At 49.1% G+C, this 51,759-nt stretch carries 51 protein-coding genes, 1 tRNA gene and 2 pseudogenes; 9 read left to right on the forward strand and 45 right to left on the reverse strand.

Going from position 1 to position 51,759, the window contains the following annotated elements; translation table 11 throughout:
* Positions 1–9 precede the first annotated feature (9 nt).
* Positions 10–240: a YneF family protein gene (locus Q0E49_RS01735; RefSeq protein WP_295746171.1), complete on the reverse strand. Its 231-nt coding sequence runs from the start codon at positions 238–240 to the stop codon at positions 10–12.
* Positions 241–317: 77 nt separating this feature from the next.
* A complete protein-coding gene (locus Q0E49_RS01740; protein WP_295746039.1) occupies positions 318–569 on the reverse strand; it encodes a DUF896 domain-containing protein in 252 nt (83 codons plus the stop codon).
* A 153-nt stretch (positions 570–722) separates the two neighbouring features.
* On the opposite strand from Q0E49_RS01740, the gene lexA reads away from it, so the two are divergent.
* Entirely contained in the window at positions 723–1,349 is a 627-nt protein-coding gene (lexA, locus tag Q0E49_RS01745) for a transcriptional repressor LexA (RefSeq protein WP_295746041.1), read from the forward strand.
* 179 nt (positions 1,350–1,528) lie between these two features.
* Here lexA and Q0E49_RS01750 read toward each other — a convergent pair whose 3' ends face one another.
* From Q0E49_RS01750 to Q0E49_RS01760, 3 genes are all read right to left on the reverse strand, one after another.
* Positions 1,529–2,689 carry a hydroxymethylglutaryl-CoA synthase gene (locus tag Q0E49_RS01750; RefSeq protein ID WP_295746044.1) on the reverse strand — a complete coding sequence of 387 codons (1,161 nt, stop codon included), beginning with the start codon at positions 2,687–2,689 and terminating at the stop codon, positions 1,529–1,531.
* 91 nt (positions 2,690–2,780) lie between these two features.
* Positions 2,781–2,868, reverse strand: a tRNA-Ser gene (locus Q0E49_RS01755).
* A 101-nt stretch (positions 2,869–2,969) separates the two neighbouring features.
* Positions 2,970–3,593: a DUF308 domain-containing protein gene (locus Q0E49_RS01760; protein ID WP_295746046.1), complete on the reverse strand. Its 624-nt coding sequence runs from the start codon at positions 3,591–3,593 to the stop codon at positions 2,970–2,972.
* A 111-nt stretch (positions 3,594–3,704) separates the two neighbouring features.
* Between Q0E49_RS01760 and Q0E49_RS01765 the strand changes: the two genes are divergently transcribed.
* Positions 3,705–4,904, forward strand: a complete 1,200-nt coding sequence (locus Q0E49_RS01765) for an acetyl-CoA C-acetyltransferase (protein WP_295746049.1) — start codon at positions 3,705–3,707, stop codon at positions 4,902–4,904.
* 74 nt (positions 4,905–4,978) lie between these two features.
* Complete coding sequence (locus tag Q0E49_RS01770) at positions 4,979–5,425, forward strand: nucleoside 2-deoxyribosyltransferase (protein WP_295746052.1); 447 nt, start codon at positions 4,979–4,981, stop codon at positions 5,423–5,425.
* A 67-nt stretch (positions 5,426–5,492) separates the two neighbouring features.
* On the opposite strand, the gene Q0E49_RS01775 is transcribed toward Q0E49_RS01770, so the two are convergent.
* The 7 genes from Q0E49_RS01775 to Q0E49_RS01805 form a co-directional block, all read right to left on the reverse strand.
* Positions 5,493–6,011: an adenine phosphoribosyltransferase gene (locus tag Q0E49_RS01775; RefSeq protein WP_295746056.1), complete on the reverse strand. Its 519-nt coding sequence runs from the start codon at positions 6,009–6,011 to the stop codon at positions 5,493–5,495.
* A gap of 5 nt (positions 6,012–6,016) precedes the next feature.
* Positions 6,017–8,353 carry a single-stranded-DNA-specific exonuclease RecJ gene (recJ, locus tag Q0E49_RS01780; RefSeq protein ID WP_295746060.1) on the reverse strand — a complete coding sequence of 779 codons (2,337 nt, stop codon included), beginning with the start codon at positions 8,351–8,353 and terminating at the stop codon, positions 6,017–6,019.
* 80 nt (positions 8,354–8,433) lie between these two features.
* On the reverse strand, positions 8,434–9,267 hold the full coding sequence (locus Q0E49_RS01785) for an SDR family oxidoreductase (protein WP_295746063.1): 834 nt from the start codon (positions 9,265–9,267) through the stop codon (positions 8,434–8,436).
* Complete coding sequence (rnz, locus tag Q0E49_RS01790; protein ID WP_295746066.1) at positions 9,264–10,208, reverse strand: ribonuclease Z; 945 nt, start codon at positions 10,206–10,208, stop codon at positions 9,264–9,266. Before rnz ends, Q0E49_RS01785 begins: the two co-directional genes overlap by 4 nt.
* Before the next feature lie 28 nt (positions 10,209–10,236).
* Positions 10,237–11,550, reverse strand: coding sequence for a GTPase ObgE (gene obgE, locus Q0E49_RS01795; protein WP_295746068.1), 1,314 nt, complete (start codon positions 11,548–11,550; stop codon positions 10,237–10,239).
* A gap of 60 nt (positions 11,551–11,610) precedes the next feature.
* Positions 11,611–13,422, reverse strand: coding sequence for an excinuclease ABC subunit UvrC (gene uvrC / locus Q0E49_RS01800; protein ID WP_295746070.1), 1,812 nt, complete (start codon positions 13,420–13,422; stop codon positions 11,611–11,613).
* A gap of 128 nt (positions 13,423–13,550) precedes the next feature.
* Positions 13,551–14,297, reverse strand: a complete 747-nt coding sequence (locus Q0E49_RS01805; RefSeq protein WP_295746072.1) for an amino acid ABC transporter ATP-binding protein — start codon at positions 14,295–14,297, stop codon at positions 13,551–13,553.
* Between the two features lie 157 nt (positions 14,298–14,454).
* On the opposite strand from Q0E49_RS01805, the gene Q0E49_RS01810 reads away from it, so the two are divergent.
* Entirely contained in the window at positions 14,455–14,583 is a 129-nt protein-coding gene (locus Q0E49_RS01810) for a hypothetical protein (protein ID WP_295746074.1), read from the forward strand.
* Between the two features lie 61 nt (positions 14,584–14,644).
* Here the strand turns inward: Q0E49_RS01810 and yihA are convergent, their stop codons facing one another.
* The 8 genes from yihA to rpsO all read right to left on the reverse strand — a co-directional run bounded on the left by yihA (position 14,645) and on the right by rpsO (position 25,199).
* A complete protein-coding gene (gene yihA / locus Q0E49_RS01815) occupies positions 14,645–15,235 on the reverse strand; it encodes a ribosome biogenesis GTP-binding protein YihA/YsxC (RefSeq protein ID WP_295746076.1) in 591 nt (196 codons plus the stop codon).
* Between the two features lie 51 nt (positions 15,236–15,286).
* On the reverse strand, positions 15,287–16,522 hold the full coding sequence (gene clpX / locus Q0E49_RS01820) for an ATP-dependent Clp protease ATP-binding subunit ClpX (protein ID WP_295746173.1): 1,236 nt from the start codon (positions 16,520–16,522) through the stop codon (positions 15,287–15,289).
* Positions 16,523–16,681: 159 nt separating this feature from the next.
* Positions 16,682–18,022, reverse strand: coding sequence for a trigger factor (gene tig, locus Q0E49_RS01825; RefSeq protein WP_295746078.1), 1,341 nt, complete (start codon positions 18,020–18,022; stop codon positions 16,682–16,684).
* A 161-nt stretch (positions 18,023–18,183) separates the two neighbouring features.
* Positions 18,184–20,448 (reverse strand): HAD-IC family P-type ATPase, encoded by a 2,265-nt coding sequence (locus Q0E49_RS01830; RefSeq protein ID WP_295746080.1) that lies wholly within the window; start codon positions 20,446–20,448, stop codon positions 18,184–18,186.
* Between the two features lie 120 nt (positions 20,449–20,568).
* A complete protein-coding gene (tuf, locus tag Q0E49_RS01835) occupies positions 20,569–21,759 on the reverse strand; it encodes an elongation factor Tu (RefSeq protein WP_295746083.1) in 1,191 nt (396 codons plus the stop codon).
* A gap of 212 nt (positions 21,760–21,971) precedes the next feature.
* Positions 21,972–22,871, reverse strand: coding sequence for a hypothetical protein (locus Q0E49_RS01840; RefSeq protein WP_295746086.1), 900 nt, complete (start codon positions 22,869–22,871; stop codon positions 21,972–21,974).
* 65 nt (positions 22,872–22,936) lie between these two features.
* Entirely contained in the window at positions 22,937–24,748 is a 1,812-nt protein-coding gene (locus tag Q0E49_RS01845) for a ribonuclease J (RefSeq protein WP_295746089.1), read from the reverse strand.
* Between the two features lie 181 nt (positions 24,749–24,929).
* Complete coding sequence (gene rpsO / locus Q0E49_RS01850) at positions 24,930–25,199, reverse strand: 30S ribosomal protein S15 (RefSeq protein ID WP_102281305.1); 270 nt, start codon at positions 25,197–25,199, stop codon at positions 24,930–24,932.
* A gap of 235 nt (positions 25,200–25,434) precedes the next feature.
* On the opposite strand from rpsO, the gene rpsT reads away from it, so the two are divergent.
* Positions 25,435–25,689 carry a 30S ribosomal protein S20 gene (gene rpsT, locus Q0E49_RS01855; RefSeq protein WP_102281303.1) on the forward strand — a complete coding sequence of 85 codons (255 nt, stop codon included), beginning with the start codon at positions 25,435–25,437 and terminating at the stop codon, positions 25,687–25,689.
* Between the two features lie 48 nt (positions 25,690–25,737).
* Here the strand turns inward: rpsT and holA are convergent, their stop codons facing one another.
* The 12 genes from holA to Q0E49_RS01915 form a co-directional block, all read right to left on the reverse strand.
* Positions 25,738–26,754 (reverse strand): DNA polymerase III subunit delta, encoded by a 1,017-nt coding sequence (gene holA / locus Q0E49_RS01860; RefSeq protein ID WP_295746097.1) that lies wholly within the window; start codon positions 26,752–26,754, stop codon positions 25,738–25,740.
* Complete coding sequence (locus Q0E49_RS01865; protein WP_295746100.1) at positions 26,724–28,967, reverse strand: DNA internalization-related competence protein ComEC/Rec2; 2,244 nt, start codon at positions 28,965–28,967, stop codon at positions 26,724–26,726. The genes holA and Q0E49_RS01865 overlap by 31 nt, the downstream gene beginning before the upstream one ends.
* A 13-nt stretch (positions 28,968–28,980) precedes the next feature.
* Positions 28,981–29,472 (reverse strand): ComE operon protein 2, encoded by a 492-nt coding sequence (locus Q0E49_RS01870; RefSeq protein ID WP_295746101.1) that lies wholly within the window; start codon positions 29,470–29,472, stop codon positions 28,981–28,983.
* 45 nt (positions 29,473–29,517) lie between these two features.
* Entirely contained in the window at positions 29,518–30,135 is a 618-nt protein-coding gene (locus Q0E49_RS01875) for a helix-hairpin-helix domain-containing protein (RefSeq protein WP_295746103.1), read from the reverse strand.
* Positions 30,136–30,181: 46 nt separating this feature from the next.
* Positions 30,182–31,261 carry a SepM family pheromone-processing serine protease gene (locus tag Q0E49_RS01880; RefSeq protein WP_295746106.1) on the reverse strand — a complete coding sequence of 360 codons (1,080 nt, stop codon included), beginning with the start codon at positions 31,259–31,261 and terminating at the stop codon, positions 30,182–30,184.
* 1 nt (position 31,262) lies between these two features.
* Positions 31,263–31,769 carry a pantetheine-phosphate adenylyltransferase gene (gene coaD, locus Q0E49_RS01885; RefSeq protein WP_295746109.1) on the reverse strand — a complete coding sequence of 169 codons (507 nt, stop codon included), beginning with the start codon at positions 31,767–31,769 and terminating at the stop codon, positions 31,263–31,265.
* Between the two features lie 5 nt (positions 31,770–31,774).
* A complete protein-coding gene (gene rsmD / locus Q0E49_RS01890; RefSeq protein ID WP_295746112.1) occupies positions 31,775–32,335 on the reverse strand; it encodes a 16S rRNA (guanine(966)-N(2))-methyltransferase RsmD in 561 nt (186 codons plus the stop codon).
* Positions 32,332–32,613 carry a YlbG family protein gene (locus Q0E49_RS01895; RefSeq protein ID WP_295746115.1) on the reverse strand — a complete coding sequence of 94 codons (282 nt, stop codon included), beginning with the start codon at positions 32,611–32,613 and terminating at the stop codon, positions 32,332–32,334. The genes rsmD and Q0E49_RS01895 overlap by 4 nt, the downstream gene beginning before the upstream one ends.
* A gap of 2 nt (positions 32,614–32,615) precedes the next feature.
* Positions 32,616–33,788, reverse strand: a complete 1,173-nt coding sequence (locus tag Q0E49_RS01900; RefSeq protein ID WP_295746118.1) for an FtsW/RodA/SpoVE family cell cycle protein — start codon at positions 33,786–33,788, stop codon at positions 32,616–32,618.
* 114 nt (positions 33,789–33,902) lie between these two features.
* Entirely contained in the window at positions 33,903–35,747 is a 1,845-nt protein-coding gene (gene typA / locus Q0E49_RS01905; RefSeq protein WP_295746121.1) for a translational GTPase TypA, read from the reverse strand.
* Between the two features lie 114 nt (positions 35,748–35,861).
* A complete protein-coding gene (locus Q0E49_RS01910) occupies positions 35,862–36,644 on the reverse strand; it encodes an inositol monophosphatase family protein (RefSeq protein ID WP_295746123.1) in 783 nt (260 codons plus the stop codon).
* A complete protein-coding gene (locus Q0E49_RS01915; protein WP_295746124.1) occupies positions 36,641–36,928 on the reverse strand; it encodes a UPF0223 family protein in 288 nt (95 codons plus the stop codon). The genes Q0E49_RS01910 and Q0E49_RS01915 overlap by 4 nt, the downstream gene beginning before the upstream one ends.
* A 131-nt stretch (positions 36,929–37,059) precedes the next feature.
* On the opposite strand from Q0E49_RS01915, the gene def reads away from it, so the two are divergent.
* Complete coding sequence (def, locus tag Q0E49_RS01920; RefSeq protein ID WP_295746127.1) at positions 37,060–37,629, forward strand: peptide deformylase; 570 nt, start codon at positions 37,060–37,062, stop codon at positions 37,627–37,629.
* 86 nt (positions 37,630–37,715) lie between these two features.
* Here the strand turns inward: def and Q0E49_RS01925 are convergent, their stop codons facing one another.
* Positions 37,716–38,204, reverse strand: a complete 489-nt coding sequence (locus Q0E49_RS01925) for a hypothetical protein (protein WP_295746130.1) — start codon at positions 38,202–38,204, stop codon at positions 37,716–37,718.
* Positions 38,205–38,328: 124 nt separating this feature from the next.
* On the opposite strand from Q0E49_RS01925, the gene Q0E49_RS01930 reads away from it, so the two are divergent.
* Both Q0E49_RS01930 and Q0E49_RS01935 read left to right on the forward strand, forming a co-directional pair.
* The gene (locus Q0E49_RS01930; protein ID WP_295746133.1) at positions 38,329–38,541 is read left to right on the forward strand and encodes a DNA-directed RNA polymerase subunit epsilon; all 213 of its coding nucleotides are present in this window, start codon (positions 38,329–38,331) and stop codon (positions 38,539–38,541) included.
* 73 nt (positions 38,542–38,614) lie between these two features.
* Entirely contained in the window at positions 38,615–39,568 is a 954-nt protein-coding gene (locus Q0E49_RS01935) for a diacylglycerol kinase family protein (RefSeq protein ID WP_295746136.1), read from the forward strand.
* A gap of 72 nt (positions 39,569–39,640) precedes the next feature.
* On the opposite strand, the gene Q0E49_RS07975 is transcribed toward Q0E49_RS01935, so the two are convergent.
* The 3 genes and pseudogenes from Q0E49_RS07975 to Q0E49_RS07985 all read right to left on the reverse strand — a co-directional run.
* A complete protein-coding gene (locus Q0E49_RS07975; protein WP_366509531.1) occupies positions 39,641–40,219 on the reverse strand; it encodes an NlpC/P60 family protein in 579 nt (192 codons plus the stop codon).
* A gap of 244 nt (positions 40,220–40,463) precedes the next feature.
* Positions 40,464–40,517: pseudogene (locus tag Q0E49_RS07980) on the reverse strand (hypothetical protein); the annotation flags it as partial.
* Positions 40,518–40,612: 95 nt separating this feature from the next.
* Positions 40,613–41,014: pseudogene (locus tag Q0E49_RS07985) on the reverse strand (LysM peptidoglycan-binding domain-containing protein); the annotation flags it as partial.
* A gap of 318 nt (positions 41,015–41,332) precedes the next feature.
* Between Q0E49_RS07985 and Q0E49_RS01945 the strand changes: the two are divergent.
* The gene (locus tag Q0E49_RS01945; protein WP_295746142.1) at positions 41,333–41,758 is read left to right on the forward strand and encodes an ArsC/Spx/MgsR family protein; all 426 of its coding nucleotides are present in this window, start codon (positions 41,333–41,335) and stop codon (positions 41,756–41,758) included.
* Positions 41,759–41,826: 68 nt separating this feature from the next.
* Here the strand turns inward: Q0E49_RS01945 and Q0E49_RS01950 are convergent, their stop codons facing one another.
* The 9 genes from Q0E49_RS01950 to Q0E49_RS01990 all read right to left on the reverse strand — a co-directional run.
* A complete protein-coding gene (locus tag Q0E49_RS01950; protein ID WP_295746146.1) occupies positions 41,827–43,179 on the reverse strand; it encodes an APC family permease in 1,353 nt (450 codons plus the stop codon).
* 219 nt (positions 43,180–43,398) lie between these two features.
* Complete coding sequence (locus tag Q0E49_RS01955) at positions 43,399–44,388, reverse strand: ribose-phosphate pyrophosphokinase (protein ID WP_295746149.1); 990 nt, start codon at positions 44,386–44,388, stop codon at positions 43,399–43,401.
* An 86-nt stretch (positions 44,389–44,474) separates the two neighbouring features.
* Entirely contained in the window at positions 44,475–46,877 is a 2,403-nt protein-coding gene (locus Q0E49_RS01960; RefSeq protein WP_295746152.1) for an ATP-dependent RecD-like DNA helicase, read from the reverse strand.
* Positions 46,870–47,556 (reverse strand): tetratricopeptide repeat protein, encoded by a 687-nt coding sequence (locus Q0E49_RS01965; protein WP_295746155.1) that lies wholly within the window; start codon positions 47,554–47,556, stop codon positions 46,870–46,872. Before Q0E49_RS01965 ends, Q0E49_RS01960 begins: the two co-directional genes overlap by 8 nt.
* Before the next feature lie 15 nt (positions 47,557–47,571).
* Complete coding sequence (locus Q0E49_RS01970; RefSeq protein ID WP_295746158.1) at positions 47,572–48,231, reverse strand: histidine phosphatase family protein; 660 nt, start codon at positions 48,229–48,231, stop codon at positions 47,572–47,574.
* Positions 48,232–48,340: 109 nt separating this feature from the next.
* Positions 48,341–49,477 carry a tRNA 2-thiouridine(34) synthase MnmA gene (gene mnmA / locus Q0E49_RS01975; protein ID WP_295746160.1) on the reverse strand — a complete coding sequence of 379 codons (1,137 nt, stop codon included), beginning with the start codon at positions 49,475–49,477 and terminating at the stop codon, positions 48,341–48,343.
* A 106-nt stretch (positions 49,478–49,583) separates the two neighbouring features.
* Positions 49,584–49,925, reverse strand: a complete 342-nt coding sequence (locus Q0E49_RS01980) for a cysteine desulfurase (RefSeq protein WP_295746163.1) — start codon at positions 49,923–49,925, stop codon at positions 49,584–49,586.
* Between the two features lie 2 nt (positions 49,926–49,927).
* Entirely contained in the window at positions 49,928–51,079 is a 1,152-nt protein-coding gene (locus Q0E49_RS01985; RefSeq protein WP_295746166.1) for a cysteine desulfurase family protein, read from the reverse strand.
* A gap of 2 nt (positions 51,080–51,081) precedes the next feature.
* A partial coding sequence (locus Q0E49_RS01990; protein WP_295746169.1) for a 5'-methylthioadenosine/adenosylhomocysteine nucleosidase occupies positions 51,082–51,759 on the reverse strand: 678 nt, incomplete at its 5' end.

The raw sequence follows: 51,759 nt of genomic DNA on the forward strand, positions 1-51,759 counted from the left end.
CCTTATTTTTTACTTATTAGCCTTTTTTGCTTGAACCTTCATTGTCTGCATCATCTGGTGCAGCTTACGGTTCGATGGCTTCTGGCCCATCTGCATCATCATTGAACGTAGCATGTCTTCAGTGATCGGTGGGTTGTTGCGCAGATAATTTTCCATGTAACGGCGTGCGCCGAAAAAGCCAATAACTACCCCGAAGATTAGGGCAATAATGATGAAAAGAATTGTTAAACCGGACACTATCTTTTTCCTCCTTGAAATTACGATTCACTCAACTATCTTACACAATCTCAGCGCCGTTGAAAAGGCTAATTATCAACTTAGTCCTTTCTTAAACCGCTTTTCCGCTGTGCCTGCCGTAATTTTTCGGGAGTAACCTCTTTCCCTTCTCGGTTGTAAAACTTCGTATGTTCGAGGTTACTACGGAAAGCTGCGCGAAAGTTAGCCAGGTACTGCTGGCGAAGCCGTTCACGTTCCTTCTTTTCAGCGGTTGTGAGTCCCTCGGCCTTATTTTTCTTTGCCAACTCATTAATCCGTTTCAGCAGTTGATCCTGTTCATTTTCCTTTGCCATAAGAGCACCTCGTTCATTTTCTAATATCTTAAGTGTACAAAAGCAACTACCTTTTATCAAGAAAACGGGCCCAATTCACGAACATATGTTTGAAGATTACTCTTTTTATGATAAACTAAGACTATCAACAAACGAACAACTACGGGGGATATTATGGCAAAGTCAGGACAAAATAAACAAATGGCAGTACTGAGCTTCATCTACCAGCAAGTGGAAAACCAGGGCTATCCGCCAACAGTCCGGGAAATTTGTGCCGCCGTTGGCCTGTCGTCAACTTCGACCGTCCACGGCCACATTAACCGCCTCATTACTAAAGGTTTTCTCCACCGCGACCCAGCCAAGCCGCGGGCGCTCGAAATTACAGCAGCCGGCCGGGAAGTGCTGGGAGTCAAAACCCACCCGGATAAAATACCTCTACTAGGGACGGTTGCCGCGGGGCAGCCAATCCTTGCTGACCAAAACATTACTGACTACTACCCTGTCCCACCAACAATGAATGACCATGACGACCTCTTCATGCTGGAAATCCACGGTAACAGTATGATCAACATGGGGATTCTGAATGGTGACAAAGTCATCGTCAGACGGCAAGAAACTGCGGAAAACGGTGAAGTCGTCATCGCCATGACTGAAGACAACGAAGCCACCTGCAAACGATTCTTTAAGGAAGATGGTCATTACCGGCTGCAACCAGAAAACGATGATATGGCACCGATCATGTTAAATCACGTAAGCATCCTCGGTAAGGTAGTTGGCCTCATGCGGGACACGATTGACTAGTTTGCTGATCGGCACGCTTGTAAAAACTAAATGAAAAATCAATTGCTAGTTTTCACTCACGATGAAAACTAGCAATTTTTATTTTGGACACCCGACAAATATGAAGATTGGTCGGGTCGCCAAAAAGAAAAAGGAGCGAAGCGATGCCAATTAGTCAACATCACCTCGCTCCTTTAGTTTTACTGATTAACTTGATATTGACGCTGGTGTCCTCCTTGGCCAGTCAGCCAGAATGGCGAGGGGTCTTTGCTGGTATCAAAGCTGACATCTGTGTCTGCCAGTCCCAACTGACCGTTAAAGGATTTTTCATATTCCGCAACGCTCAACTGCTGACGAGTTGCCAGATCGGCAGCAACGTCGTTGAGCTGGTTTTCAAAGTTCGGTTGCAGCACTCCACTGTAAAACTCACCCTCGGCACCAGAACCATAGCTGAATAGGCCAAGTCGTTGTCCGGGACGAGCTTGACCATTTTGCAAGTAAGACAAAAGGCTCAGATAGAGCGACCCAGTATAAAGGTTGCCAACTTGCCGGCAATACTGCTGGCTGGCGGTCAAGGCCGCCCGCAAACGCTGACTATCGGGATCATCATGGTCACCCAGCAATGCTTCAAGCGCCTTCTTCCCCATCTTGGTAAAAGGCAGGTGAAAGAGCAAGGCATCAAAGTCCGCCCACTGCCGCCCGGTCATTTCTTGGTAACGTTCAAAGGTCTGCAAGAAAAAGTCGATGTAGACCTGGGTTGAATACTTGCCGTCAACCATCGCGTCCTCGGAATATAGCGGACGCCAGAAGTCCATGAGATCATCACTAGCCGTCACACTAACCTGGTCTAATGATAGCAAGCGGGGATTAGCAGTAATAGTCATCGCTACTGCCCCAGCGCCCTGGGTAACTTCACCCGGTGTATTAAGCCCGTAGCGAGCAATATCTGTGCCAATCACTAGCACCACGGACTGTGGGTCAGTGGCCACTAGTCCCTTGGCCATCATCACGCCAGCAGTTGCTGCGTAACAGGCTTCCTTGAGCTCAACAACCCGGGTAAACCGCGAAAGCCCTAACAGCCGTTTGATGTAAACCGCCGTCGCCTTCGAGTTATCAACCCCCGACTCAGTCGCTACCAAGACGGTGCTGATCCGTTCTTTTAATGCCGGTGTCATAAGCTTTAAAGCCGCTGCGGCCCCCAGCGTTACTGCGTCCTGCGTTGGCGGAACCACTGCCTGCTTTTCCTGGCCAATGCCGATTAAGTACTTATTTGGGTCAACGTCGCGTGCCCGGGCCAGTTCAACCAGGTCCAAATAAAACGGCGTTGTTGCGAAACTCAACTTGTCAATCCCAATCTGCATTCTTCATTGCCCCTCTGATAAAAGATGTGAAAACCCCGTCGAAGCGATGCTTGACGGGGTTCTCTGAGCTGTTATTCATCAACAGCAAGCAAGGAGAGTACAGGAATCGAACCTGCGCGCCGGTTTTACCCGGTTCGTCGGATTTCGAGTCCGATGCATTACCGCTCTGCCAACTCTCCAAAATTGAACAATCATTATTATACCAACATCTCAACTGAAGGTAAAGTTAATTCTCCCAAATGATTGTCACAAATTGCCTGGCTGCTGAAGCACTACTTGTCTACTGGTTAGCAATATCAAAGGTGGTCTTACCGTCCTTCGCGGTATAAAGAGCCTTTGAATCGTCACTCGGGTTAAGCAGGGAAATTGAGTACCCATTTCCCAAGACGTTATCCAGCTGCGAGGACGTTTCCCGAATGGACTTGGTAAATTTGGGCCACCCCATCTGGTCAGCCTGGTCCGGTCTTTGTGACAGCTGGCTGAGTGCTTGTTTCATCTCGTCATTGGTTGGCGTCACCTTAAAGGTCTTGTCAGCTGAATCAAAGGAAACCGTCCCCAGCTTGCTGTAAGCCTTTTGCAACTGCCGCAAAACTGCCGATTCCTTTTGTTCCTGGCTGGCAGTATTACCGCCCGCGATCGACATCTGGTTGGCAAACTGCTGGAGGCTTCCAGAGTTAGCCGCAGCCCGTTGCTTCGGCGAAGTTGGCTGGCTACTAGAACTAGCGGCATTATTGCTGGAATGGTGCCAGTATGGCAACTTCACTACCCCAATGACCGTCATTGCCAAACTAGCAATCACCAGCAGGGTCGCCCACTTCCATTCGTGATACTCCATCCACGAATTTGCTAGGTAAAACCCGCTTAAAATCAGCATTAGGCCGCCAAATAGTGCAAGAAAAATCATAACGTTCCCTTCTCTTTCCTGTGTAAAATACTTTATTTATTGTGCTTCATTTCCCGCTTAGATACAATAGGCGTAGTCATTTTTTAATAAATCAGCGAAAGGAAATGAATTATGAGCACATCATCGTCTTCCGTCTACATTATTGGTGCCGCACGAACGCCCATTGGCAAAATGAACGGCACCCTCGCTGGTCTCTCAGCAGTCCAACTCGGTACTATCGCCGCCAAAGCTGCTATCGACCGCTCGCACATCAAACCAGAATTAATAGACCAGGTCTTCTTTGGTAACGCACTCCAGGCTGGCAACGGTCAAAACCCCGCACGGCAAGTCGCCATCAATGCTGGACTAAGTCAGACCGTTCCGGCAACGACCGTTAACGACGTCTGTGCTTCCGGCCTTCACAGTATTAACCTGGCAGCCCAGCTAATCCGCGCGGGTGAAATGTCCGCCGTGCTCGCTGGCGGAATGGAGAGCATGAGTAACGCTCCTTACCTCTTAAGAAATGCGCGCCGTGGCTACCGGTTAGGTGATGGTCAGCTCGTTGATGCGCTGCAAAATGATGGCCTCATCGACGCTTTCCACCACTATTCGATGGGGCAGACTGCTGAAAATGTCGCTGAGCAATACCAACTGACCAGACAAAAACTAGACCAGTTTGCCCAGGATAGCCAGCAAAAAGCAATTGCCGCCCAACAAGCCGGTCGCTTTGCTGACGAAATTGTTCCGGTAACGGTTCCCCTCAAACACGGGCAAAGCAAAACAATCACGTTAGATGAAGGCCCCCGCCCTAATTCATCGCTGGCTAAACTCTCACAGCTCAAACCAGCCTTTTCGCCCCACGGGGTCGTCACCGCGGGAAATTCTTCCGGGATAAATGATGGGGCAGCAGCTGTTATTTTAGCCAGTGGTGAGCTAGTCAACCAACTGGGGCTCACTCCGCTGGCCCGCTGGGACGAAGGATCATTGGTGGGGCTCGACCCGGCCGTAATGGGCTTAGGCCCTATTCCTGCCATCCGTCAGCTAATGGCCAAAAGCCAGCTAAGTCTCGACCAAGTCGATTTGTTTGAAATTAACGAGGCTTTTGCCGCCCAGTCACTGGCGGTCATCCGTGAGCTACAGTTACCAGCTTCGCGGGTGAACCCGAACGGTGGTGCCATTGCCCTTGGTCATCCCCTGGCTGCATCTGGTGCACGAATCGTTGTCACCCTCGCCTATGAAATGAGCCGTCGTCATAGTCAATACGGAATTGCCGCCCTTTGTGTCGGTGGCGGGATGGGCGCGGCTGCCCTATTTCACGGCAGCAATGATTAAAACGAATTTTATTTAATCCTATTGCGATAATGTTCGTGATCATGTAAGATAATGACATCAAGGAGGAATCAACCATGGCACGTATTTATCTTGCTGGCCCCTTCTTTAGCGACCAGCAAATCGACCGTATTCACCGCGTTGAAAGAGCATTAAAGGCTAACCCATCCGTCGATAGTTTCTTCTCGCCAATGGCCACCAATACTACCGATGACAATGGCCAACAATTTACTCCACAGTGGGCACACCGCGTCTTCCAGCTAGACACTGAAGAGATCGACAAGGCCGATGTCGTTTGCGCTGTTACCGACTTTGTTCACCAAAATATGGACTCTGGCACCGCCTTTGAAGTTGGCTATGCCTTTGCGTCCCAAACCCCGGTTGTTTGTCTGCAGGAACTTGACGAACCGCTGAACCTAATGATTGGTCAGGCGTTGCGGTTCTACACCAAGGACGTTGAAGAGCTGGCAAAATATGACTTCAACCAGCTTCCGCACCGGGCATATACTGGCAAGACTTTTTAATTGCTAATCACCACTAAAAAAGTAATCCCCATCACTTGGTAAGCCAAGACTGATGGGGATTTTCGTTTTAGTATTGCATCAAAGTTTTAACGTCATAGCCGGTCAGCTTATCGCGACCATGCAGGTCTTTTAATTCGATGATGAAGGCACAACCCACAACTTCGCCGCCTAACTGGTGAACGAGGTCAATCGTCGCCCCAATCGTCCCGCCGGTGGCAAGCAAGTCGTCAACTACCAGGACCCGCTGCCCCGGTTTGATGGCGTCCTTTTCCATCTGCAGGGTTGCCGTCCCGTACTCAAGGTTATACGAGGCACTTACCGCTTCCCGCGGTAGCTTCCCCTTTTTACGAGCGGCAGCAAACCCAGCACCCAACTCATAGGCAATTGGGCAGCCAACGATGAATCCGCGAGCTTCAGGACCAACAACCATGTCAACTTGCTTATCTTTTGCGTAGCTAACAATCTCGCCAATTGCCTGGTGAAAAGCCTCGCCATTAGCCATCAGTGGCATAATGTCGCGGTAAACAATTCCTTTCTCCGGAAAGTCCGGAATACTATCGACAATTTTGTAATAATCAACGGTCATTCGTTCTAAACTCCTTTAATCCATGTGTTTTTCAGCTGTTCATAAACCCAGGCGGTCAACCGCCGCTGGTCGCTGTCCAAAAGCAGTTTTTCAGCCTGGAGACGAGCAAGGCGCCGCCGGTAAGTCGGCAACGAACTAAGGGCCACCTTGTCAGGTGACGGGTTCAAGCTCAGCAAACCATCTTTTATTGTAACAAATCCCCCATCATAAAACACCTGAATCATAAATTTTACAGTTGGGGGAGCAATTGTTAACTCGGCGGCTAGCTGTTTCATGCCAGCAGGCCAGGTGATTTGCCGGTGGTTCTTCAGCAAGCGATAGAGCGCAGCAAAATGATGACGGTCCGGAACCGCTTCGCCTTGTTGTCCTGACTGTGACCACAATAATAAACGCAGCTTTGCTGGCTGCTGCGAGCTCATCATATCAGCCGCCAGTTCACCAATACTGGGTGGGCAGTCAACGATTGTGACATTTTGCCCCGCAAAGTCGACTTGCCGGGCTTCTTCGGGGCTCAGCACTTTCCCGTTCGCGTGTCCCACCACGTTTTTCCGCAGGCGTTCACCATAAATGACGTAATTGCTTTTTTCCCTAAACATCGCCGGTGTCAACTGTCGAGTGCGGGAATCAACAACCTCTGCGGCCGTTAACTGGAGGTCCTTGAGCATTAGTTGAACACTTTGTTTACCCTTCCACTGGTTAATGTTCAGGGTAACGGCAAAGTTCACGCTCCCGGCGGGCGCAGCCGTTAATGCCGGAGCAAGTTTCCCCTGGTTAAAGGCCACGATGGTCTGCCGCCCGCGCTGTCCAGCAATGTTCACCCGCAGGTGGTTGTTGTCCTTGCCCATGGTTGACACACTGGTGATTTGCGGCTGCTTGATTTCAAAGACAGGCGTTTCGTTGTCGGGACCAAAGGGGTCCAGCCGGCGAACCTGCTTAGCCAGGAGGAGGTTAATCTCTTCCGGTAATAGCTGACCGCTAATCATCAATTGTGCCGGTCCCTTGTCCGCCAGGTGCTGGTCAGCAGCCGCCGCCTCGAAGGCCGCCCGAAGCTTGTCCAACACTGGCTGTTTGAAGGACAGCCCACAAGCCTGGCTGTGGCCACCAAAGGCTGTCATCAGGTCACGGTGCCCATCCAGTGCCTCAAAGAGGTTGAAGCCCGCAGAACTACGGCCAGATCCTTTATAGAGCTGCCCGTCGTCCGTGCTGGCAACAATTGTCGGTTTGCCCGTCGCTTCGACAAGCCGGGAAGCAACAATTCCTAATACACCCTGGTGCCAGCCGCGTCCGCAGATAAGCAGGGTTTGTCGCTGCTGGTTAGCAGCTGACAAGGCCTGCTGTGTCGCCTGCGTGGTAATTTGGTCGACTAACTGGCGACGTTGCTGGTTATCATGATCAACCTTGTCGGCTAGCGATTTGGCTTCTGCCGGGTTCAGAGTCGTCAGCAGCCGAACTCCGTCATTGGCATTTGCCACCCGGCCAAGTGCGTTCAGCCGTGGCGCGATTTGAAAGCCGATGTCTTCAGTCGTGACGTTGTCCTCATCAACTCCGGCCAACTGGGCCAGCGCATGAAGCCCCAAACGCTGCTTTTGCCGCATCCGTTGCAACCCCAGACTAATCAGCGTCCGGTTTTCACCAGCAACAGAAACCACGTCGGCAATCTCGCCAATCGCAACCAAGTCTAACAATTCCTCAGGAAATTCCTCCAACAGTGCCCAGGCCACTTTAAAGGCAACTCCCACTCCAGATAAGTCGCCACCAGGATAGTCTGCTCCCGGGTACCGTGGGTGAACGATCGCTACCGCCGGTGGTATGTGGTCAGCAAACTGGTGGTGGTCGGTCACCACCACGTCCACTCCCCGTTCATGGGCCAGTGTTAACGCTTTCCAACCAGCCACTCCGTTGTCAACGGTCACGATTAACTTCGTCCCGTCATCAATTAAGCGCTGATAGACCGCCGGATTAGGTCCGTACCCATCCTGAAAACGGTCTGGAATGTAGTAGTTAACGTTTGCGCCCAGCGTCAACAACGTTTCATACATCAACGAAGTACTCGTGATGCCGTCAGCATCGTAGTCACCGTAAACCGTAATTTTGTCACCAGCTTCGACGGCCTGCTCAATCCGTGCTACTGCCTTGTCCATGTCATGGAGGGCCGCCGGTTCCACAATTGTTGACGGGTCGTTCGGGTGAAGGAAGGCCTCCGCTTCTTCTACCGAATGGCACCCGCGTTGGACCAAAATGGCCGCAACCGCTGCCGGTAGTTCATCAGCCTGCTGGATCTGCTTGACCAGGGCAGCATCCACCTCTGCCGGATACTGCCACTGGTAATGTGACTTGGCCATTAACTTTCACACTCTTTCTCAAAATAATTGCGGCTGCACCAGCTAACCTGTTGCAGCCACTTTGCTTTTACCACTACCAATTACAGTAGTTCTTTATGCTGCTGGAAATTGAAAAACCGTTTGATTGCCCAGTCACCAAGCCCCGGGATAATTTGGTAAATCCAACTCAGTGTCCCCGTATAGCCAGGAACATTAATTTCCCGCGTCTTATAGCCGACATTATCCCAAACAGTTGACGCCAGCTTATCCGTTGAAATCATCATATTGTCCGGCAAGTGTGAGAGGTAATCACCACTCGGGTCTGCCCGGTCAAAGAAAGCTGTATCCACCGGTCCCGGGTTGACCGTTAAGACCTGAACACCATAGTCAGCCACTTCCATCCGCAGGACATTGCTGAACTGGATGACCCCGGCCTTAGTTGCTGAATAGGCTGCTGCATGTGGCGTCGGAATTTTACCAGCGAGAGAACCAATATTGATGATTGCCCCGTAACCCTGATCCATCATCTGCTTGGCCACACAACGGCTCAAATACATGGTAGCCAGGAGGTTAACGTTGACCATCCGGTTCATCATTGACAGTGATTCTTTGACAGCCGCAGTCATGTCGCCCAAGCCGGCAGCATTAATCAGCACGTCAATGTCGCCCACCTCGTGCCGAATCTTTGTTAAGACGCGGTCGGTTTGATCGGGGTCAGTGACATCTAGCTGGTAGGCAAACGACGGCCGTCCAGACAGCACCAAACAGCGCCGTGACACCTGCTGCAGGAGGTCCAAACTACGGGCACACACGACTACGATTGCGCCACGGCGGGCGGCCTCCAGTGCTAACGCCTTACCAATTCCCTGGGAACCACCGGTAATCAAGACCACTTTGTTTTTCAGCTTTCGTAGTGATTTCATCCGACTCATCATTTTGATTGCTCCTCCCCCACAAACGGGATCTTAACCACTTCAAAGTCATTCACAACCCAGGTTTGCGGGAAAACGTCCCGCACCTGGTAAGCCAACTGATAGGCCGCCTTGCCAACATAACGTGCTGAGATATGCGTCAGCAATAGCTTACCCACGCCCGCCTTTTGGGCAATTTTGGCAGCCTGTTCTGACGTTGAATGATAATACTTTTTGGCCATGCGCGACTCACTCTTATCGAAGGTCGCTTCGTGAACCAGCACGTCTGCGTTATGTGCCAACTTGACCGTATTGTCTGTTGGCCGCGTATCACCCATAATGGCAACAATCCGGCCGGGTTGCGCCGGACCAATGTACTGGCGGCCATCCACTGTTCGGCCATCCGCTAAGATCACCGTTTTGCCGGCCTTCAGTTGACCATAGATTGGACCCGAAGGGATATTATCGGCTCGCAGCTTATCTACCAGTAGCTCTCCCGGGTGATCAGCTTCAACGATTCTGTAACCAAAACAGGCAATGTTGTGGTCCAACTTAGCGGCAGTGACCGTAAAGGTCTTATCCTGAAAAATAATGCCGCCACGAGTCAGCTCAACAAAGTGCAGGGGGTAAGCAAGCCGCGTCCCACTCACCCGCAGGGAAGTCAAAACAAAATCCTTGATCCCTGCCGGCCCATAAATAGTCAGCGGACCACTTCCGCCCTGAAAAGAACGGGAAGATAAGAGTCCCGGCAGGCCATAAATGTGGTCCCCGTGAAGGTGGGTAATAAAGATCTTCTCAATCTTGCGCGGACGGATTGTTGTTTTCAAGATCTGGTGCTGAGTCGCCTCGCCAACATCAAACAGCCAAACCGCATTTCGTTCATCCAGTAGTTTCAGGGCAGTGCTGCTAACGTTACGCAGTTTGCTGGGTGAGCCCGCACCCGTTCCCAAAAATTCAAGTTCCATCTAATCGTCAGCCTTTCTGCTTCTTTTCCTATTGGACAAATTCAAAGGCAAAGTCACCAATCTGAACCGTTTCTCCGTCCTTAATGCCCCGCTTGCGCAGTGCAGCATCAACGCCCATCCGCCGTAGCTGACGGGCAAACCGCAACTGGCTGTCCTGGTGAGTTAAGTCGGTCATTGCTAGCAGGCGTTCCAGTTTCTTGCCGCTGACCAGCCACGTTCCCGCACTATCACGAGTAATCTCAAAGTCAGCCTCGCTCTTTTGCCGTGGCCGGTACTCAACTGTGCTTTCCTCCTGCTCGTCATGACTATTGGCATCAAATGACGGCGTTTGGTCAAGTAAGTCTGCCGTTGCCAGCATTAATTCACGCGTCCCCTGGTGAGTTAGTGCCGAAATGGCCATTAATTGAGGTGATTCAGGTAAGGTGTCATCAGCCGCCAATTGTGCCTTGAAGTGTGCATAGTTCTCAGCACTGTTAGGCATATCCATCTTCGTGGCCACGACAATCTGCGGTCGTTTCAACAATTCTGGATCATACGCGGCCAGCTCGTGATTAATAACGTGAAAGCGGTCCAACGCCTGTTCCGGGTCCTCACTACTCATGTCCACCAAGTGCAGGAGAACACGGGTCCGTTCAATGTGCCGGAGAAACTTCAAGCCGAGACCGACGCCCTTGGCTGCTCCGCTGATCAAACCAGGCATGTCAGCCATAGCAAAGTCACGACCGTCATCGAGCATGACCATCCCTAAATTAGGCACCAGGGTGGTAAACTCGTAAGCTGCTACTTTGGGCCGGGCACCGGTAACCACCGACAGCAGAGTAGACTTCCCAACGGACGGGAATCCCACGAGACCGACATCAGCCAACATCTTCAACTCTAACTCCAGGTAGGAGTCTTCGCCCGGCTCGCCGTTTTCGGCAATTTCAGGTGCCGGATTCTTCGGTGTTGCAAAGTGGATGTTTCCACGGCCGCCACGACCACCATGGGCAATGACTAATTCCTGGCCGTCTTTAACCAGGTCCCCGATGACCTGACCACTATCCAGGTCCTTCACGGTGGTACCGGCTGGGACAGCAACGACCGTATCCTGTGCCGAAGCACCGGTCTTTTGCTTACTCCCACCGGCCATCCCGTTTGCCGCCTTAAAAATGCGGTGATAACGGAAATCCATCAGGGTCCGCAAACCCGGGTCGACTTTTAAAATAATACTGCCGCCACGGCCACCATCACCACCAGCGGGGCCACCATTCGGGACGTATTTTTCTCGGCGGAAAGCAACCATGCCGTTGCCACCCCGACCGGCGTGGGCCTCAATCTTAATTTGATCCACAAAAGTATTCATCTATCTCGTTCCTTTTCCTTGATATTGCTAGTATATTCGATTGTTCAGCAACCGTCAAAATCAGTCGTGGCTACTCCCGCGGTTGACGTCAGCGTGTTTCTGCAAGGACAATTTGATCAGCTGGGCGGTTTTATTGGGAATCCCCAGCTCATGAATTTGCGCTACCGGGGCATCAGCAATCGCGTTAATCGACCCAAAATTCTTGAGCAGCTTAGTCCGCGTCCGCGGACCAACCCCTTGAATCTGGTCTAAGCGCGAGCTTAATGAGTGCTTGGTATGTGTTTTCCGGTGAAAGGTAATGGCAAAGCGGTGCACCTCATCTTGGATCCGCTGAACCAGGTAAAACCCCTGACTACGCGGATTCAAGTGAACATGCTGATCGCCACTGCCATACAGCAAGTCTGCAGTCTTGTGCTTGTCATTTTTAACCATCCCCACTACCGGGATAGCTAAGTCTAATTCGTTAACCAAGACGTCCTTGACCGCATCCATTTGAATTTGACCACCGTCCATAAAAATCATGTCCGGCATTGGCTGTCCTTCCTTGAGCAACCGCGAGTAACGCCGGCGAATGACTTCCCTGGTGCTGGCAGCCTCATCAGCGTGATTAATCACCGTTTTCAGTTTGTACTTCCGGTAAAGCTTTTTTGCTGGCTTGCCGTCCACAAACACTACCATCGCGCTTACCGGGTCGGCTCCCTGGATATGCGAATGGTCAAAGGCCTCAATCTTATGACCAGCTGGTAACCCAAGCGCATCAGTAATTTCTTTCATGGCACCAGTTGTCTTCTCGGTATCCATCGCCATCAAGCGGAACTTATCGTTTAACGCCAATTCCGCATTTTCGGCCGCCAGTTTCATTAACCGACGCTTTTCCCCTCGTTGCGGCGTCCGAACTGGGACGCCCAAAATGTCACTGATTTCGTGGTTGGGCAGTCCCGCTGGTAAGAGAATTTCTTTTGGCAGGAGGTTATTTTTCCGCTGGTAGAACTGCAAGATAAAGCTGGTCATTTCCTCTTCAGCGGTGTCCACTACCGGGAAGAGCCGTTTTTCCCGCTTCATTAACCGGGCTTGACGAATAAAGAACACTTGGATAGACAACCAACCCTTGTCCAGGTAAAAGTTAATAATATCCCGTGGCGTTTTATCGTTACTAATGATTTTTTGCTTTTCAACCGTCACATCAATATAGTGCAGCTGGTCGCGAATTTCGGCAGCCCGTTCGTACTCCATTTGGGCAGAAGCTGCCTTCATCTTTGCGACCAAGTGTTTTTTGACTTCACCCGTATTACCATTTAAAAATGACTTAATTCGTTCAATCTGCCGGTCATAAGTTTCTTTGGGCACCTCTTGAAAACAAGCTCCCAGGCACTGGTCAAGGTGGTAGTAAAGACACGGTCGCCCCTGATAACCATTACAACGACGGAGAGGATAAACCTTTTGAATAAAGTTGACCGTTCCTTCAGCAGCAGTAACGTTCGGGTACGGACCAAAGTAGTAGGCCCCGTCGTGTTCAACCTGACCAGTGATTTTAATCTGCGGGTCCCGTTCGTTAGTAATTTTAATATACGGGTATCCCGTGGTGTGCAGCAGTTTGATGTTGTAATACGGTTGGTGTTCCTGAATCAGCGTAATTTCCAGCAGGAATGATTCCTTATTCGAGTCGGTAACGATGATGTCAAAGTCGTGGACCTGCGAGACCATCGCCGCCACCTTACCAGTATGACTACTCTTAAAGTAGGAACGTACCCGATTTTTTAAATTTTTTGCCTTACCGACGTAGATAATCTTCCCGTTAATATCTTTCATCATATAACAACCCGGCCGATCAGGTAGTAAGGCTAACTTTCGTTCAAGGTGTTCACTGGCCATCAATGCTCCTCCTTCCCGTAAATATCAATATAATATTTTATCTCATTTGCCGTAACCAAGGCAAAGAAAAAGAAACACTAGTCCTGCCGCCAAGACTAGTGTTCCTTATTAAATGACAAACCGTTCTGTTAAGCTTCCAAGATCTTTTGCATAAACTCCTGCGCCCGCTTAGTTTGCTGGTGGGCAAAGAATTCCTCAGGCGTCCCCGTCTCCTGAATATAACCATCGGCCATGAACCAAATCTGATCGGCAACGCTCTTGGCAAAGCCCATTTCGTGCGTGACCACAACCATCGTCATACCATTATTGGCCAGCTGCTGCATAACTTTTAACACTTCCCCCACCATCTCGGGATCAAGCGCACTAGTTGGTTCGTCAAACAACATTACTTCTGGCTTCATCGCCAAGCTCCGGGCAATCGCCACCCGCTGCTGCTGACCACCCGAAAGGCTCATCGGGTAAGCATTGGCCTTGTCACCCATTCCGACCTGCTCCAGCAGTTTCTTAGCTTCTGCTTCTGCTTCTTTCTCTGGCATATTTTTAACCTTCATCGGCGCCAGTTTGACGTTGTCCAGGACCGTCATGTTGGGAAAGAGGTTAAAGCTTTGGAAAACCATTCCCATCTTGGCCCGCATCTTTTGAACGTCCGCGGCCCCCAGCTGTGTTAGGTCGGTTCCCTCAAAGAGAATCTTCCCACTCGTCGGCTTTTCCAAAAGGTTCAGGCAACGCAAAAACGTTGACTTGCCAGCGCCAGACGGACCGATGACGCAAATTACCTGCCCCTTGTTGACCTTTTCGCTGATGTTTTCCAGAATAACGTTGTCACCAAAGGCTTTCTTTAACTGTTGGATTTCAATCATCGTCTGTGCTGCCATGGATATTCCTCCCGCAATCTTTAATTAATAGCACTATTATACCCTACATGGTTTATTATGCAATGGTTTAGTTTAATTTTGTTTAATTATTCATCAATTTGAATAATTGCCTGTGTTTGTAATTCATGGTAGCATTAAGCAAACGGAGGTGGCAACGATGGGATTAGTAACCCGCCAGTCAAAAAAGCTCGATGACTTATTTGCCAAACTGGCTAAAGAACCAGCAACCAAGCCGAAGAAACCCGCCCATGACGACAAGAATGGGCAGGACAAGAAAATGAAATAAGTTAAGGATGAAAATAGCCGGTAGCGTTTCTGATGAGAAATGCTGCCGGCTCTTCTTTGGATTACTGAATTCCAGTGTGCTTGCTGATCCACTGCCAAACTTGCTCACTGCCCTGCTGCTTCACAGCAGAAAAGGTTAGCAGGCTATCACCATCTTGCAATTGCAGCTTGTTGATAATCGCCCTTTTCACCTTGGCACGTTGACTAGCCTTCACTTTATCAATCTTGGTAGCGACCACCAGGGTTGGTAGCTGATAGTAGTGCAGGTACTGGTACATCATCACGTCATCTTCAGTTGGCTGGTGGCGGGCATCAACCAACATGATCACGCCCCGCAACTGCTTCCGACTAGTGAGGTATTCTTCAATCATCTGACCAAAGCGTTCCCGTTCCTGCTTCGAGACCTTAGCAAAACCATAACCAGGAACGTCGACGAAAAATAACCGGTCGTTGACGTGATAAAAGTTCAGCGTCTGCGTTTTTCCCGGTTGGCTGGACGTATGGGCAAAGTTGCGACGGTTAATCAAAACATTAGTCAGTGAGGACTTGCCAACGTTAGAGCGTCCTACCAAGGCGATTTCCGGGTCACTGCCCTGAGGGTACTGGGCGGCCGCCACTGCACTGATTGTTAATTCAACATCGTTTACTTGCATCTACTTTCCTCCAAAAAAAGGGGCAGTTTTTCTTCGCTGCCCCGTCAATTATTATGAAACTTGTTCGTTCTTCAGGATGTAGCGCGGCTCAGTGTGGTTAGTAACACACCGCTTATCAATTTCCACCTTCGCTACGTCTTGCCGGCTTGGTAAGTCAAACATCACGTCACGCATAACGTCTTCAATGATGGAACGTAAGCCCCGGGCGCCGGTATTCCGCGCGATCGCCTGCTGGGCCATTGCCCGAAGTGCACCCGTGGTAAAGTGAAGCTCACTACCATCCAGCTTAATCAACTGCTGGTATTGTTTGACCAACGCGTTCTTCGGCTCAGTCAAGATCCGGATAAGATCATTCTCGTCCAGTTTTTGTAGAGCGGTCAGCACTGGGAGCCGGCCAATAAACTCTGGAATGAGGCCAAACTTCAGCAAGTCTTCCGGGATAACGTGCTGCAAGATATTCTTATCAGTGACCTTGACGGCATCCTTGGAGTCCGTGCCAAAACCGATCGTCTTGTCACCCAGGCGCTCCTTCACAATGCTCTCGATCCCGTCAAAGGCACCACCAACGATGAACAGAATGTTAGTGGTGTCAACCTGAATAAATTGCTGTTGTGGGTGCTTCCGTCCACCCTGTGGTGGAACATTAGCAACCGTCCCTTCCAGAATCTTCAGTAAGGCCTGCTGAACCCCTTCACCAGAAACGTCCCGCGTAATGGAGACGTTTTCGCTCTTCTTCGCAATCTTGTCGATTTCATCGATGTAAATAATCCCGTGTTCTGCCCGGTTAACATCAAAGTCAGCCACCTGCAGGAGCTTAAGGATAATATTTTCAACGTCTTCACCAACATAACCGGCTTCCGTCAGCGTCGTTGCGTCAGCAATAGCAAACGGCACGTCTAGAATGTGCGCGAGTGATTGCGCCAAGTAAGTTTTCCCGGAACCAGTTGGACCAATAATCGCAATGTTGCTCTTCTGAAGCTCAGTATCGTTATTCTCCTTTTTGGCCATGGCTGTTACACGCTTGTAGTGGTTATAAACCGCCACCGCGAGGGTCTTTTTGGCGTCTTCTTGACCAATGACGTAATCATCGAGCTGGTCGACAATTTCCTGTGGGGTCGGTACCTTCATGTCAGCAACGGCTGGTGACTCTTGTTCCATTTCCGTGTCAATAATCCGTTTACAGAGGTCGACACACTCGTTACAAATGTATACACCCGGGCCAGCGACAATCTTTTCGACTTCGTCTTCTGACTTGCCGCAGAAAGAACAGCGGATGACGCCATTCATCCCGTTTCCATTGTCATTATCCAATCTGAATCGTCCTCCTGTAATTAATTGTGTCCATATTTTAGCAGAAAGCCGCTTATTTTTAAATTAATTGCTTTTCACCATAAAAAAAGCGGGCCTCCCGAAAGAGAGCCCAGCTTTGCGAAATCCAGCCAACAATTACTTGTCGCTGTCTTCCTTCTTGTCATCATCGTTGTCAGCAGCCTGCTTGGGGTCCAAAACCTGCTTTGCAGAATCAGCAACCAAGTCAACGGCCTTCTTGATTTCGATGTCGTGAGTCAGCATGTCGCGGCTCAGAACCTTCTTCACTTCATCAGCCTTCATCTGATATTGTTCAGCCAGGTCCTTGATTTCATTTTCGATGTCTTCGTCAGAAGCAGCCAGCTTAGCATCCTTAACGATGGCTTCCAGCACTAAGTTAGTCTTAACCCGGTGTTCAGCTTCGTCAGCAAACTGCTTACGCAGGTCGTCTTCGGTGCTGCCAGTAATCTGGAAGTACATCTTCGGGCTGATTCCCTGTTGCTGCATACCAGCAAGGTATTGCTGTACTTGACGGTTGGTGTCATCATCCATCATTGACTGTGGGATGTCACCAATTTCGGCGTTAGCAACTGCCTTGTCGATTGCTTCTTGTTCCACTTGTGAACGAACGGAGTCTTCACGTTGCTTTTGGAGTTGCTTCTTCGTCTTTTCCTTCAGTTCAGCAAGCGTGTCGACGTCTTCGTCAACATCCTTCGCAAAGTCGTCGTCCAGCTCCGGTAACTGCTTTTCCTTGATTTCGTGAATGGTAACAGCGAAGTTAGCATCCTTACCAGCCAATTCCTTAGCGTGGTAGTCTTCAGGGAAGGTAACCTTAACGTCAACCTTATCGTCAGCATTGTGGCCAACCAACTGGTCTTCAAAGCCAGGAATAAATGAGTTAGAACCTAGTTCCAGTGAGTAGTTGTCGGCTGAACCACCATCAAACTTCTTGCCATCAACGGTTCCCACGTAGTCAATCACAACAGTGTCGCCCTTGGCTGCTGGCTTGTCTTCCTTCAGAACCAGTTCAGCTTGTTGTTGACGCTTATCTTCCAGTTCACTGTCAACTTCCGCGTCGGAAATTTCAGTGTTGTGCTTAGTAACTTCGAGACCCTTGTAGTCACCTAGTTTGACATCAGGTTCGATGTTAACAGTAGCCGAAAGTTTCCACGGCTTGCCCTTTTCGAGGCTTTCAATGTTCAACTGTGGTTGGTCAACTGGCTTGATGCCGGCTTCCTTAACGGCAGCTTGGTAAGCTTCCGGAAGAACTTCATTCAAAGCATCCTGGTACAGTGATTCTTCACCATACATTTGGTTGAAGATCTGGCGCGGTACATGACCCTTGCGGAATCCAGGTACCGTAATCTTCTTCTTCGTTTCCTCAAAGGCCTTGTCAATGCCCTTTTGAGCAGTTTCAACGTCAATTTCAAACGTTAATTTACCGCGGCTCTTGTCGCCTTCGCGTTCCCATTTTGCCATGTTGTTTCCTCCAATATGAGTCATTTTAACGGTCGCCTGCAAAGGGATTTACAGACTTCCACATACTTTAATAGTCTACCTTACTGACAGCCTGATTTCAACCATTTGGGTGAAAACAAACAACCGGGGTGGTCTATCCCACCCCGGCTAAAAAGTCAGTATTACTTATTTTTCATTACTGGTTGGTAAACCAGATCAATGATTACCGCCACAATCAGCGCCACCGCAATCGTTAACCCCAGGTTTGCAAAGTTGATTTGTGTCATTGCCAAACCGAGCAGTGCCAGCACAAAGGTTAAAACAACGTCAATGACCTGCACCAGCCCAACCAGCTGCGACGGCATTGACTGCCAAAAGTACTTCTTGGTCCGGGTAATGAGGACAATCAGCATGGCACTAAGCACCAGGTAAACGTAGACCATTGTCGATACCGTTCCCTGACTCCAACCGTGGAGTGTCAGGTAGGAAACAAAGGCAAAGCCAGCGACCGTCCACCCGAGGGCCAGTGAAAAAGCAATTTTCGCCAGCTTTTTCATGTCCCAACTCTCTGGCTTGTAAGTAATATGGGTATTATCCGTTCCAATCATCATCGTTACCATGTTGTTCATAATGGTGTAGATGACCATCGCGTTGAGCGCCATTGGCAAATAGTGGAAGCAAAGATAGCCCGCCGTTAGCAGCATCGTCAATTCCGCCGTTCGCGACAGTTTAGTCAGGGACCAGGTGGTCATCCGCTGGTAAACCCGGTGCCCAGCATCAAGAATATGAACAATTGGCGTCAGCCCATCATCCAATAGGACCATCTTGCCGCTTCGCTTGGCAACGTCGGCCGCATTGGACATGGCAATCCCCACTTCCGCCTGCTTGAGCGCCGGGGCATCGTTGACCCCGTCACCAGTCATGCCGACGATGTAGCCCTTCTCCTGGAAAATTTTGACCATTCGTAACTTGTCTTCGGGTAAAACATCCGCAATGCCCGCCAGTGAGTCAACGGGCGTTTGATCATTAAAGGCAGAATAAGAGATCACTTGGCCCACCAAGCCAACCTGCTTGGCCACGGCCGCGGCAGTTCGCTGGTTATCACCCGTCAGCATAACCGGGCGAACGCCCCGCCGCTTCAACTCGGCCAACGCCGCTGGGGAATCCTCACGCACCATATCCTGAAGGATAAAAATACCCGCCAATTGGTCATCAACCAGCACTGCTACCGAACGACCCGCAGTAAAGTCAACCTGCTGGGTTGCCGAATTGGCCTGTTGATCGATTCGTGATAGCTGTTTGAAGGACCCCAGCTTAACGTTATGGGCACCACTGGTAGCCATTGAATAGCCAGTGTCCGAAGTAAAGGGAACAAATTGGTCAACCGCTGCCGGTTTAACCTGTCGATCCTTCAGATAATGGTCAATCGCCCGGTCAATGATGCCCGAATTGCGACGGTCCAGGGCCGCACCGACGAGCGACAAGATATCCTGCTCAGGTAACTTGCCAAAGGCGTTCCACGACGCAACCGCCGTTTCGTTCTTGGTGATCGTGCCCGTCTTGTCTAGCAATAACAAGTTCAGGTTGGCGGCATCCTGAATACCAGTGAGGTCGGCCGTCAAAATTCCCTGTTTGCTAAGCCGGGTAGCCTCAAAGGAATTCGACAGTGCAAAAGTGGACGGCATTGCTACCGGAATGGAAGCGATAAACATCATTGCCAGAAATGGTAACATCTCAATTACGTTATCATGATAAATGAAGGCCGCAATGACGACGATCAGCGTTAATACCGCGTCTAATAGGCATAAGTAATAAATAATTTTAGTCAATAACTGTTGCAAGTGCCCCGGCGCCGCTGACTTGTTAATTAAGTTAATCGTTTTGCCGGAACGTGAATTACGGCCAACGGCACTAACTTCCGCCAATGCGTGGCCCTGTTCGACAGTTGTGCCAGAATAAGCAGTTGCACCTTCTTGCTTGGCAATTGCCTTAGATTCACCAGTAATCGAGCTTTCATCAAGAGTCAGCCGACCGCTAATCAATTTCACATCGGCAGCCAGTACGTCCCCGCGTTTTAAACTAACAACGTCACCCACGACGATGTACTTGGAGTTAACTGTCTGCCACTTACCATCACGTTTCACGGAGACGTTGGGTGTTAATTCATGCGAAATATTATTCAGCACCCGCCGCGACTTCTTCTTTTGTAGGGCCCCGTTGAAAGCTGCAAATAACAGCATCAGCAAAACAAAGAGTGACTGGATCCACTTGCCCAGGATGCACTCCAGTAATAAAGCTCCTTCCAGAATCCATGCTGATAAGTTCCACAGCTTCCCTAAAAATTCCTTCCCAAAGTTAAACGGGGGTTCAGGAACCTCATTCGGTCCATCCGCCTTTAGCCGGGCGGCGGCTTGCTGACTAGTGAGTCCCCTAACTTGCTCGTCCATTCCTCACACCTCTTCAATCATAATAAAATTAGTGTACCGCAAAAAACGGATAAAAAAAAGAAGTTCGGGAAAACCCGAACTTCTGTACTTACCCGAAAGTAAGCTAGTGAGGTGACGCTATTAGTCCAGCACGTCAGAAACGACACCGGCACCAACAGTGTGACCACCTTCACGGATAGTGAACTTCAGACCCTTTTCAAGGGCAACTGGCTTTTGCAGTTCAACAGTGAAGGTAACGTTGTCACCAGGCATAACCATTTCTACACCATCTGGCAGTTCAATCGTACCAGTAACGTCAGTAGTGTGGAAGTAGAATTGTGGACGGTAGTTGGAGAAGAATGGCGTGTGACGGCCCCCTTCTTCCTTCGTCATAACATAAACTTCACCCTTGAACTTCTTGTGAGTCTTGATTGAACCTGGTTCAGCCAAAACTTGACCACGTTCAACTTGGTCGTGGTTAATACCACGAAGCAGAACACCAACGTTGTCCCCTGCTTCACCAAGGTCAAGAGTCTTGTGGAACATTTCCAGACCAGTTACAGTTGACTTCAGAACATCTTCAGTCAAACCAACGATTTCAACTTCGTCACCGATCTTAACAGTACCACGGTCGATACGACCAGAAGCAACCGTACCACGACCAGTGATAGTGAAGACGTCTTCAACAGGCATCATGAATGGCTTGTCAGTAGGACGCTTTGGAGTTGGGATGTAGTCGTCAACAACGTCCATCAGGTGCAGAACAACCTTCTCTTGTTCTGGGTCACCCTGCAGAGCCTTCAGAGCTGAACCGCGGATAACTGGAACATCGTCACCAGGGAACCCGTATTCGGACAGCAGGTCACGAACTTCCATTTCAACCAGGTCGATCAGTTCATCATCGTCAACCAGGTCGCACTTGTTCAGGAATACAACGATGTATTCAACACCAACCTGACGTGCAAGCAGGATGTGTTCACGAGTTTGTGGCATAGGACCGTCGTCAGCGGCAACAACCAGGATGGCACCATCCATTTGAGCGGCACCAGTGATCATGTTCTTAACGTAGTCGGCGTGGCCAGGAGCGTCCATGTGTGCGTAGTGACGCTTCTCAGTTTCGTATTCAACGTGAGCAGTGTTGATAGTGATACCACGTTCCTTTTCTTCTGGAGCAGCATCGATATCTTCAAACTTTTCCTGCTTAGCCAGACCCTTGTCAGCCAGCACCTTAGTGATAGCTGCGGTCAGAGTAGTCTTACCGTGGTCAACGTGACCAATAGTCCCAATGTTTACATGGGGCTTAGTACGTTCATAATGTTCTTTTTCTGCCATTAATGAAACCCTCCTGAAAAATTACAAGTACATGCCAGATAACGCAAGACGCCAGCTGACACACCTTTAAAGAAATTGTACTACTTCGTTAGCGCAAAGAAAAGTAAAACTTTCCGCCAACAAAGAATTCTTAATCATGGTATCAGATGGACCGTTTTTTGTAAATATTTTTGTGCTAACTTTATTGTTTCATTTCCGTTAAAACAACATTACTAGCGCATTTGATCCACCAGCCGTTGAATTTTTTGCTGCCATTTCTGTGCCCTTTCAACCGACTCAGTAGGAGTAACCAGGGTCCCAAAACTAGTTAACGCCGTCACCCAATCTCGTTGTGAAGTAACCGCCTTGCTGATAAACGGGTAAAGGAATATCATCTGCAACTGCAATTCATCAGTCAATGCCGCTAATGTCGACGGGTCTGATTGACCGTACTGATCGTCTAACATTTTCTGCATCGTCGCTACTTCTGGCACCTTTGTCAGTGGCTGCAGACGACATAAGTTTAACTGGTACTCGTGATCATCGATCCATAACACCGTCGCTTCCTGGTCGATTTTCAGCGGCTGAAGGGTTTCTAAAATACTCGATTTAATTAGTGGTTTGGCAAACGGATCCCTCAGTAAAAATAGTGCACCAGTGAGGTACATTTTCAGTGGCAATTGCTCGGCCTCGATCAGGCGCTGTCGTTGCTCTCTAAAGGACCCATCCCCCAAGTGATAAAAACTCTTCAACCGGGCTTTCAGGGTGGTGGCGGTCGCCACTTCTGCCTGTTTTTCGGCCTGACTAATCTCCCCCGTTAGTTTCTGACTCCACTGGGGCACAAAGGCCGCTTGGCGGCGAGCAGTAATGAACTGCTGACCAGCCGTTTCTAGTAAAATCAGCTGGCGTGCTCCTTCCCTGCTTTGCAGGTAATCATCGACGTGGTCTTCGGCAATTTTAATTGCTAATTGGACTTGACCATCACGCTGAAGTGCCAGTGATAACAGCCGGTTTACCTCAAAATCACCAGTTTCTTCGTTCAATGGCGTCAACTGGCGCACCGCTTGGTGGTATTTACCCTGTTGAACCAATAACCGCCCCGCATCCAGTTCCTTCATTTGCTTTTCGTTCAACTTGCCGCCTCCTAAGGTCAGAAAACGGTGTGCCGCCATGCGACCCACCGTTTTGTCATTATCTGTTATTGCTCGCTATTCTTGTTTGCCTGATGCTTGCGTCCTCGACCACGACCGCGATGTTGGTGCTTGCGGTGTTGGTGTTTGTTATCATTTTCAGGCTGTTGACTGTTGTTAGCACCTTTATTGGACTTTTTCCGTCCCTTGTGCTTAGCATGCTGATTGATTTCCATAATCACCGGCAAAATAACTGGGTGACGTTTAGTATGGTCAAACAGGAAACGGTTCAGTTTTTCCCGCACATCCTGCTTCAGGTGTGACCAGTCGAATTCCTTTTCATCGAGGTTATTTTGAACCACGCGTTCAACTAGTTCTGCACTCTGCTCCATCAGTTTGTGGTTAGTTTTCACAAACACAAAGCCCCGCGACGTAATTTGTGGCTTAGCAACAATCTTCTTTTTCTTCCGGTCGATCGTTGCCACCACTACGAAAATCCCATCTTCCGACAGGACACGCCGGTCTCTGAGGACGATATTGCCAATATCGCCAACACCAATCCCATCAATCATGGTGTTAGATACGTCAAGGTGTTCTCCCAGGTGGAACTTCCCATGTTCATAGCTTAAGACATCACCCTTAGCCGGGATGAAGATGTGATCAGCTGGGATGCCCACTTCTTCCGCCAGTTCAGCGTGCTTAGCCAGCAAGCGGTATTCGCCTTGTACCGGAATAAAGTACTGCGGCTTCATAAAGTTAAGCATCAATTGCTCATCGTTTTGGTTGGCGTGGCCCGATGGGTTTAAGTCATCTGAGATGAACTTCACATCAGCACCCGTCCGGAAGAGCATGTCCTTGGTCTTTTGAACTTCCGTTTCCATCGCATAGGAAGGAGTAGTAGTAACAAAGACCAGGTCATTATCAGTAAATTTCAGGTGTTTTTCGTCACCGTTGGCAATCTGCTGCAAGGTCTTGATTGGCTCGCCCATCCGCCCAGTTACCAAAATGACTACTTGACTCGGGTCGAGCTGGTTGGCTTCCTTGAGGCTGATTCGCAGTCCCTTTGGCACCTGCAGCTGGTGCTGCTTAACAGCAGTTTCAATAATCTGCTCCAGGTCTTTACCAAAGACAACGACCTTACGCTCAGTTAACTCCGCCGCGTGCAGGATTTGTTGAATCCGCATAATATTCGAAGCCACGCTCGCCACAACAATCCGCCCACTAGTGTAGAGGAAAGTTTGGCTAATGTAGGCCCCGATATCCTTTTCGCGGGTGCTGACACCGGTAATAGCTGAACCAGCAGAATCACTGAGCAATGCTAAGACTCCCTGCTGACCAATCGCTGCCAACCGGGCCAGGTCTGTCCGGTAACCAGCAACCGCTGTTTGGTCAAATTTGAAATCACCAGTGTAGACAATGTTACCCTCGTCAGTTTCAAGGACAATCCCTAAGGTATCAGGAACCGTATGGGTGGTTGGGAAGAAGGAGACCGTCACATCGTCAAAGTCAATTTCCGTATTGGCATCAACCACGTGATAGTCGTTAAACTTCTTCACCTGCTTATTATTCTTCACTGCCAACTCGGCCAGTGCAATCGTCATTTTACTCCCGAAAACTGGAACACGGAAGTCCATCAAAAAGTACGGCAGTGCACCAATCGCATCGGCATGACCATGGGTCAGAAAAACACCGGCGATTTTATCGGCGTTCTTTTTCAGGTATTCCCAGTCTGGGATGACCACGTCAATTCCCATTAACTCGTTTTCTGGGTACTTCAGCCCGCAATCAAGGATGAAAATCTGATCATTGACTTCAACCGCATACATATTTTTGGCATTCTCCCGAACACCACCAAATGGAATAATTTTAATTTTACTCATAATACTCCCTTGCTTGATATTTAAATTTTGACTCTCCGGCAACGGCGTTACCGGGTAATTTGATTACGCTCTTTGTCAATTAGCAATATCTTACCACATTCTGCAATTAGAATGCCATCTTCAGGGGAATAAGAAAAAGCCCTCCCAAAAATGGAAGGGCTTTGTGTAGACGCTAAACAGACTAACGACGAAGGTTCAGCCGTTGAATCAGTTCACGGTATGCAGGAAGGTCAGTCCGCCGCAGGTAAGCCAACAGGTTCCGACGGTGACCAATCTTCTTCATCAGACCACGCTGTGAGTGGTAGTCGTGCTTGTGAGTACGAAGGTGCTTGTTCAGTTCGTTGATGTCAGCAGTTAAGACAGCAACTTGAACCTGGGTTGAACCAGTGTCGCCTTCGTGAGTAGCGAATTCTTTGATGATTTCGTTCTTGCGTTCTTTAGAGATAGCCATGCTATTTCCCACCTTTCATAATTAATTGAACCTAGTTCTAGGTAAAGCGTTGGTGAGGATCGCTAAACCGAGAAGAGGCAGTGGCTTAATTAGCCTTGAAATACTATACACGATTTCCTGGTTAATTGCAAATTAGCAACAGACTTATTATTGCAAAGGGCTTGTCGGTCTAGTATAATATCAAATGTTGAATTTAAAAGGTCAATGAATATTGACGGCGACGGAGGTGAATCTGATGCCAATTATCAAGTCAGCAATCAAGCGTGTTAAGACTAACGAAAAGGCTGCTGCCAAAAACGCTGCACAAATGAGCGCAATGCGGACTGCCATCAAGAAGTTTGATAACGCCAAAGTTGCAGGTGCCGACAACCTTGATGAATTATACCGCGGTGCTATTTCCGCAATCGACCACGCCGCAGCTAAGGGTCTGATCAAGGCCAACAAGGCTGCTCGCGACAAGTCACGTTTGGCTGCCCGTTACAACAAGTAACCAGCAGAATAACGAAAAACCCGGGAGATGATTTTCTCCCGGGCTTTTTTATTTGCCCAAACGCAGCATAAACAGTTGAAAAAGCAATTCTGGTGACTGCGCAGTCGTCTTCAGTTGGTAATCGACCTCAACCAAGCCCAGAAAGGCAGCATTGAGTGCCGCCAACGAAAATTGACGTGCTGTCCGTAGTCCCAGCTTAACCCGGTATGGGTGAACTTTTAATTTGCGCGCCAGCCCCGCCTGCGATAAACCACGGCTCGCTAAGACTTTCAGTTGAATCAGCAGTCGAAATTGGCTGACCAACGTCGCATTAATTGCCAATGGTGCCGTTTGCGACTCAATTAACTGGTGATACAAGTCTAGTGCCGCTCGCTGGTCTCTTTTCAACACCGCATTGACCAGGTGAAATACATTGTCATCTAGGGACTGAGGAACTAGTCCGGCCACCTGGTCAATCGTCACTTCCTTTTGGGGGTAAGCTAATAAGGCCAGTTGCTTGACACGGGCACTCATCAACCCATAGTCAGCATTTGTTCGCCGAACCAGCTCATCTAAAGCTGCCGGGGCAATCTTAACCCCTTCCTTAGTAAAGCGCTGCTGGATTGCGTGACGGGCGGCTCGCTCATCAAGTGGCGAAGCATCCACGGTCACGGCCACTTTTTTCAGCTTTTTGACAACTGCTTTGCGCCCATCCAGTTTGTCATATGGCGCCAAAAACACCAGAACAGTCGTCGGTTGCGGGTTAGTCAAATATTTGACCAACCCTTCCACGTCATGCTCAACCTTCCCTTTACCGCGCTGGCCCGTTAGAAAAAAAGGCTTATTAACGATCACTAGGCGGCGTTGACCAAAAAATGGTGCCGACATCGCATCATCAACAGCCACGCTCACTGGCGTTTCTTCCATGTCGTAGGCGCCCACGTTCATCACTTTTTCTTCTGCCGGCACTAGCCGTTCAAAAGCTGACCGTGCTTGTCGCTGTAAAACTTGCTGAGTTCCTAAAATCAAGTAAACTGGGGCCACTTTTCCCCTCGTTAACTGTTGCTGTAAGGCGGCAACATCCATTTTAATTCGTCTCCTCTGAGGGTCGTTGACCAACGACCATTCCTGCCAAAATAGCGGTACCTAATCATACCATATTGCTGCGTCGACATTGTCCGGATGCCCAACCTTTTTAGTCGCCGCACTGTCACGTTATGCGGATGACCATAACGGTTGAACCGCCCGGCAGAAATAATTCCGACAGTTGGCTTGGTCGCCAAGAGAAAATCCTGCCCACTCGCCGTGCGACTACCGTGGTGACCCAACTTCAAAATATCGACCCGTAGTTGCGGATACTTTCTGATAACTTTCCGTTCGCCATCAAGGTCTAAGTCACCAGTAAATAAGAAATTGCGGTCACCAAAGCGACCAAAGAGCGTTAGTGAATCACCGTTTTTCCCCTGACCACGATGGTCGGGGTGAACAACTTGCAGTATTCCCTCACAGTAATCGCCACTTTTTACCGGCAAAACCTTCACCGCTGAATGTGGTGGGATCCGTCGGTTAAATTTTGCCAATTTCTCCATCCCCGCCGGGACATAAATCCGCTTAACATCAAGCTTTTCCAGCACAGCAGGCAAGTCACCAATGTGGTCAGCATCACTATGAGATAAGAAAACTGCGTCTAGTCGGTTAACACCTACACTCTTCAGATAATTGATAGTCGTCTTCTCTGCCTGGGCCCGACTAGGCGGCCCCTGCGCCCAGTGGGGACGGCGAAAGTTCAAGCGCCCACCAGTATCAATCATCACCACCCGGCGGTTCAACGGCGTTTTAATGATAATGGAATCTCCTTGCCCGACGTCAGCAAAAATAACCTCACCGTGGAGGGGAAAATGGAGCTGACAAAAAAATACTAAATAAGCGCCAGCTAAAAGGCATTGGTGCCGGCGGTTCGTCGGTTGGTCAAGTAACAGCAGTGATAAAGCGAGCAGCAACCAAACGGCCCAAGACGGCGGTTTACCGAAACACACCATCCCGGATAAGTGCGAACAGGAGAAAAGCAAGCCGTGGGTTGCCTTCAGTAAGCCATTAAAAAGTTCTGCTGGTTGTGACCACCACGGCCACAGGAGCACCGTAATAATCGTTCCAGGAAAGAGCAATAAAGAAAAAATGGGCGACACCAAGTACGACATGATGAAGCTAAGAAGGTGGAACTCAAAAATTTTATTGATAATCAGTGGAACCGTCGTCAGATTTAACAGTAGTGATTTGAAAAATTCCCCTTGCTCAAGCATGTGGAGTAATAAGGACAGCAGGTACGACAGCTGTCCACCCAGTTGCGTTAACACCAACGGATCGAGCCAGCAGCCAATGATTAAGCTCCACGCCCAGCCATCAATTGCCGGCAACTTTAGCCGTGCGGGCAACAAACGGCATTCGGCCATCACGATTGCCCGCACCAGACTGGCAGAGCCACCACCTAAAATCAAGTAAGCAGGTAAGAAAATTGCCAGACAATTATCAATCGTTTCCCGCGTGAAATGGCAAGCAACCAATCCGCGACGCAATAATTCAGTTAGCAAGACGACATGCATTCCTGACAGGCAGAACAGGTGTACTATTCCCAACCGTTTAACTGACTCTTGCCACCCTGCCTGTTCACCCTGATAACCGATGATTAATTGGTCCGCGTATTGACTAAGTGGTGCTGGCAAGTGGCGAAAGTATTGATGAGCCGCTGCCCGCCAATAATGGCAATAAGCAAGCGGTGAGCTGGGTAATTCTTCCCTGAGAACGCGGACCTGGTCTGCCCGAACCTCGCTGCATATTTTCCTGGCGTAATAATATTGTTGGGGGTCAAATTGGTGTTGATTAGTTGCCGGCAAAAGCGGCTGCTGTTTGCCTTGGACAAACACAGTCACTGGGGTCGTCCGCTTTTGCCAATCGTTCTTCTCTGCTAAAGATTTAACCCGAAAACTCAAGTTGCTCCGCTGATGACTGCTCACCTGCCAACCATCAGCGAAAACCCGGTCGCCTTGAACACGAATGTGATCCGGCCACAAGACATATTGCTGACTAATTGCCTGCGATTGGGCGGGGGTCTGTTTCTGCCACACGTTGGCAAAACTGGTGGCACAGACTATCCCCACGATGACAACCAACGCGGTTTTCCTCAGCAAGTGGTAGTCTTTGGTCGACAACATCCTCATTAACCAGTAGCAACTAACCGCTAACAAGGTCCAGCTAAAACTAGCGATCAGTGACACAACCAGCGCTACCGAAAACGCTGGCAATAGCCAGCTATCTTTAATGTTGCTGCTGTGCCGGATGGATATACTGATCCAACCGGGCTTCTTCCATAATATTTTCCTTGAGGGTAATGTGGCGAAGAGTGACGCCCTTGAGCTTAATTAACCGCATTGCGTAGTCATCATTGTGGTAATTCCGTAAGTAGTTAATTTGCTTAATTCCAGCTTGCAACAGGCTCTTCGTACACTGCAAACATGGAAAATCCGTCACATATAGCGTCGCCCCGTCCGTCGAAACACCGAAGCGTGCACACTGCAGCATGGCGTTCATTTCTGCATGAATAGTGCGAACACAATGTCCATCACGCAGTTCACACCCTGCGTCAATACAGTGGACGTCCCCAGAAACGGACCCGTTATAGCCGCCAGCAATAATCCGTTTGTCACGAACCAAAACTGCGCCGACAGATAACCGTTCACAGGTACTACGGGAAGCCAATAGTGCGGCTTGCAACATAAAATATTGGTCCCAGTCCATTCGTTTTCTCAAAATCATCACCATCCTTTTGTGGTTTAATCATACACCCTCAATTCATCAAACTGATAACTGGTCCTTGATTTTTGCAATTGTCTTATCGCCAAAGCCGGTAATATTTTTGAGGTCTTCAACACGACTGAACTGGCCATGCTGCTGACGGTAAGCCAGAATGAGGTCAGCCTTTTTGTCACCAATGCCGGTAATTGTTGTTAATTGTTCCTTGGTTGCGGTATTAAGGTTCACCACTTGACTGTTGCTGTCGGCCTGTTGCCCACTCGCCAATGAGCCGTCATTTGGTGCAACCTGCTCGCCCTTCATTGGAATGTAGATCATTTGCTGGTCGTTCACCTGTTTGGCCAGGTTGACCTGATTATTATCAGCATCCGGTCGAAACCCCCCGGCTTGGTTAACCGCTTCAGCAATCCGCGAACCACGCCTGAGTTCATACACCCCTGGTTTATTGACTGCCCCCTTAACGTCGACAAATACTTTGCCACTTTTCCGGTCCGTTTTATTAGTTTGGCGGACCTGCGTTGCTGGTTTTTCCATGGGCATTTCCGTTGGCTGCTGTCTTCCGTGCCAAATAAATAGTCCCAGTATTACCAGTCCGCCAACAAAACCGATTAGGATTTCTCGTTTATAGGTTTCGTACAAATCAAACAATCGCTGTTTCAAAAAAACACCCCCTAACGTAAAGATACGTAAGGAGATATTCGTTAAACTAATGGTTTGCTAAATATTTCACGGCACCACGGAAATTTTTCACTGGCACGACCTTCATCCCCGGTGCATATTTTTTGGCGGTATTTTTGGCCAATTGGTAGTTTGTCTGGTGGTGTTCCTCATACTTTAAAAGCAGCTTGCTTGGCTTGACGTACGGTGCCAAGAAAATTTTGGCTCCTGCACGGTGAGCAGCCACCACTTTTTTGTCGATCCCACCAATTTCACCCACTGAACCATCAGGGTTGATTGTCCCCGTCCCGGCGATTTTACGTCCGTGACGAAGATCACGGTTAGTAAGTTGTTCGTAAATTTGCAAGCTAAACATCAGTCCACCAGAAGGCCCGCCTAATTGGCCCGGGTTAACTTTGACTGGAATCTTAGTATGAACTTTGACGTTGTCCGTCAGCATGATCCCAATCCCCGACCGGCTAACACCCGGTAACTTGACCAATTTGCTGGTAACTTGCCGGTGTTGGTTGTCGTGCAGGTAAGAAACTGTCAGCGGACTACCAACAGGCCGTTGGCCAATAAACTTTTGGTAGCCCTGGGCAGTATTAAAGTGACGGCCGTTGACCTTGGTGATCGTATCGCCAACTTTGATTTTTCCCCGAAACTTCGAATTTGGCTGAACCGACAAAACATAAATCCCGAGGTACTGCTTACTAAACTGCTGACCAGCAGCTTGGTAGGCGACCGCAATTGCCTCATTAATGGCACTTTGCATATAGAAATTTTGAACCTTGTCGTAGGTCTTGCCGTTTTGTCCACCGGTCACATCATTAGCATTTTCGATGGTCGCGTGGGGATCAAAGTGCGCCCACACCCAGGTAACTGGTCGCGCCTGTTGAAGATAAACCGAGGTGATCATAAAACTTCCCGGGCGCTTGTCCGGGTGCCCCTTGACCTTGACGTAACTTTTCAGACTATCAGCAGTACCAGGCGTCTCAATGTACTTGTTAAGCGGCCAAAACAGTGCCCAGCCGACAAAGAGTACGGCAATCAGCCCCCAAACAATCCGCTTGAGAATTCGCCGGTTCTGCTGGTTGTCTTGCTGATGATTATTTGCTGATTTTCTCATCTTAATCATCCGTTGTCCGTTTGAGTTTGCGTTCCTTCAGCCGTTGCTCCAGTGCCTCATTAATCTGACCAGGCAGGTAAGCTGAGATGTCACCACCGCTCATGGCCACTTCCTTTAAGAGACTACTGGATAAGTGTTGGTAGCGTGGATCCGCCAGGAAAAAGACCGTTTCCACGTCGTGGTCAAGGAACTTATTCATGGTGGCAATGTCTCGTTCATACTGAAAGTCAGTCGTATTCCGGAGCCCACGCATTAAGTAGTCTGCGCCGATTTTGTTCATTAACTTAACTGTCAGTCCCGAAGTCGTGATAACCGAAACGTTATCCATACCAGCCGTTGCTTCGCGAATCTGCTGCACTCGCTCTTCAATCGTGAATAATGGTGTTTTGCTCGTGTTCGTCATTACAGCGACCGCGAGTTGGTCAAAGAGGGCCCGTCCCCGTTTAATCAAGTCAATGTGACCAAGCGTCAGCGGGTCAAAGGTCCCCGGAAAAATAGCGATCTTCATTCTTGTTACTCCTCTCCATGAAAACGGTAAATGGTTAAGACGGTAATGCCATAGTGGTGTTGACGAACGAAGTCAAAGCCACTAATATCGGCTGGCAAGTGTGCCTCCTGGTTAGTTTCTGCCACTACTAGGGCATTCGGTTTCAACAGCTGTGATGTTGCCAGCGTCGTCATGTTTTTGACAATCTGCTGCTTGGCATAAGGTGGGTCTAAAAAGACCAAGTCAAAGCTGGTTTGTTGTTTGGCCAGTACCTTAAGTGCCCGGTTAGCATCGTTCTTGATAATGGTAAATTTTTCTGGTTGTTTTGTCACCGCAACGTTTTTCTTAATCACCTGAACGGCAGCATACTGTCGGTCCACCATCACGGCATGATCAATTCCCCGGCTAACTGCCTCGATACTTAAGCCACCACTTCCAGCAAAAAGATCAAGGCTGGTCCCGCCGTTAAAGTAAGGCCCGATGCTGCTAAAGAGTGCTTCCTTGACCTTATCAGTTGTCGGGCGAGTTTTCCGCCCCGGGACAGCACTGAGGCGCCGCCCACCATATTCTCCTGCTACTACTCTCATGAAAAATCATCCTCTTCATCTTCGCGAAAGGCCATCGTCGACTTTAAGTCAGTCAGCTCGGGATCAATTTCCGGCCGGGGGGATGGTTCAACCGCTGTTACCTGGCGTAATGCTAATAATTTTGCTGTCTGCTCGGCCACTTTAGCATCATCAACGTAGAGCACTGCATAATGCATGTGCTTTGACACATAGATCAACCGGCCATAATGGCGGATCGCCCGAATTGCCCGACGAGAGCGAAAGTAAACCGCCAATGCCCGGCGGTGGTTAATATCCATGACTACCACCCCTCCTGTTCTGAACGTTTGCGCGCCTGGTGACGCCGAATTGCAATATTTTCAACCAGCCCCAAACTAGCACAAAGGATAATCATACTTGAACCACCATAACTAATAAACGGGAAAGTTACCCCGGTGATTGGCAAAATGCCCGTTACCCCACCAACGTTGAAGAGCGTCTCAACCGTAATAAAGGTGGCCGTCCCGTAGCAGGTTAGTGTCTCGTACATCGACTGTGATTGAATACCCAAGCGGATGGTCCGTAGAATAATCATGGCTAGCAAGGCAAGAACTGCTAAGACGCCCAGAAAACCAAATTCCTCGGCTAGGATGGACATAATAAAGTCGGTATTCGGCTCGGGAAGAAAGCCCATCTTCTGGATAGAGTTGCCTAACCCCACCCCGTGGAGTCCACCATTACTGATGGCGTAATAGGAGTTGACTAACTGGCTCCCAATCCCCCGGGCATTTTGAAACGGATCCAAATAGGCCAAAAAACGGGCAGCCTGGTAACCATGAATCATGTTAACAGCCAAGTGTGACAGTAAAGGTATTCCGAAGCCAATCAGGAAAACAGAAATTCCCAGAAAAGAAACGATGACGTAGGTCGGCATCCCCGAAGCCACAATGATGACAATCACAATGGCTGAATTAATCGCAAAACCCCCGATATCTGGCTGAATTATAATCAGAACCAGCAACGACGCGACAATCACAATGGCACCCCATTGTTCTCTAAAGTGAAGGTCCATTCCTAGCTCGGCCAGGTGAGCAAAACGATTGCTCAGATAGAGAATTAAAAATAATTTACACATTTCCGCAGGCTGGATATTAATTGGCCCAACATGCAGCCAACCACGCGCCCCGTTTATTTCCTGGCCACGAAGCCGAACATACACCAGCATGACTAATAAAATGAGAAAGAAAATCGCTAAAAAGCGTGGACTTCGCAAGAACTGCCTGGAAAAGGAGCTAAAGACAATAAAACAGATCAACCCCGCCAATACATAAAAAAGCTGCTTAATGAAATAAGCGCGCGGGTTCACACCATTTTGCATCTTCATTCCGGCACTGGCCGAGTACACCATGACTGTGCCAAAAAAAGCCAAGACTAAATAAGGGCCAGCAATTACCCAATCCAGTAAACCGAGTTTTTTTGAAATCTTTTTAAACACTTGTCTTCCCTCCGAGCAAAATCTTTTTCATTATACCATCGAGCACTTCCGTCAGGGTAAAACAAAAAGACTTCAGCGTAAAAAATGCCGAAGTCTTAACTAAAGAACTAGTGCTTACTTCTTGGACTGTGCCCGGCGGCGCTTAGCAGCCTTTTCACGGGCATTAGTGTTGAGAATCTTCTTCCGCAGACGAATATTCTCTGGAGTAACTTCACAAAGTTCATCTTCGTTCAGGAATTCCAGTGATTGTTCCAGTGAGAAGTGAGTAGGCGTGTTAATCCAGGCTTTTTCGTCAGAACCAGCGGCACGCACGTTAGTCAAGTTCTTACCCTTGGTGATGTTAACAGTGATGTCGTTTGTCCGCGAGTTTTCACCGATAATCATCCCTTCGTACACTTCTGTACCTGGGTCGATCAAAAGCGTCCCCCGACTTTCGATGCCCATCATAGCGTAAGTCGTTGCCTTACCAGAGTTCATCGAAACCAGCGCGCCCTTCTGACGGCCGGGGTTCCAGTTCTTGATTACCGGGGCGTATTCTTTGAAGGTGTGGTTCATGATCCCATAACCACGAGTTTGGGTCATAAACTCAGTGGAGTAACCAATCAGCCCCCGTGACGGCACTTCGAAAATCAGCCGAGTCTGGCCGTTGCGGGAAGGTTCCATGTTCTTCATCTGGCCCTTCCGCTTAGCCATGCTGTCAATAATCGCACCGGTGTATTCATCTGGCGTATCAATTTGAACTTCTTCAAACGGTTCGCATTGTTTGCCATCAATTTCCCGGTAGATAACTTCAGGACGGGAAACAGCCAATTCGTAGCCTTCACGCCGCATTGTTTCAATCAGAATTGACAGGTGCAATTCACCACGGCCAGAAACCGTCCAGGCACCAGCTTCGTCGGTATCCTCAACCCGGAGGGAAACGTCAGTCTGCAATTCACGCTTGAGGCGTGTAGACAGCTGACGGGCAGTTACAAACTTCCCTTCTCTCCCGGCAAATGGCGAGTCATTTGTCCGGAAAGTCATCTGCAGCGTTGGCGGGTCAATCCGCAACAGCGGCAGTGCTTCTGGGTGTTGAGAGTCACAAACGGTTTCACCAACATTAATGTCGTTCATCCCTGAAACGGCAATCAAATCACCCGCTTCGGCTTCCTTAATTTCCAGCCGCTTCAAACCGAAGAACCCGAAGAGCTTCGTCACCCGGAAGTTTTCCTTAGAACCATCCAGCTTCATCACGGTAACGTTATCGCCGACCTTGATCTTACCGCGGAAAACACGGCCAATCCCGATCCGGCCAACGTAATCGTTGTAATCCAACATGGCAACCTGGAACTGAAGCGGTTCGTCGGAATTATCAACCGGCGCTGGGATAGTCTTCACGATAGTGTCGAACAGTGGCTTCATCGTGTGTTCCTGAGTTGAAATGTCAGAATCATAACTAGAAGTCCCGTTCATTGCTGACGTGTAGATAACCGGGAAGTCAAGCTGATCTTCGTCGGCCCCTAACTCGATAAAGAGGTCCAGTACTTCATCGACCACTTCTTCTGGACGGGCACCCTTCCGGTCAACCTTGTTGATAACAACGATCGGTACCAGGTGCTGTTCCAGCGCCTTTTGCAGAACGAAACGAGTCTGTGGCATTGTCCCTTCAAAGGCGTCCACTACCAGCAGACAGCCATCGACCATCTTCATCACCCGTTCAACTTCACCACCAAAGTCGGCGTGACCCGGGGTATCGAGGATGTTGATTTGGTACTTCCCGTACTTAACAGCCGTGTTCTTCGAGAGAATAGTAATCCCCCGTTCACGTTCAATTGCGTTAGTGTCCATTGCCCGGTCTTCAATTGAGAAGTGTTCAGGCAGGGTATCTGATTGCTTCAGCATTTCGTTAACCAACGTCGTCTTACCGTGGTCGACGTGGGCGATGATGGCAATATTTCTGATATCGTCGCGTGATTTCAAAATGATGCTCCCTTTCTCCATTTATTTCCATTGTTAGCAGCCGACCACTGTGGCAGGTAACAGCAACCCGTTATTTTCATAAAAAAACTGTGACCGCGGTCACAGTCGATCCGTTCATTTAACGAGCTGCAAAATTTCCCTGGCAGCATTGTTCGTCGCTATTAATACGCTGTTAGATGATAGCACATCAGCCGGCGTGCCGTCAATCTTAACAAAGGTTAAATTCAAAGCCGCTGCCATAATCCGTCCAGCAGCCGCATCCCACGGTTTCAGCCAGGAGATATAAGCTCCCAGTCGCCCGGTCAGCACGTCAGTAATTTCCAGGCCAGCACTGCCGTACATCCGGAGACCACGAGCTGCTAGGGCGACCTGACGCAGATTGTGTTCGCCCTTAAGGATCATCATACTATTAACCGACACCAGTGAGTCATGCAAGTGCTTGTCTACTGGTGACTGCAAACGAGTATTAGTCGTTGGCGTTTGCAGGAAGACCCCACCCTGCGGCCCACCATGATAAAGGGTTGCAGTGTCAACATCCATGATGTAACCAGTGGTAGGCTGCCCATCGATGAACAACCCCACCATGATTGCGTAGCGGTGCTGCTGCATCACAAAGTTCATTGTCCCATCCAGCGGGTCAACCACCCAGACATGGCCGCCCAGGTCAGCGACGTGGTCCCCAAACCCTTCCTCGCTGATGATTCTGCAACCAGGATCAATTTCCTTCAAACGCCGATCCAGCCACTGCTCATTTCGTTTATCAACCGTTGTTACCAGGTCTTTATAACTGGTCTTTTCAGCTACCTGAAAAGACGCACCGACGTCACTGACGGTTTGCTCACGGATTTCAAAGAGCAGGTGGCGAACCTGCTGATCAATAACTGCTTGTTCTGTCATCGTTTATTCACTTCCAGTTTTACCTTTTTGCCGGTGGCATTTTTAGCAGCCTGAACCACGTCATAGAGTTGATAACCAGAAAGTTTGGCAAACTTACGACCCAGCTGCTTTTCGCCCGCCTTAGTTGACACAACTTCCTTGAAGTGGCGGTAATCAGTCAGCACCCGCTCAGTAGTGGTCCCCACTTCATAGGCATCCTCGACTGTCCTCAGCATTTTGATTACCGTCACAATTTCTGCCGTTGACCAGGAAGGGTCTAACGGGTATGAATAATTATGTTCCATCTTACAATGCCTCCTGCTTTTCTCTGGGTTTTATTCTAGCATTTCTCTGTCCGCACGGTTAGCACTTCCAACCATCCCCTTCGAATGTGTTAAACTAAGAGAACATTAAGAACTAATTGGAGGAAGCAACCGTGTATTTAATGAAAGATATTACCCGTGATGGTAATCCCGTTCTCCGGAAACGGGCGGCAAAAGTAGAATTCCCGTTATCTGATGAAGATCAGCAGTTGGCTCACGATATGATGGAATACTTAGTAATCAGTCAGGACGAAAAGCTCTGCAAGAAATATGGTCTACGCGCTGGTGTTGGCTTAGCAGCACCGCAAGTTGGCGAGTCTAAGCAGATGGCTGCAGTGCTGGTACCACAAATTGACCCTGATGCTGAGACCGACGAACCAATGTTTAAGGACGTCATTATCAACCCGGTGATCGTCAGCGAATCTGTTCAATACGGCGCACTCACTGAAGGTGAAGGGTGCTTGTCAGTTGACAAGGATGTACCAGGCTACGTTCCCCGCCACGACCGGATCACCCTGCGTTACCAAAACACTGCCGGCAAAACTATTAAGATCCGTCTCAAAGGCTATCCGGCAATCGTTTGCCAGCATGAAATCGACCACCTCCACGGGGTCCTTTTCTATGACCACATTAATAAGCAGCATCCCTTTGAAGCGCCACATGACACCATTATGATTGATTAGTCACGCTCCAATAATAAAAACGGCATTCACCACAAGCCCCGGTAGGATGATAACTACCAGCCGGCCATGTTGAATGTCGTTTTCTTTTATAATTTTTCTCCCTGTGACTTCGCGACTTTTTTCAAATCGTCAACGTACTCGCGCGTTGCTTCGTTCATCAAATAAGCCACATCGATATGGAGACGATGTTCATATTCCCACCAGTCAGTGACCCGGAATGTTTCTGTTGCGCCATCGATATGGGGAGTTTGCTGACGTTTAGCATATTCTGCCAGCAACGAATTCAACTCAACAGCTGAGAGCTGCTTAGCACGGGCGTCACTGAGCACCTGTCCTTCTAACACATATTCAAAGGCCATTACCCCGCGGCCCCACACGTCGGCCACCGTCTCTGAACGCAGACTCAATTGGCGGTTGACCAACTCGGAAAGGACGGCATTCACCGCTAAATTAGTGGTCTCCGCCGCCCGGTTGCGGACAATCAATGTCGCCCGGTTAATTAGCATCCGGTGAATTGCCAGGTAAATAATGGCCACAATCACCAGTGCCGTGATGAAAAAAATCAGCATTGTCATAGTCTTGCTCCCCCCGTTTCTTCACGCTACAAGCATACCACACGCCAATTTTGACGACAATCATGTCAAGATGTGCTAAAATACTTAGATGATTATGTGTCAAATAGATTGCGAGGATTAGAAAATGACTTTTAAGGTATATTACCAACCAACCAAGACTGCAACACCACGGCGGGAAAACACCCACGCGCTCTACATTGAAGCAGCGTCCGAACCAGAAGCACTGTCAATGGTTGAAGAAAACACTGACTACAATATTGAATTTGTTGAACTGCTGGACGAAAAGGCATTGGAATTCGAAAAAAAGAACCCGAACTTCAAGCTCACCACGTTTTAGCTGAGCAATCATTTCTATTTCCCGGGTGAAGGTAATCACCCGTTTTTTTAGCTGGTCAGAAAGGAGGAGCATTGTGCACTACTCAGTAATTGTCAACCCTGTTGCTGGCGGTGGGCGGACCCGCCAAGTATGGAAACAAGCTGCCCCCATCATCACCAACCACGGCGATGACTTCTCGGTAACTTTTACCAAACGTCCTGGGCACGCCACCTTCCTTGCTGGTCAGCTTGCTCGACGATTGCGGGGCCAAGGGCAGCAGGTCGTTCTGGTAATTGGCGGCGACGGCACCCTTAATCAGACCCTTAACGGCCTGATGGAAAATGGCATTCCGGAAGATGAGCGAGTGCCCCTCGCCTACTTGCCAGCCGGCACTGGCAATGATTTTGCCCGCGGGTTTGGACTTAGTAACCAGCCACTGGAGGCCTTAAACCAAGTTCTCAGTGCCAAGGAAGCCGTCCGAGTGACAATTGGCGAGTATAACGAAGCGATCAAACACGAACACCGTTACTTTTTGAACAATATCGGCATTGGTTTTGACGCTGCCATTGTCAGTCGCACCAACGCTTCGAAAAGTAAGAAAAAATTCAACCGGTTGAAACTCGGTTCATTTGCCTACCTGGCGAATGCCATCGCGGTGCTGTACAACCTCAGCTCCTTTCCGCTTGCGGTGGATTCCGGACGTTTTCATGACCACTATCCACAAGCAATGATTGTAATCAGCAGCAATCACCCGTACATCGGCGGAGGATACCAGGTGGCCCCTGAAATGTCCGTCTTTGATGACGAACTCGAATTAGTGGTTGCCGAGCGTCACAACTGGCTGCTAACCCTCTGGGAATGCCTGCAGCTAGCTCGCGGGAAGTTATCCCAGTCCCGTTTTGCCCACGTTTATCGCGGTCAACGATTGCATTATTCCACCACTTCACTTGAGTTTGGTCAGTGTGATGGTGAAGAGATGGGTAACCGTTTCGTGGACTTAACCGTTTCGCTTGACCACTACCCCTTCTGGGCCGTTCCTCATCATTAAAAAAGACAAGTCCCTGGCAACCAAGTGGTCGTCAGGGACTTGTTATTTAAGAAATCATAATTGCAAAGCTGCTTAGTTAACGGTGCCGGCAAAACTTGGCTTGAAGTAAGAGCTAATGGTTTCCACTTCGACGTTTTGCCCTGGTTGCGGAGCAGCGACGTATTGGTTATTGCCAATGTAGATAGCGACGTGGTAAGTCGAACCGTGGTTACCCCAGAAAAGGAGGTCTCCTGGTTGTGCCTGTGAAACCGCCTTTTGACTGACGCAGCTTTCCAGCGAAACAGTATAATGCGGTAGCTGTTTGCCGGTACTGTGGGCGTAAACATAGTCAACAAGGCCAGAACAATCCATCCCGCTGAGACTACTGCCACCGTAAACGTATGGAATATTACTATTAGCGAGTTTGACCGCCAAGCCGACAACTGACCCTGTCTGTAAATCAGCATTGTTATTCTGCTGCGGGGCATTTGCCTGGCTGTTCGTCGCTGGCGCAGCCGGTTGCGACTGACTAGCAGGCGTTGTCTGCTGGTTAACAGCCGGCGTCGACTGCTGGTTATTCGCTGGTTGGTTAGCAGGTGCCGATTGTGTTGGTGCTGCTGGCTGCGTCCATAGTTGAGTTGCGACCGTTTGGGCCGCCTGTTGCGTTGTCATCGTCTGTGCGGTGGTTACTGAATCACCAGTGGCCGCTGGCTGCGTAGTAACAGTCTGCTGTTGATCAGCATTAACTTGGCCGCTAGCAGCGTCTTGACCCGCTGGCTGGTTTGCCGGTTGAACCGGTTGATGAATCTGCTGTGCACCACCGGTAGTCGAACTGCTTGCTGGCTGGCTTGCTATGTTCTGGCCACTTTCCTGCGCCTGGCCGGCGGCTGGAACTGCTTGCGATGGTGACTGTTGTTCAGCGGCTGGTGCCGGTTGGGCTGGCAACTGTGATTGTCCGGCAGCTGGAGCAGGTGACTGACTTTGCCCCTGCTTGAGTTGCGAACCAGTATCCTGGCTAGCGGCTGAAGCTGATTGCTGACTAACGGACCCACCCTTAATCGTGAGGCGTTGGCCAACGTAAATCAGATCCTGGTTGCTCAAGTGGTTCCAGGCCACCAATTGAGCCACAGTAACGTGGTAACGTTGAGCAATCTTGCTCAGCGTATCACCAGTTTGCACAACGTACCCATCATGGTTAGTGGGTAGTTGCAGCGATTGACCAGCGTAGATCAGGTCAACGCTGTTGTTCAATCGGGTCACCGCCGGGTTAGCTTGTTCTAACGCGTGAACGGACAAGCCTTCCTGCTGTGCTAATTGCCAAACTGTGTCACCTTGCTTCACCGTGATGGTCTTGGCACTGGCGGTCGTAGCGGCAGCTGCCAGCACCCCCAGCGTGCTGACCGTTCCCAGCATTACGTGGCGAACAGTTAACCGATGACCAGCCGGTTTAGCAACTTTTTTCATCATCTAACACCTTCCCATAAGTTAATGGCGATCCACTAGTCAAAATAGATCACGTTACAACTAGCGTATCATTCGCTATTCACTTCTGATAGCGAACGTATGGTCAAGCACCTGTTTCAAGGGCTTTCATTGCCCTGAAATCGCGTCGGATCAACGATTGCCGTTGTGCTATCGTCTGATTAAGATTTCTTTAAATTCCTCAAGGAATAATTAATAACCATCTTGACTTTAAAGAATTTATTAACAATTATTTGATAGTCTAACACTTGCTGAATTGCTTGCTACAATGAATCTAGCAGCTTGTGTTAAGGAAGTGATGAAATGGTCAACTTGTATTTTCATACCAACGACCCGTCAAAAAGAAAGGCCGTCAGGTGGCTAACCGACCACGATATCGCAGTCGTTCAACGAAACTTGGAAAAGGACCCGTTGACTAAAGCGGAAGTTACCCGCCTGTTAACCCTTTGCCTTAACGGGACCGATGAACTGATTTCAAAACGTTCACGCGAAACAAAGTCCTTAAAGATGGACCGCGATAGTGTCACTATTAACCAATTGACTTCAGCCATCCATGAGAATCCACATATCCTGAAAAACCCCATTATCTTTAATAGTCACAAGCTGATTACCGGGTTCGATCAGGAAAAGATGGGCGTCTTCATTACTCCCCACCAACGACGGATGGAATTATCAGCCCTGTTTGCAAAGTTAACCAACCAAACTGGTGGTAGCTTCAAAATGGCTTAACCACCACAAACTTGCTACCAACACGAAAATACCAGTCAGGAATAACCCTGACTGGTATTTTTTATTTTTTAACCCTTTTTCCGTAACTTAGCCAAACGCGCCTGCCGTTTCTGTTCACACTTTTCATCCTTATCAATGAAAATATAGGCAATGGCAGCAATCACGGCCACAATGGCTCCGACCATAATGGTCTTGGCAGTAAAGTTAGTCACCATGTAAAAAGAAATCACCAGCGCTAGTACCGGAATAAGGTATTTGCCAGGTAATTTAAAACCGTGAGTCGGAAATTCATCCGTATGCTGGAAGCGAATTTCCGCAAAAATTGTTGGCACGTATTGAACAAATGAAGCAAGGACAATACAAGAAACTAAGAATAGGTATGATTGCGTTGATAACATCAGTGAAACTGCCGCCGTTAAGATGATGCTAACCCACGGAGCATTATAGCGGTTCTTTTTGCCGATCACCTTGGGCAGCATGCCGTGTTCATTGGCCAACGACGCGATCAACGATGGTGCGTTAAACGAAGCGACAAAGGCCACCCCAAAAATACTAATCAGCATGCCCACGATAACCAAGACATAGCCCCAGGTACCAACACCGTCGCGAAAGGCAATCGCAATGGGCGTACTATACTTGCTCATCCGAGTACCTAAAATCCCAATAGCGACAACCATCATCAAGGAATAAAGAATGGTGACACTGGCCATCACGGCAACGAGCACCCGCGGAATATTCTTCTCCGGGTTCTCCATTTGCTTAGCGGCAATTGGCACGAACGAGAAACCGGCAAACAGGTAAAAGACAACACTAAAGGCAGCACCAAAGTGACTGAAAAAGCCGCTAAAACTACTTGCGGCCGCTGTCGGGATCACGGGGTGAAAATGACCAAAGTGAATCGTAAAGGCCCCTACGACGATAAAAATGATAATCGTCGCCATCTTGGCCGCCGACGAGGTATTATCCACAAGCTTAACTAACGAACGACCAAAAAGATTAATGATGGAGAATAACACAATTAAACCAACAACTGAGGAATAGTAAACCACCGGGTTGTGAAATACCGGTAAAAAGCTCTTTAAAGTCGTCAAAAGTGCGACCACTTCTGCTGTCAGGGTACAACAACCCAAAAACCAAATAAAAATCCCAATTTCAAAGCCGGCAAAACGGCCAAAAGCATTATAAGAGTAAATCCAGGCTGCACCAGATTCCTTAAACCGGCTTGCCAGGTCGGCATAAACAAGCGCAACCATGCTGACCGTTAAGGCAGCAAAGAGCAGCACCAGCACACTCATCAAGTTCATATCACGGTAGATAACCTGTGGTAACAGGAAGGCACCAGAGCCAACCACGGCGTTAATACCAAGAAAGTAAATTGAAAGAAACGATAACTTTTTTCCACCAGCTTTTGCTGTTTTCATACATAACACCTTCAATTTGTAGAAGCAATAATCTATCGAATATTAACAGTTTCTTACTATCACAATAACGCAAAACGCTTTCAAATTCAATTATTCCCTTTAGTTACGCGTTTTTGTGGTTTATCGATAGATTGCAAAATGTTTTATTGATAGTTTTGTGGTGCGTCTGTAGAAAACAAAAAGGGCGCGAGTAAACTCACGCTCTTTATTAGTAGATAATTAATCCTTGGTTGTTAACGGTTGGAAAAGTGAATCGATGGATTGGTGACGGTGAATCCGCATCAGAGCAGCCGCTAAAAGATCGGCAACGGAGATAACCACCATTTTATCGATCTGCTTATTAGACGGAATGCTAATAGAATCAGAGACAACCAGTTCTTTGATTGGTGAGTGCTCCAAAATTTCAGGGGCGTTTCCTGACAGAACCGGATGAGTTGCAATCCCGTAAATGTTCTTAGCACCAAATTTCTTAAGGACTTCCGCGGACATTGCCATCCGGCGACCCGTATCAACAATATCATCGATAATAATCGCGTTCTTTCCCTTAACATTGCCGATAACGAAATCCGCACTGGTTTTTGTCAGTGAGGCTTCGTGCTTTACATCCTCGCGATTATCAACGATCGCAATTGGCGCGTTAATAAATTCAGCGAAGCGTCTCGTCATCGTCACTCCCGCATGGTCAGGTGCCACCAGGACAACATTCTTGTCGAGGTGCTGGTCTTTAACATACTTTGCAAACAGCGGTGCCGCAATCAGGTGGTCAACTGGAATGTCAAAGAAGCCTTGCACCTGGGCCGCATGCAAATCAATCGTTACCAGCCGACTAATCTGATCCATTTCCAGCAAATCAGCCACTAACTTTGCCGTAATTGGTTCCCGCGACCGCGCTTTGCGGTCTTGACGAGCATAACCATAGTAAGGCATCACAACGCAAATCGATGCTGCACTGGCCCGCCGGAGGGCATCCACCATAATCAACAGTTCCATCAAATTCGTATTGACGGGGTCGGAAATTGATTGAATAACATAAACTTCACAACCGCGGACGCTTTCCTCAATTTCTACAGAAATTTCACCATCGGCAAAGTGACTAATCTTCGCCTTACTGAGCGGCACCCCCACACCATCGGCAACTTTCCTGGCCAACTGGGGGTTGGAATTTAAGCTAAATAGCCGTACGTTCGCGATCTTGTCTGTTGCGTTCATTTGCAAACTCCTATCGTCTCAATCAGTGTTTTGTGATACAGCTGTATTGTATCATTTTTCACTAAGTCCGCGTAGCCAATCAGTGATTATTCCTTCTTTTTAAAGGAAACAGGAGTAATCCCCTCCATGCCAATCATCGGGGAAATTTCCTCGTTAGCAATTGCCGCGGCAGTCAGTACGTGTGATTGACCGTGACTTTGTGTCGGTGCTTGTTTTTCCGGCTGGGTCTTTGATGACGATTGGCGTTTAAGAAGGATCTTCTTTTGGCTCCCCTGCCGAAAAGCAGCCGTGAGCCGTTCCCGCATAAGCGTGCGACGAGCGGAGACGGCATTAATCACGCTAGTCTCAAACGCCTGCTGTTCCCCGACCATTAGCAAAAATTGCGAGGCCCGCGTTACCGCAGTATAAAAGAGGTTACGTTTCAGCATAATGGAATCCGCATTGACCAGGGCGATGATCACGACGGGAAACTGGCTCCCCTGTGACTTATGAATCGAAATACAATAAGCCAGCGTCAGTTGTTCCTTCCATTCCAGTGGATTATATGACACTTCCCGCTGGTCAAAGCTAACCGTGATCTTAGCATTCTTTCCCCGTGCCACCGGATCCACATCACGGCTTTCGATAGTCTTAATGATTCCAATATCGCCATTAAAGACCCCTTTATCAGGGTTGTTGACCCGCTGCATCACCTTGTCGCCAACGCGATACGTATGGTTATTTTCTCGCCCAAAAACGACGCTCGCCTTTCCACCGGCTTGTGGGTTTTGCTGAGACTGAACAAAGGCGTTAATTTCGTTAATGCCACCAACTTTCTTGTACATTGGTGCCATCACTTGAATGTCTGGCAAGTCATAGCCCTGCTGCTTTGCCCAGTCAATCAGCTTATTGACAAAGATGGCAACCTGGTTAGGTGGGCAAAGAACTGCTGAACGGTCAACCTGGTTATGCTGCCAGTTGTCTGGCAGGTGTCCATGGTTAACCTGGTGGGCAAAAGTGACAATCGTTGAATCCTCGTCCTGGCGATAAATCCGCTCCAGTTTAACAGTTGGCAGGACCGCACTGGACAAGAGGTCAGAAAACACCTGACCAGGGCCGACGGACGGCAACTGGTCCGCATCGCCGACCAAGACGAGCCGGGTCCCCGGATTAACGGCGTCAATTAGTGCCCGGCACAAAAGTGTGTCCACCATGGACATTTCATCAACAATGACCATTTTGGCGTCAAACGTCTTGGAGGCCCGAATCTGAGCTGGCATTTCCCGGCCAGTTAACCCCAGACAATGATGAATTGTATAGGCATTAATTCCCGTCGCTTCGCTCATCCGTTTAGCGGCCCGACCAGTCGGTGCCGCCAACACCAAGTCGGTAGTTTGCGCCCCCGTCGACCCCAAAAAGGTTTCAATGATCCCCTTAATAATTGTTGTTTTACCAGTTCCTGGCCCCCCGGTAATCAAACTAACCGGCGATTGAACAGCTAACTTAATTGCCGCCCGCTGTTCGTCATCAAGGTGAATATCATTGTGGTCTTCATAGTGCTTAATCTGTTTCTCCAGGTCCTGGTCAGCAAGCGAATTAAGGGACCCTTCGTTGAGTAATTTCAAATCACGGGCGATCTCTTGTTCGGCCCGGTCTAATTCAGCTGGGAAGACCTTTTGCTGGTCCACCACCCGCACCAGTTGCAGCTTTTTCCTGTCAAGGCGTTGTTCTAGCTTCCCCGCTAACTGGCGGTTGCCTAACAAACGACTTGCTCGGTCAATTACTTCTTGGCGCTCACAGTAAGTATTGCCACTTTCACGGGTCAATTCTTCGCTTGCTTCTAGTAAGCCCGCATCCAACCGCAGTGGCGAATCCGCTTGCCATCCTAACTGATCAGCCAACTTATCCACCAGTGAAAAAGTGACCCCGCTCACTTCACGGACTAGTTGGTACGGGTCCTCTTTAATCACCTTACTAGCGTTGGTACCAAACTTTTGAAAAATATCTTGACTCTGGTTCCCGGTAAAGCCAAGCTGTCCCAGCCGCTGCAATAAGATGTCCTTCGTTTTACCGAGCCGCAGCGCCCCAAACAGCTGCTTTCGTTGTTCATCAGTCGGATCACAGCGTTCGATGATTTCCGGGTTGTTGACTAGTTCATTGAGAGCATTATCGCCAAGCGTCTCGACAATGGTCTTAGCAAAGTGATCATCGACGTTCAGGTTGCGGAGATACTGGAAGGCTGTGTCTTTGCCTGGTTTGACATCAATAACTCGCTTATAGCTCACCACCCGAAACTGCTGACCATATTTAGGGTGTTTAACCCATTTTCCGGTGAAGGCGTAGTCAACATCGTGACTTAAGTCGCCAAAGTCGCCAACAATGGTGTAAGTATGTTTTTTAGTGATGAGTGGCATCACCTTGTAGTAACTATCCGGGGACGAAAAAAAAGGCTCCTGCGGTTTCCCCGTAACGGTTTCCTGCCCCGCAGTCGTCTTTTTTTGTTTAGTCATTTGTCAATCCACCCTGCTGCTCCAGAAAGTCTTTAATGTCGGCAATCCGTTTTTCACTCTTCTTATAAAAATCAGGGTCCAGTTGCTGTGCCTGGGTCAAATAGCTATGGTAATCTTCGCCTAACACCATCGCAACCAAGCCGCGGTTAAACTGGGTGTCCGCCCGGCCCGGATGGTGCTTCAAAATTGCATCATAATAACCACGAGCCTGTTCAAACTCGCCGAGCGCCAAGAAGGAGTCACCAAGGACCTGGTTGATGGCTGCATCATCAGGACGAAGTTCCAGGGCGGTTAACCCGTAGGCCACCGCTTGCTTATAATGCTTTTCTTTCATATAGCTCTGGGCCAACATTAGGTAAGAGTCAGCCTTGAGTTTCGGGTCATCAATCTTATTGTAATAGTCAATGGCGCTCTTTACCTTACCAACGGTGTAATAAAGGTTGCCCAGTCCGTAGTTCAGCAGGTTAACAGCATTCGCATCATCCTTTTGTTCAAAGATGCCCAACGCTTTCATAAATAACTCTTCAGCCTGTTCATACGACTGCAGCCGCGTCAATAACGAACCGAGGTCATAATAGTTGTTAACTTTATCCGGCTGCTGATCAATTGCCACAATCAAGCGGTGAACTAGCTTGTTCGTTTGCTCTTGACTAGCCTTTGATGAATCTTTCGTTGTCATTAGTCAGTCTCCTCATCAAATTGTGTCCGTAGGGTCTACCGTGGTTTTATGAAGATAGTCCGTTTCGTTCCATTTATTCAGCTGAAAATGATGACCATCAGTTGTTTCCAAAATCGTCGTCGAAGTATTCGACAAACCGCCACGGTCTTTCAGGTGTGCTAATGGAACGTCTAACAAGCCGTTGATCCCCGCATTCAGTGCCGCACCATGTGAAACTACCAGGACATTTTGCTGTCCCGGATAAGCCGCCGCATACTCTTCAATTGCTGCCCGGAACCGGTCAATAACTGCTGAGAAACTCTCGCTGTCAATTAAGCGGTTATCAAACTTATCGGCGTGAAAATGGAAACTATCCACTACCTGGGGCCAACGTGCTTTGACTTCATCAAAGCGGCGCCCCTCCATCTTCCCGAGATTAAATTCCCGCAACCGGCTATCTACCGTTAGCGGGACTTCTGTCGGCAGTTGACTAATCAGGCAGCGCGCCGTTGTGAGGGCCCGCGGCAGCGGACTAGCATAGGCATGAATAAAATCAACAGCAGCCAAGTGATTAGCTAGTAGCTTGATTTCATGGTAACTCTCAGGTAGTAACGGGGAATCGCCATGTGCCCCCTGATAACGGGACGCCTTATTCCATTCCGTTTTTCCGTGACGGATAAAGTAAAAAACAGTCATCGCACACCATGGTCCTTTCCAAACCTTTCCCTACTATCTTAACAGAGTTTTCCCCGCAATGAAGAATGCTTTAACAAAAAAAGTGACGAATTTAATCGTCACTTCTTTGCTAAACATACTGCAACTGATGATTATCCTGGTAAGCACGGTCAATGATTGCGCTCCCCAAACACTCGTCGCCATCATAAAAGACAACCGCCTGACCAGGGGTAATAGCCCGCGCAGGATCATCAAAGTAGACCGTTAAGCTGTCACCATCTTCATTGATATCAACTGTCACCGGCACATCTTTTTGGCGGTAACGGAACTTAGCCGTACAACGGAAATGATCACCATAGCGGCTCATGACATCATCAACCCAGTGAATGTCACTCGCTGCCAAGTGCGTTGCGTAAAGGGCCGGATTATCATAACCCTGACCCACATACAGAATATTCTTTTTAATATCCTTGCCCACGACAAACCACGGGGCATTGCTCTTGGCATTGCCGCCCAGGCCAAGCCCCCGTCGTTGGCCAATTGTGTAGTACATCAACCCGGTATGCTGGCCTACCGTTTGACCATCAAGTGTCATCATCGGACCAGGTTGTGCCGGTAAGTAATGGCTCAGGAATTCCCGGAAATGCCCATCTTCACCAATAAAGCAAATGCCGACCGAATCCTTTTTATTTGCTGTCGCTAACCCCGCCTGGCGGGCAATCTCCCGCACTTGTGGCTTCGTATACTTGGCGAGCGGAAAGATAACATCATCCAGCTGGTCATGGTCAAGCTGACTCAGGAAATAAGTTTGATCCTTATTTTGGTCGGTCGCCCTCATCAGGTGCATATTGCCATCCCCATCGCGATGAAGGTCTGCATAATGCCCCATCGCAATGTAGTCTGCTCCTAACTGGTGGGCATAATCAGTAAAGGCGCGGAACTTAATCTCCTTGTTGCATAAAACATCGGGATTCGGGGTCCGCCCCTTCTTGTACTCATCAATAAAGTAGGTAAAGACCCGGTCCCAATACTCCTTTTCAAAGTTGACCGAGTAGTATGGAATACCGATTTTCGTTGCCACTTTGGCAACGTCGCGGTAATCGGTGGTTGCCGTACAAACACCATTCTCATCGGTATCATCCCAGTTTTTCATGAACACACCAACAACGTCATACCCCGCCCGTTTCAGCAAGAGCGCCGAAACGGAAGAGTCAACGCCGCCACTCATGCCGACAACGACACGGGTGTGACTGTGGTCTTGTTTCATTTAGTTCACCATCATTTCGTCTAAGATTCTGGTCGTCAACGATTGAAGGTCGTGATTCCAGTAAAAGTTATTGTACCAAATGACACACCCGGTTGACCAGCCGAAGCTATTGCCGGTCAAAAACGTGGCGCTTGACCATTTCATCCAGGATAAAGTGATACTGCAAAACAAATTCTTTGGACCGGTTCCCTTGAAAAATGTTGATCTTACTCATCCCATTACCATTAACCGTTTCCATTTTAAAGGCGTCCATTTCCGGAGCAACCCAAATTTTTAGTTTGGCTGCCGGGTGAAACGGCGAGGTGCGATCGAGGCTTCCCTCGTACGTAAAGGTTCCCCGCCGTGACCGTTCAAAGCCCAGATCGTTTAATGTGTACTCCTTAATTGCTGGACTAATTGTGTAGGTCTGTGGGTCCCCACTGACCTTCACCGATTTACTGTATGGCATCCTTATTCTCCTTTCACCCGTTTAACGATCTTACTAATCTCCTCCGCTAAAGCGTCAACCTGTGCAGGGGTATTCATAACCCCAAAGCTGACCCGAATGGATTCCGTGACGCGGGGACTATCTTGACCAAACATTGCGACTAAAACATGAGATGGTTCCACATTTCCTGCCGTGCAAGCTGACCCACCGGAAACAGCAAATCCCGCCAGGTCTAAGCTATTTTGCATTACCTGGGTTGGTACCCCTTTAATCCACAGGTTGATAATTTGTGGCATCGCCTCGTCAAGCGGTTCACCATTCACTGCAAAATCAATCCCCATCTTGGTCAACCGGCTAACTAGCTCTTCTTTGAAGCTCAGAAACTTTTGCCGCCGGTGGGCCTTTTCTTCAGGTGTCAACAAACTAACGGCCTCGGCAAACGCTGCCGTTGCTGGAACATTTTCCGTTCCCGCACGTCGTTTGGTCTCCTGTTCCCCGCCCTTAATGAGGCTCGGAAACTTGAGCCCCTTTCGCCGGTACAAGAATCCCATCATCTTGGGGCCGTTAATCTTGTGCGCAGACGTCGACAAGAGGTCAATATGGTCACGGTTAACATCGATATCTTCCAAGCCATATGCCTGAACGGCGTCCGTATGGAACCACGCCTGGTAGTTAAGCAGGAGCTCCCCGATTTGTCGAATGGGCATCTTCGTGCCGACTTCGTTGTTCGCCATCATTACCGACACGAGTGTCGTCTGATCATCGAGGGCTGCCTTTAAATCTGCTAGTGAAATCATGCCCTGTTCGTCCACTGGCAGGTAGGTAACCCGAAAACCTTCTGCTTCCAAGGCCTGGCAGCTCTTGAGCACCGCATCATGCTCCACCGCGGTCGTAATAATATGCTTTCCTAATGACGCCCGCGCGTGAGCCACTTGAACAATGGCGGTATTATCCCCTTCGGAGCCCCCACTAGTGAAAACAACTTCGTCATCGCGGGCACCAATACTGGCGGCGATGAGGTGACGGCTATCCTCCAGCACCCGCTTGGCATCACGGCCATAGCCATAACCGGTTGAAGCGTTGCCCCAGTGGTGAGCCAACTGGTCGACTAAGACGTCAATAACCGGCTGGACCATCGGTGTCGTTGCTGCATTATCAAGATAAATTTCAGCCAACCTTAATCCTCCTTTGGCAACTGTTCAATCATCGTCAACAACATCTGCGCTGAACGTTTACCAGCCTCAATAATAAACTGATCAAAACTAACCCCGGCATTCTCGTCACCAGTATCAGACATGGCGCGTAAGACAACGTACGGTATCTGGTGGTCACAAGCAACTTGCCCCACTGCGGCCCCTTCCATTTCTGCCGCAAGTGCCTGCGGGAAGTAGTGCTGAATCTTTGCGATGGCCTCACTACTGGAGACAAACTGGTCGCCCGTCACAATCAAACCGCGGACAGTGTGTAGGCCGGTCTTTTCACTGGCACTAGCCAGCCGGTCAGCCCACAGTGTCGACGCCGGAAAGGTTGCTGGCTGTTGCGGCAACTGCCCATAAGCGTAGTCAAAGGCGCGGGCATCAACATCATGGTAGGCCGTTTCGGTGGAGATCACTACATCCCCGACGTGCAGGCCATCACCAATTCCGCCGGCAGAACCAGAGTTAATCACTACGTCGGCACCAAATTCGCTAATGAGGTGTTCGGTGGTAATTCCAGCCTCCACTTTACCAATCCCTGATTCCACCAGCACCACTGGCTGGCCACTCAACTGGCCCAGGTGGTAATCCTTGCCACCTAAGTGATTAACCTCATCTTCATCCATCGCTGCCAACAATTCCTTAATCTCTTCCTGCAT

This window comes from uncultured Limosilactobacillus sp. (assembly GCF_934202235.1).
Taxonomy (GTDB): Bacteria; Bacillota; Bacilli; order Lactobacillales; family Lactobacillaceae; genus Limosilactobacillus.

Coding starts and splice junctions, on each gene's coding strand:
- Q0E49_RS01740 (WP_295746039.1), bottom strand. CDS start 569: ATGGCAAAGGAAAATGAACAGGATCAACTGCTGAAACGGATTAATGAG.
- lexA (WP_295746041.1), top strand. CDS start 723: ATGGCAAAGTCAGGACAAAATAAACAAATGGCAGTACTGAGCTTCATC.
- Q0E49_RS01750 (WP_295746044.1), bottom strand. CDS start 2,689: ATGCAGATTGGGATTGACAAGTTGAGTTTCGCAACAACGCCGTTTTAT.
- Q0E49_RS01760 (WP_295746046.1), bottom strand. CDS start 3,593: ATGATTTTTCTTGCACTATTTGGCGGCCTAATGCTGATTTTAAGCGGG.
- Q0E49_RS01765 (WP_295746049.1), top strand. CDS start 3,705: ATGAGCACATCATCGTCTTCCGTCTACATTATTGGTGCCGCACGAACG.
- Q0E49_RS01770 (WP_295746052.1), top strand. CDS start 4,979: ATGGCACGTATTTATCTTGCTGGCCCCTTCTTTAGCGACCAGCAAATC.
- Q0E49_RS01775 (WP_295746056.1), bottom strand. CDS start 6,011: ATGACCGTTGATTATTACAAAATTGTCGATAGTATTCCGGACTTTCCG.
- recJ (WP_295746060.1), bottom strand. CDS start 8,353: ATGGCCAAGTCACATTACCAGTGGCAGTATCCGGCAGAGGTGGATGCT.
- Q0E49_RS01785 (WP_295746063.1), bottom strand. CDS start 9,267: ATGATGAGTCGGATGAAATCACTACGAAAGCTGAAAAACAAAGTGGTC.
- rnz (WP_295746066.1), bottom strand. CDS start 10,208: ATGGAACTTGAATTTTTGGGAACGGGTGCGGGCTCACCCAGCAAACTG.
- obgE (WP_295746068.1), bottom strand. CDS start 11,550: ATGAATACTTTTGTGGATCAAATTAAGATTGAGGCCCACGCCGGTCGG.
- uvrC (WP_295746070.1), bottom strand. CDS start 13,422: ATGGCCAGTGAACACCTTGAACGAAAGTTAGCCTTACTACCTGATCGG.
- Q0E49_RS01805 (WP_295746072.1), bottom strand. CDS start 14,297: ATGGCAGCACAGACGATGATTGAAATCCAACAGTTAAAGAAAGCCTTT.
- Q0E49_RS01810 (WP_295746074.1), top strand. CDS start 14,455: ATGGGATTAGTAACCCGCCAGTCAAAAAAGCTCGATGACTTATTTGCC.
- yihA (WP_295746076.1), bottom strand. CDS start 15,235: ATGCAAGTAAACGATGTTGAATTAACAATCAGTGCAGTGGCGGCCGCC.
- clpX (WP_295746173.1), bottom strand. CDS start 16,522: ATGAATGGCGTCATCCGCTGTTCTTTCTGCGGCAAGTCAGAAGACGAA.
- tig (WP_295746078.1), bottom strand. CDS start 18,022: ATGGCAAAATGGGAACGCGAAGGCGACAAGAGCCGCGGTAAATTAACG.
- Q0E49_RS01830 (WP_295746080.1), bottom strand. CDS start 20,448: ATGGACGAGCAAGTTAGGGGACTCACTAGTCAGCAAGCCGCCGCCCGG.
- tuf (WP_295746083.1), bottom strand. CDS start 21,759: ATGGCAGAAAAAGAACATTATGAACGTACTAAGCCCCATGTAAACATT.
- Q0E49_RS01845 (WP_295746089.1), bottom strand. CDS start 24,748: ATGAGTAAAATTAAAATTATTCCATTTGGTGGTGTTCGGGAGAATGCC.
- rpsO (WP_102281305.1), bottom strand. CDS start 25,199: ATGGCTATCTCTAAAGAACGCAAGAACGAAATCATCAAAGAATTCGCT.
- rpsT (WP_102281303.1), top strand. CDS start 25,435: ATGCCAATTATCAAGTCAGCAATCAAGCGTGTTAAGACTAACGAAAAG.
- holA (WP_295746097.1), bottom strand. CDS start 26,754: ATGGATGTTGCCGCCTTACAGCAACAGTTAACGAGGGGAAAAGTGGCC.
- Q0E49_RS01880 (WP_295746106.1), bottom strand. CDS start 31,261: ATGAGAAAATCAGCAAATAATCATCAGCAAGACAACCAGCAGAACCGG.
- coaD (WP_295746109.1), bottom strand. CDS start 31,769: ATGAAGATCGCTATTTTTCCGGGGACCTTTGACCCGCTGACGCTTGGT.
- rsmD (WP_295746112.1), bottom strand. CDS start 32,335: ATGAGAGTAGTAGCAGGAGAATATGGTGGGCGGCGCCTCAGTGCTGTC.
- Q0E49_RS01895 (WP_295746115.1), bottom strand. CDS start 32,613: ATGGATATTAACCACCGCCGGGCATTGGCGGTTTACTTTCGCTCTCGT.
- Q0E49_RS01910 (WP_295746123.1), bottom strand. CDS start 36,644: ATGACAGAACAAGCAGTTATTGATCAGCAGGTTCGCCACCTGCTCTTT.
- Q0E49_RS01915 (WP_295746124.1), bottom strand. CDS start 36,928: ATGGAACATAATTATTCATACCCGTTAGACCCTTCCTGGTCAACGGCA.
- Q0E49_RS01925 (WP_295746130.1), bottom strand. CDS start 38,204: ATGACAATGCTGATTTTTTTCATCACGGCACTGGTGATTGTGGCCATT.
- Q0E49_RS01930 (WP_295746133.1), top strand. CDS start 38,329: ATGACTTTTAAGGTATATTACCAACCAACCAAGACTGCAACACCACGG.
- Q0E49_RS07975 (WP_366509531.1), bottom strand. CDS start 40,219: ATGACAACGCAACAGGCGGCCCAAACGGTCGCAACTCAACTATGGACG.
- Q0E49_RS01945 (WP_295746142.1), top strand. CDS start 41,333: ATGGTCAACTTGTATTTTCATACCAACGACCCGTCAAAAAGAAAGGCC.
- Q0E49_RS01950 (WP_295746146.1), bottom strand. CDS start 43,179: ATGAAAACAGCAAAAGCTGGTGGAAAAAAGTTATCGTTTCTTTCAATT.
- Q0E49_RS01955 (WP_295746149.1), bottom strand. CDS start 44,388: ATGAACGCAACAGACAAGATCGCGAACGTACGGCTATTTAGCTTAAAT.
- Q0E49_RS01960 (WP_295746152.1), bottom strand. CDS start 46,877: ATGACTAAACAAAAAAAGACGACTGCGGGGCAGGAAACCGTTACGGGG.
- Q0E49_RS01965 (WP_295746155.1), bottom strand. CDS start 47,556: ATGACAACGAAAGATTCATCAAAGGCTAGTCAAGAGCAAACGAACAAG.
- Q0E49_RS01970 (WP_295746158.1), bottom strand. CDS start 48,231: ATGACTGTTTTTTACTTTATCCGTCACGGAAAAACGGAATGGAATAAG.
- mnmA (WP_295746160.1), bottom strand. CDS start 49,477: ATGAAACAAGACCACAGTCACACCCGTGTCGTTGTCGGCATGAGTGGC.
- Q0E49_RS01980 (WP_295746163.1), bottom strand. CDS start 49,925: ATGCCATACAGTAAATCGGTGAAGGTCAGTGGGGACCCACAGACCTAC.